Genomic DNA, 57,671 nt, shown 5'->3' on the forward strand with positions numbered 1-57,671 from the left:
ACTCATTTATAATTTTGACGGAGTCAGGTGCGAATTGGCGCTTACACTTTTTACATTGATATTTTTGATTAGCCTGCTTATCCATTCCAAACTTGTATAATTGATCAAAATGGCAGCGAGGACATTTTATGTTTGTTTTGTTCATTGCTCTTCTCTCCTTCGGGGGAATATTTTGTCTTAGGAAAACTTAGTATACTTCTAAGGTGAGAGAAGTGCAATGTTCATATAACTTAACAGAACGAAAATGTGACTTGGGATAAGTAGTATGAAAATATAATTATTAATCAATTTATAGAAAATGTAAATTAATAGTGGTAAAATTAACAGTTAAATAGTAATTTGTGAAATGGATACTGATATAGTAAATTTGAAAAGGAGATTAAAATGGTTTTATTAGTAGTTGATACGCAAAAGTTAATAACCAATGAAAAATTATATAAGTTTGATATGTTTGTATCTAATGTTAAAGAAATAATACATGAGGCTAGGACAAATAATATTGAAGTAATATATGTGCGTCATGACGATGGAGTAGGAAGTGAATTGACAAAAGGAACTGATGGCTTTGAAATATATGAGAAGTTTCAACCGATAAATGATGAAAAAATATTTGACAAGAAGGTTAACAGCGCTTTTAAAGGGACAGGATTATTAGAATATTTAATAGATAAGAAAGAAAAAGATATAATCATTGTAGGACTTCAAACAGATTATTGTATTGATGCTACTATCAAATGTGGGTTTGAACATGGATTTAATATTATAGTTCCAGCATATTCGAATACAACAGTTAATAATAAATTTATGTTAGCAGAACAAAGCTACCAATATTACAACGAATTTATGTGGAATGGCAGATATGCAGAATGTATTTCATTGTATGAAACAATTAAAAGAATGAAATAGCCAATTTCTAATTTGATTAGTGAAAGGGAATTTTATATGAGAATTTATATTGTTGGTTCTGTTGCAAGTGGCAAGACAACTTTAGCAAAAAAATTATCAAATAAATTAGGAATCCAATGTACACATCTTGACGGTATTGTACATATCAAAGATAGAGCTAATAAAGAGTGAGGAAATATTAGGATAACTGATGAGTAAGGTATTATTAAGTGGTGGTAAAATTATATAAACAGAGTATGGAGTAATGACAGAGGTTCAACTCATGAAAAGTAAGGCTATAGAGCTTGGTGTTAAAGAGGAGGATTTATTATTTGAAGAGAATTCTCTAACAACAAAAGAAAATATTATTTGTTCATTATTATCATTAGAAAGAGAGTTTAAGCTAAGTAATTTAAGAAAAGTACTTTTGGTTACAACAGCATATCACCTAAGAAGAGGTGTGCTAATGGCGAAAACATATTTTCCTAATTGGATAGAAATAATACCTTGTCCAGCGGAAGATACAAATACCAATAGAAACAACTGGTTCTATACAGAAGAAGGCATAGCTAGGGCAAGTGAAGAAGCTTGGAAGATAGTTTGTTACATTAATGAGGGTTCAATACCTGATTTTGAAATATGTTGACAACGTAATTAAGAAGAGTATAATAATTACAAATGCAAAGGATATTAAAGTGAAAATGGCCTTGGAGCGGTGCACCGAGATTTTTGTTATAAAAAATTAAGGCTGCAACGGGTTCACCCGTTATAGTGATAGAGTATAATCATATGATTTATATGACGTACTTGATGAGATGCATATTGTGAAATGTGTATGAATTAGGATGGTAACACGGAGTTTAACTCTCGTTCCTAAGATTAATTTCTTAGGACGGGAGTTTTTTTATTTAAATTTATTATTAAGAAGGAGGAAGAAGAAAATGAATATTTTTATTGGAGGAGCTTGGCCATATGCTAATGGTTCATTGCATATAGGTCATATAGCTGCATTGCTACCAGGAGATGTCTTAGCAAGATATTATAGATCAAAGGGAGATAATGTATTATATATTTTAGGCAGTGATTGTCATGGAACTCCTATATCAATTAGGGCGAAACAGGAGGGGTTATTACCAAAGGATATAGCGGATAGATATCATGCAGAATTTAAAAGGTGTTTTGAAAGATTAAATTTTTCTTATGATTATTATGGTAGAACTGATGATAAATTTCATAAGAAGGAAGTACAAGAAGCTATAATTTTGCTATATAATAAAGGCTTAATTTATGAAAAAGAAGTAGAACAAATATATTGTGAGCATTGTAATCAGTTTTTACCTGATAGATATGTTGAAGGAGTTTGTCCAAAATGTCATTCAATTGCAAGAGGGGATCAATGTGATAATTGTGGCACTTTACTAGAGCCTCTAGAACTTTCAGAAAGAAAATGCAAGCTATGCAATAATACACCTATAGTAAAGAGCACAAAACAGTTATACTTCTCTTTATCTGAATTTCAAGGTATTATTGAAGAAAACTTAGATAAGACTCAAGATAATTGGAGAATTAATGCAGTAAATAATACAGAAAGATATCTAAAGGAAGGCTTATGTGATAGAGCTATATCAAGAGATTTATCATTAGGAGTAGATATACCTATAAAAGATTTTACTGATAAAAAGGTTTATGTATGGATAGATGCCGTATTGGGATATTTTACAATGAGTAAAAAATGGGCTTTAGAAAATAAAAAATCCTACGAAGAGTTTTGGAGTGAAAATGCTATTTCATATTATGTACATGGTAAAGATAATATACCATTTCATTCAATAATTTTACCAGCTTTAATAAAGGGGATAGGGTATGATAAGTTGCCTGATAGGATAATATCTAGTGAGTATTTAACATTAGAAGGTAAAAAAATATCAACAAGTAATAACTGGGCTGTATGGGTACCTGGTATAATAGAACGTTATAATTCAGATGCATTAAGATACTTTTTCTTAATTAATGCACCAGAAAAAAGAGATACTGATTTTTCTTGGAGAGAATTTGTGAATAGCAATAATGGTGAATTATTAGGGGCATATGGGAATTTAGTTAATAGAACTTTAGTTTTTGCTAAAAAATATTTCAATAATAAAATTCCTAATGGAGAGCTAGATATTAATATAAAAGAAGAAATAGATAGTTTATATAATATTATAGGAAATCTTATAGAGCAAGGAAATTTAAAAATTGCACTTGAGAAAATTTTTGAATTTATAAGAAGTATCAATAAATACTTTGATGAAAAAGCACCATGGATTACCGTAAAAGATAACTTAGAAGTTTGTAGTAACACAATATATAATTGTATTTATTCAATAGCAAATTTAGCAAACTTACTATCACCGTTTTTGCCGGAATCTTCAGAGAAAATAAAAGCATGGTTAGATATTAATGAGGATAATTGGCAAACAATTGTGCCGAAGTATGGAGTATTAATTGAGGAAGTTACAATATTATTTGAAAGACTTGATAAGAAAATAATAGAAAAAGAAAAGAATGATTTATTGGGTTACAGAAATATACTTCTTTAAGTTTTTACAAAATAGTAAAAGAACAATAAGAAGTATTTAGGGGTGGATACCATGCATACTTCCAAGATCTAGACGGATACCATTTGGAAGTAGCAGGGGTACCAAACTTCAAATACGATAAATAGGGAATGGTAGAGTTTTGGAAATAGATAGGGAATGGAGAGAGTAAAAAAGGGAAGAGATTAAGTGCTTTAGGATAAGGGAGAGAGAACCGTATCATAAGTAAATGAGGTTTTTACTAAAATTGGATAAGGGTGCGGTAGTAAGGTAAATCTAGTATCCACAATGAAAACCTTGATTATTTAGATTAGTCGTTTTTTTATCTTATACATAAGTTTAGAATTATTTATAGTGTGCCATAAATGACGTAGACTTTTTGTGAACATACTAATATTACTAGTATAAAAAAGATATATATAGCAAAAAAGACCAAACAGTATAAGCTGTTTGGTCTTACTATTTTTAAATACAGTTCATCACATAGCTTAACATATTTTGTAATATAATCCTAGTATTAACTTTATAGATTTAATATAATATGATTGTGAACTAGATTTAATTATATGCTTGAAAAATATAGATTGGGGGGAAGAGATATAAATGAATAAACAAGATATACTATTTAAAAATGAAGATGGTGTTTTTAGTTACCGTATTGGGGGAATATTAATACATGAGGGAAAGGTATTGCTCCAACAATGTAATGAGGAAAAAGATTATGCAATTCCTGGTGGGCATGTAAGCTTTGGTGAAACCAGTAAGGATACCATTGTTAGAGAATTTAAAGAAGAAACAGGATTTGATGTTAAACCTGAAAGGTTATTATGGATTGGAGAGGTATTTTTTCCATGGGATACTAAGCCATGCCATCAGATATGTATGTACTTCTTAATTACTTTGTGTGATGAAACTCAAATTCAATCAGCTAGCAGTTTCTTCGTAGTAGATGAATTAGAAAGGCAAAGGATTAATTTAAAGTTTTCGTGGATTCCATTAGCGGATTTAAAATATATTGAATTATATCCATTAGGTACTAAGGAAAAATTAATGAATTTATCCGATAATATAGAACACTTTGTGTATATAGAAAACCAAGGGAGTGAATCAAATGGGTAATAAATTTGTTGTTCATTTTGCAGAATTACAAGATGTAACTCCTTGGATGAATATGGTTGAAATTGTTAAAGATGAGTTTCCTGGTTTAGAAACGGCAGAACAGTTAGATAGTTATAAGCAAACTGTTATAAAGAATATAAATAGGAAGACTGCAATTTGTATAAAGTCTGAAAATGAGGTTATTGGAGCTTTGATATTTTCTTATAATTTAAAATGCCTTTCTTGGATGGCGGTACACCCTAATTATCGGAGAAAAGGAGTAGGATCTGCATTGATTACAAAAATGCTTGAACTATTTCCAAAAGAGTTGGATATTTCAGTTACAACTTTTAGGGAGGGAGATATAAAAGGAATAGCTCCAAGAAGATTATACAGTAAATTTGGTTTTCTTGAAGATGCCTTAGTAGAGGAGTTTAATTATCCTAATCAGATATTTATTCTGAAAAGGTAATGGGAAAAATAGATGACCTTTTATAGTCCGCTTTTGGTAAGGTTGTAAGCAGTCCAATAAATTAATGAATTATCCAGAATAGAATTGTAGTACGTTAATTGATATTTTTACTTATAAAAATATAATTTTGTAATAATAAAAATTGTAAATATATATTATTATATTGAAAACTCTTACCTTAAAATATGGCTAAGAGTATTTCTGTTTTTTCAAGGAGGTAACAACCATGATAGAAGTTAGCCATTTGAACGAAAAAGAAAAGCTTAAAGCTCTACCACATGAGGTTCAAGAAACAATTGAAGGCATATTGCAAATACTAGACACAGAATACGGAGCTAATAGAAACAAATACGAAGATGATGGGGGTTATGTAGTAGTTGTAGAAAAAATAGAAGACTTTAAAGAAATAATGGATAAAGCATATATTGATTGTAATGAAGTTATTGAAGAATATGTAGACAACATTGTATGCAGTAATGGGGAAGTTTATACTAATAGCTTGATAATCTGCAACAATGATTATGCTGTACCCCTTATAATTCCAATTGAATTAACACCACAAAACTTAAAAGATTATATGATTGATTAGAAGCCTTAATTGCCAATATAACGGTAGTTAAGGCTTCTATTATTTATAAAAAACATAGGAGGTTACTATGTCACAGAAGATAATAAAAGATACTAAGTATTGTCAGATATTGAATCAAGGAAAATTAGCTGATGAAGACTACACTTATTCTATTGAAAAGATATTCATTAAAGCTGTAAAGAGGAATCAAATTCGCTTCAGCCTATATAAAGATACTATAAGGTCAGCAGAAAGATATATCCCACGTTCATTAGATGTAACAGAAGAGCAATTATTACAATTAATAAAAGAATCAATAACGGCAGGAGTATTCTCAAAGGAATTTATAAAGAATTTATCTCAAATTTTAAATAAGAAATAGGGGGAACATAGAAAATGTTTAAAAATAAGAGTAATCGTTATATTACAAGAGGAGTAAATGGAGTAATAAATAATTTGGATAGTTTCGTAAGATGGTGTAGAGCTGGAGGAAAAGATTATTTAGTAAGAAAAAAATCGTACTTGAGGGTGATACGGAGAATCGTATCATAAGTCACACCACCAAATCTTTGATTTGGTATGTGGAACTTACTCCTACGAAAGAAGAGAGTAGGGGTTACATATATAGATTTTATAGCCGTAGACATTGATATTACTTGCCTAAGGCTATTTTTTATAGGTAAAAATATCGTATCATAAGTAATAATAAATTAACAAAATATGTTATAATGGATTTTAAGTAGAAGATAGGAATTTATTATAAAGTAAATGGAGGTTTGATTATGTATTATGAACAAGCTAGAAACTTTATTTATAAGAATGCTAGACCACTTGATATAGCAAGATGGAAATATATGTTTGATAATGGAAGCAAGGAAGATATTCTGATAGCCTTAACTGCGTATCAAAATGAGGATGGAGGTTTTGGAAATGCACTTGAGTCAGATTGCTGGAATCCTAATTCATCGCCAGTTCAAACATGGGTTGCGACAGAGATAATTAAAGAGATAAATTTGAATGATAAAAATCATCCTATTATACAAGGAATATTGAATTATTTATGGTCGGGAAAAGATTTTGATGGACATACATGGTCAAATACAGTGGTTACTAATAATGACTATCCACATGCACCGTGGTGGTCTTTTGAAACTTCGCAAGAAATATCATATAATCCTACAGCTTGTTTTATTGGTTTTATATTAAAATTTGCAGAGAAAAATAGTGAACTCTTTGAAGTGGCTTGTACTCTTGCTAAAGAAGCATATAGTTATTTTAAAACACATTTTCCTATGGAGTCTATGCATACTGTTTCTTGTTTTGTTGAATTGTACGAGTATATAAAAGAAAGCTCAATAAATGAACTTTTAGATATAGAGGAATTTAATATATTACTACACAAACAGATACAACATGTTATAACATATGATACATCAAAGTGGACAGTTGATTACGTATGTAAGCCATCCTTATTCATAAGAGCTAAAACAAGTGATTTCTATATTCAGAATAAAGAAATATGTGATTATGAATGTGAGTTTATTTTGAATACTCAAGAATCAGATGGTACATGGGGTATCACATGGTCATGGACAGATTATCCTGAACAATGGAATATTAGTAAAAATTGGTGGAAATCAGATTTAATTATAAAAAATATAAGTTATATTAAAGCAATTCGTAGCTAAACTCCAATTTAGACAATAGATTTTAGGAATACAATGAGATTTGAAACACAATTGTAGTATATTGCGACATAGGTAAATAAAATTTATAGAGGTGATAGTATATGACGAATAAAGATATTTTAGAGATTGCAATGAAACAGTCAGCTATAGATGCAAATTGTAAAATTGATGACTTTAAGGGCAAAGATAGTGTAATTATTGAGTCTATAAAAAATTCAAATGCAAGAAGATATCTAGAGTTACCAATTGCGTGCAACTTAATTTCTTACGGACAAAATATAGTAGCTTCAATTCAGATGGAATATAAAGATATTGTTGAAAAATATATAAGTAAATATCAAGTAGAACATTGCTTTGAAACACCTAATATGCATGTATTGAATAATGAGTTTGAAAAATATGGTATGCAAGTTTGTTTTATGGCAGAATATTTTCTCCCTGACATTAATGAGTTGTCTGTTCAAAACTGTAAGTATGAGTTGAAAGTGTTAGAACAGAAAGATTTTGTTGATTTATATTTGCCACAGTGGTCCAATGCATTAAGTAAATCGAGGAAGAATTTAGATGTATTAGGTGTCGGAGCATATAAAGATAACCAACTAGTGGGGTTAGCAGCCTGTTCTGCAGATTGTGAAACAATGTGGCAAATCGGTGTTGACGTCCTACCAAACGTAAGACAACAGGGGATTGCATCAGCATTGACTAGTAGACTTGCTATAGAAATTCTAGCTAAAGGGAAAGTACCATTTTACTGTTGTGCATGGTCAAATATTAAATCGGTACGAAATGCAATAAAGAGTGGATTCCGTCCAGCATGGGTAGAGATGACAATTAAATCCAAAGAATTTGTTGATAGTATTAATGGGTAGATAACACTATTACAATTTTCAATTTGAAGTACGCAATATAGATAGTTAGTGAAACAAAGCAATGGAATAATTGCATACTTGATGGTCTTCAATTGGGGAGAAGAAAAAAATTACCTTAGAATCACTAATATGGGAGCTAATATAAGTGAAGCCTATACAAGAGTTATAACTGAATGGCTGCCACAAAGTGGGTATAATAGAAATAAAGCAGTGCCAAATTTAGAAGTATATCCACCAGGAAATGCTAGTTCTAATAACTACACTTGGGAAATATGGCTTCCAGTTTTATAGAATAATTTTAGAAAGTAAGTATTTGTTTTATACAAATCATTATAGTTTATTTCACATTAAATCAGCACCACTATTATTTTTATTTATCACTATGTTTAAGACTAATCTTGAAATACAGTATAAATAAAGGATGTACATTATGATACACCCCTTAACTACCTATTGAAATTAATCTTTTCGATAAATTCCAAGCTTTCGATTAGATATTTATTAATAGTAAAAGTTTGAGACAATAATATGAAAAGTAGTGTTGTCTTATGTTATAATGCAATATAGAAATAATATCAATTTGTATTATTTATTTGTAGAGGGGAAATAACGTGGATACTAAAAAGTTAATTAGAACTTTAGATGAAATAAGTTATGAAACTAAACTTGGAAAAAACCTAAAGAATACCCTTAGGAAAGTAGATAAAGATATCTTAATGGACGAACTTAATAATTTTAAGGAGTAATTAGATAAATGTATTATATATTAGTTAAGAATTTTAATTCTGTAGGTTAAGTTGTGTATGGATCAAATGATTGTAAAGAAGTTGATATGATAGATGATTTATTAAATTATAAATTAGATGGAAAAGAAAAACAGGTTGTACTATTATCTAACTTAGAGATGTGGAAAGAATACGAACCATTTAATATGACAAATAGTATTGGTGAATTTATTGATAAGCCCTAATTAATTAGTAATTTATAAGGCTATTACCAGGTTGTAAAAAACAACTTGATAATAGCTATTTTTATAGATTGAAACGCCCCATCATAAGGAATGGTTTATTTGAAGAATATGGTACAATAAAATCATGAACAAATTTGTGGAATAGACAAAGAGTAAGATTAATTACACGAGGACATGTATAATAAAGGGGAAAAATATTATGCAAGTGAATAGATTATTTGAAATTATATATATTCTTTTAGAAAAGAATATGATAACTGCAAAAGAGTTAGCAGAAAGATTTGAAGTATCACAAAGAACTATTTATAGAGATATTGAAACACTGTCTACAGCAGGGATTCCAGTATATATGAGTAAAGGAAAAGGTGGGGGTATATCTATATTACCAGACTTTATATTAAATAAAGCCATATTAACAGAAGAAGAAAAAAAGGAAATATTATCATCTATAAGAGCAGTTAATGCTGTAAGTTTTAGTGATCCAGCGCCTGAAAATGTTCTTAGAAAATTAAATAATATATTAGGTGAAAATGATACTGATTGGATAGAAGTTGATTTTTCAAATTGGGGAAATGCAGAAAGGGAAAAAGAAACTTTTAATAATCTTAAATCTGCAATATTAAGTAAAAAAGTAGTAAAGTTTGATTATAGCAGTGGTAAAGGTGAGAATATTAGTAGGGAAGTATGTCCATTAAAATTATATTTTAAAGGTCAAAGTTGGTATATGTATGGATATTGCAGAATACGAAATGATTACAGATTTTTCAAATTAAGAAGGATAAAGGGCTTATGTATTTCTAAAGAGAGTTTTAATATTAAAGCACCCCAAAATATAATGAAGGAAGATAATATTTTTAATGATGAATTTGTTACTTTAAAAATGAGGATTTATCCTAAAATGGCATATAGAGTCTATGATGAATTTGAATATTTTAAAAAGCTTGATGATGGTAGTTTTATTGTTACTATTGAATATCCAAAAGGAGAATGGCTTTTTAGCTATATATCTTCATTTGGAGAAGAGTGTGAAGTTTTAGAGCCGCAAGAAATAAGAAAAGAAATAAAAAATAAAATTGAAAAAATGCTTTTAAATTATTCTTAATATGACATGTAGTTGTCATATTAAGCTAAGTATAATAACCTTATCAAATATATGGAGGTTATAACTATGAAGTATGAAATTGTTAATTTAGAAGAAAAAATAGTAGTAGGGGTTAGTGCGGTTACAAGTAATGATGATCCTAATATGGGAAAAATCATTGGAGGTCTTTGGGAAAAGTTATATCAAGGTGGCATTAATGAAACAATAAAAAATAAGGTCAATGAATATGCCATAGGACTTTATTCAGATTATAAATATAATGAGTATTTAGTTACAGCAGGAAATGAGGTAAGTGAGGCTGCAAATGAAGGACTTACAATAAAGAAAATTCCTGCAGGGAAATACGCTAAGTTTTCTATAGAAGGACATATGGAAAAAGCAGTTGCAGAAGCTTGGAATGAAATTTGGCAAATGAATTTAGAGAGAAGTTATGAAGCAGATTTTGAAGAATATTTAAATTCAGATTTCAATAATGCTAAAATTGATATTTATATTTCATTGAAGTAATTATTAAGAGATAAAATTATTAGAAGGGAGTTACGATTATATGCATGAGGTGATGGCAAAAGGGATACTATCTAATAATAATGGAATGAATATTTATAGAGGATGTACTCATGGATGTATATATTGTGACGCCAGAAGTATTTGTTATGGAATGAATCATGTTTTTGAAGATATAGAGGTTAAGACTAATGGGCCACAACTATTAGAGGATATACTTAGGAGAAAAAGAAAAAAGTGCATGATTGGAACTGGTGCAATGAGTGATCCATATATTCATCTAGAAGAAAGGCTTCAAAATACAAGAAAATGTTTAGAGATAATTGATAAATATGGATTTGGGTTAGCGATACAAACTAAATCAAATAGAATATTAAGAGATTTAGACTTGCTAAGAAGTATAAATAATAAATCAAAGTGCGTTGTGCAGATGACATTAACAACCTATGATGAAGAATTATGCAAAATCATTGAACCAAATGTTTCTACAACAAAAGAACGATTTGAAGTTTTAAAGATAATGAGGGATAACAAAATTCCTACAGTAGTTTGGCTAACTCCTATCTTACCTTATATCAATGATACAGAGGAAAATATAAGAGGAATTTTAGATTATTGTATAGAAGCTAAAGTTAAAGGAATTATAGTATTTGGTATTGGGTTAACATTAAGAAGTGGAAATAGAGAATATTATTATAAGAATTTAGATAAGCATTTTAAAGGTTTAAAAGAAAAGTACGTAAGAGAATATGGGAATAGTTATGAAGTAATAAGTAAAAATCATGCAAAATTCATGGAAATTATTAAAGAGACATGTGAGAAGAATAATATTATTTGTGATATAAAAGAAGTTTTTAATTATATTAGAGCTTTTGAAGAAAAAAATAATGGAGTTCAAATAAGATTTGATATATAAGAGATAATTTCTAATGAATTACCTAAATAAATTCGCATAATAAAAAACAAAATTAATCCTAGCAAAGCTATTACATTGCTTTGCTAGGACATTTAATTACTTTTTTAATAGTTATATATTTTAGATTTTGCAAATACAAATTATTTATAATTGTATTTCCATCAAATCCTCATCCCACATTCTTTCCACACTTTTCTCAAAGCCAACACTTTCATATAGCTTTTGAGCAGGAATGTTTTCAGATGAAACTGATACATAAAACTTAACATTACCATACTCTATTTTTATTAAGTCAAATAACTTATAAAGTGCTTTCTTCCCTAAGCCTTTTCTCTGATACTGTTTATCAATCATATACCTAACTAGAACTAGTTTCTTTGTCTCTTCCTCAACCCCATACATCATAAATCCAACTAGTTTATCATCATCGTAAATACATTTTGTATTCCAGTTTTCCCATAAAAAGCTCGAGATGATTGAATTCCAATTTGGTGCTACAATATCTTCCTGTTCCTTAAAAACCTCTAAACTTGAACAATCATACCAATTTTCTCTTGTTACTTTTTTTAATAAAATCCCCATATTATTACCTCACTTTACATCCTTAATTTTATTTGTATCAGAAAGTTATACTCAAACTATTTAGCTTGGAAACTCTCACACCTTCATATAACTCATATTTCGAAGAATAGAGTAATATTGTGCTATAAACATATATTACCATAAAAACTTTGTATAATAAAGGAAAATCCAACTATATTTCTGAATATTAAGACTATTTATCGTTAATTTACAGAATTTCAAATTAAGTAGCTTTCAAAATATTTTAAATATACAGTTCTTCAACTAATCTTCTAAGCAGCGTAAGGTGCAATTTTGACTTTCGGAGCTTACGATTTTTGTTATTTCTTTTACCAATGACCATAACAGGAACTGTTTTCATTACTATAAGCATTGATTTTGAGTTATTTTATCACATTAATTTTATTATATGGTAAAATGTTTAATGTGGATAATCAACTGAGGATTATTTATTTTTCAAACTAGTTCAAGTTTATTTTACAATAAGTCAAGTTATTATTTTTTACTGCATTTCAGGAATTATTTGGTATAAAATGTTTTTATTGGGATTTAACTTTTGCTAAGCTATAGATATAATAAGGAGTGAAAATATATGGAGAAAAAGGAGTTAAAGACATTATTAAGAAATATAAAAGATAACAAATACGCAGTACCAGAGGGTGTAAACCCATATAAATTATCTTTGGAGTTGATGGATTATATAGGAGATATTGATGGTGAGTTGCGTAATGACTTGATTTATTCCGTTCTTGTAGGATGGATAATGACGGATGTTCTGACCTTCGAAGAGGCACATAATATATTTATGATAGCATTAGACGAAAAACACATTCTTAATGGATTGGGAGAGATTAACGATACGGTTTTTGGTAGAACTTTTTCCGTTGAAGTGGCTGCATGCATCATCTATAAGCACAGGAAGCTTTTATCTGATAGTGATATTTTAAAAGCTTTTAATGCAGTTTTGAAATTTTATAATGAGGACAGGGATGTAAGAGGCTTTGTAGAAGGTAAAAGCTGGGCTCATGGCGCTGCCCACGGTGCTGATGCCCTGATGGAGCTTGCACAATGTGAAATAATAGGATATGAAGGTCTAAAAGAGATATTAGATTCAATCCATAAAAAAATTAAAATAAATTACTACGGATATATTAACAACGAGGATGAGCGTATGATATCGGCTGTTAAGGCGGTTTTGGAAAGAGATATAATTCCTGTAGAAGAAATTAAAGAATGGATTAGAAGCATTGGTAACAGAGAAAAAGAAGGTATAGTTCCTGATTGTTTATTTATTGAGCATAATGTAATTCTTTTCTTAAAAAGCTTATACTTTAGACTAGTTGATAATACTAAGTATGATCAATTGGCAAAAATAGTTAAAGAGGTGCTAAAGGAAACAAGTCGTTTTGGCGAAGATTATTCATAACCTATCCAATTTTAACACTAACATAAATACAAGTATCAAAAGATATAAACATTTTATAGCCTTAGGTATTGAATTAGTATAAGAAGTATATAAAGGAAAGTAAAGAATTTATTAGATGTTTTAGATGATGAAATCATTGTAAATAAAACAGAATTAGATATAGAAAGAATTAAAGACTTAAGGGATAAGAGTTCTTAGAATAGGGTCAATAGCCTAAGCTTTTTTATGGTGAGAGTTAGGCTATTGATAAGTAATCCAAATTATGAAGAGTATAAAATAAGATGGGTTATTAGTTAATAGTATATAAATAATAAGAGTAAGGTAAGTAATATTAGATATTATTTACATTACTCTTATATCTATAATTATATATATGGATTATTGGTATTTTTAATAATAATATTATTGCTTGTGGTTTATTAGTACTTTGTGAAAGACTTCATTGATTAATTCACTCATAAAGATTGCAAGTTCTTCTGGTGTTTCTTGAAAGTCTGACTTTATCCATTTTTGAATAATTCCTAGCTGTGCTGAGGATGCAATCACTGTCATGTATTTAAAAGCAATTGTATTATCTAAGCTTTGTGATTCTAAGTTTTTTTCTAATGTTTTTTCAATCAATGTTTTTAGTTTCCATTGGAATGATACATCACCATTAGGGCCAATTAAAACTCCGATAATATCAGAGGATTCCTTAATGTATTTATAAATTTCAGTAAGGGTATTTAATAGTGCGTCATTATCCCTAGCTAATATATATCGACCTAAGTCATAGGCTGCACCATTCTCTAGTATACTTTTAATATTGTTTATAATATCCATTTCGATTTCTTGTAGTAGAGCATATTTGTCTTCATAATGAAGATAAAAGGTTCCTCGATTTATATCTAACTCTTCGGTTATATTTTTAACTGATACATCATTTAACCCCTTTTCATTAAGAAGTTTTATGAAGGCATTTCTAATTAGAACTTTGGTTTTTTCACTTTTCTTTAACATTTATCCACCTTAAAAATCAACACATTGATTATTCATGTTCATAAATAACCATATATGTATTTTTGTTTATTGTTTTTGATATATAGATAATTATAATTGAAGTATAAGAAAAATTAAAGGGAATTATGGAGGCGTGAAATGGCAGTAGTTAAAGTAGAAAATGTTAAAAAGAGCTATTCTAAGACAGTGATTTTAGACCATATTACCTTAGAGGTTGAAAGCTCTCAGATATTAGGATTAATTGGACCATCAGGAGCGGGAAAAACAACTTTAGTTAAGGTGATTTTAGGAATGGAGAAGGTTGATGAAGGAAATGTAGAAATATTCAATACCAAGATTCCTAATTTGAAATTACTGGATAGCATTGGGTACATGGCTCAAAGTGATGCTTTATATGAAGAGCTAACAGGACGTGAAAACTTAGAGTTTTTTGGAAAGATATATGGTTTAAAAAAGGATAAGCTTCGAGAAAGAATAGAGTATACATCAGCTTTAGTGGATTTAAAGGAGCATTTAAATAAAAGAGTTTCTAAATATTCAGGTGGGATGAAAAGAAGGCTATCACTAGCCTTAGCACTTTTACAAGATCCAAAGGTTTTAGTTCTTGATGAACCAACAGTTGGTATAGATCCAAAGCTTAGATATTCAATCTGGCAGGAGCTTAAAAAGCTAAAGGAATCAGGAAAAACCATTATAGTAACAACTCATGTTATGGATGAGGCTGAAAAGTGTGACAAGCTTGCCTTAATAAATAATGGAAAGGTATTAGCAATGGGATCTTCAGAGAAGTTAAAAGAAGAGTTTAAAGCAGCGTCAATAGAAGAAATATTTTTAATGTACAATTAAAAAGAGAATTTAAATCAATTATAGGAGACAATTTTAATTAAGTATATGAGAGAAATTAAATTGATTACGTGAGACAACATTATAAGGATTAAAGGTGGAAGTTGTACATTAAAAAATAAATTAGTAGGACAAACTGGGACTTAGGTTATTAAATAATTACTGATTTTGTAAAAGTGGTGTTACAGTATGAGTATTACCCTTTTTACCCGTTGAAGTATATGAAACAATTGTTATATGACTTAATTTAATACCCTTATTTGTTTTATTTTTATGAAGTTAAGAAGCACCTTAGAGTGTCTCCCATTTTGTTCAAGGAGGAAAGCTAAATGAGAATAATTGCAATAATAAAAAGAATAATAATTCAAACCTTAAGAGATAAGAGGACCTTAGCATTAATGATGATTGCTCCATTATTGCTTATAACATTAATAAACTATTTATTCTCCTCATCATCTACAGATAACTCTTTAAAAGTAGGGGTATCAAATGTTTCTACAGAATTACAAGTGAAGCTTGAGGAAAATAATTTAGAATTAGTAAGCTTTGACGATAATGAAAATATTTATGACAAAATTAAGGATGATAATTTAAAGGCATTTATATATAAGGATGGAGATACTTATAATATTACCTATGAAAATAACTCTCCAATGGATAGCTCAAAAATCAAAAATATATTTTTAAGCACTTTATCTAAAGATGGAACAGAAAATTTAAAAAACACATTATTAAAAATAAATCCCTCAATGAAGGATAACTTTAAAGAAATCAATATAGAAAGTGATTATCTTTATGGAGATGAAAATCTAAGCTTTTTTGATACATTTAACCCAGCTTTAATAGGATTTTTTGTATTCTTCTTTGTATTTTTAATTGCAGGAATATCAATATTAAAGGAAAGAAATACAAAGACTTTAGAAAAGTTACTTTCAACTTCTATAAAAAGATACGAAATATTATTAGGATACCTTTTAGGATATGGAATATTTGCGGTAGTCCAAACTTTACTTGTAGTCTTTTATTCAGTTTATGTACTAGGTATGATAATTGAAGGAAGTATATTCTTAGTGATATTAACAAATTTATTAATAGCATTTGTGGCTTTATCACTTGGTATTTTTCTTTCAACCTTTGCAAATTCAGAGTTTCAAATGATGCAGTTTATACCAATAGTAATAGTGCCTCAAATATTCTTTACAGGGTTAATACCCGTAGAAACTATGAGTCCAATTTTACAAAAAATAGCTCACCTTATGCCACTATATTATGGTTCAGACATTATGGCAGATATAATGATTAAGGGAGCTTCTATAAGTGAAGTATATGGAGGAATGATTATTTTACTAGTTTTTGCTACGGTAATTTATCTTCTAAATTTATTAGGTCTTAAAAAATATAGAGCATTATAATAAAAGAAAATTTTAATATATACTGCATTAAATAAACTTCATTCATAATTTTATAGGATAAAAAAATTAATATGTAATAAATTAGGATGATGTAGATTTAATATTACAAAGTATATATGCAATGGCTAGTTAATATGCTACATTTCTAATAATAGATGAATTTAATCTACAATGTATGTTATTTATAAATACATTGTAGATTGTTTATTTTAATATATAATTTCTAAATTAATATTATACATTTATATAAATCATTGCTTTATTCCATAATGAACCTTATATCTAACAAGAATGAAGATTCTTTATTAGAATATATATAATATGAGAAGCTATTAATATTTAATTTAAATAAGCATGTAAAATTTGTATTTTATGATGAAATATAAAGTAATATATATATTGTAAAGTGATAATTATTACTATATAATTATGTAAAAGGAAGGTGCATGTCATATGGGGAATAATTTATTGAATTTATTTATAGAAAATAATAAAGCTTTAGAAAATGTAAAGGGATCATGGGGAATGTATGGGTTCCAAATGAAGGGTAGTGCCTTAAGTTACACTATGAAAAATCAAAGGGTAGATACAGAGAGAGTTAATTTAGCATTAGATATTATAACAAATAATACCTCTATATTTTCTAATTTTAGAGGAATGAATAAGTTAACTACAGCTATTACAATATCCTTTGAAGAAAATATGGAAAATAGTTTTAGAGAAATAAGAGCTATTTATGATAGCTTAAAGGAAAGTTTCTATAATAATAGTTACTTAGTAATAACAGCACTTGTTATATATAATGCAAGAGAAAGAGTTAAGCCTATTGAAGCTATAAAAAATACAAGATTAGCTTACGATTATATGAAACATCACCATAGATTTTTAACAGGACAAGAAGATATATCAAGTGCAGCAATAATAGCTACAACATCTAACAATTTAGAGAAAACATTTATAGATATAGAAAAATGCTATGAATATTTAAAGGATAGAAAAATATCTTCAAGCAACAATATTCAAGGCTTGTCACATATGTTGTCTTTGATAAATAAATCTTGTGAAGATAAGTGTAATAGTGCTATAGAAATGAATAGTATTTTGAAAAATAAAAAAGTAGCTTTGAAAAGTTACTATCTTCCAATGCTTGGAGTAGTAGCATTTTTAGGTGATAATAAAGAAGCTATTGCAGATAGTATAATAGAAGTTGATAAAGTTTTGAAGAAGGAAAAAGGCTTTGGAAACTTCACACTAGGAGCAGATTTTAGAAATATGATTTCAGCAGCCTTAGTTTCACATGAGTATATAGATAATATGGACGAAAATATCAAAGAAAATATAACAAATAATACAAACAATATAGCTTTAACTGTTGCTATAGCAGTGCAAACAGCAATTATTGTATCATCAGCATCGGCAGCAGCGGCTGCTTCAGCATCATCAAGCTCATAATAGAGGAAAGAAAAGCTATAGAGATATCTAAAAATTTATTAGATATTTTAGATGATGAAAGGATTGCAAATAGCACCGGATTAGATATGGAGATAATTAAAGCTTTAAGAAAGAAAAGTTCTTAGGATAGGTTTAATAACCTATCCTATTTTTTACCTAAATCTAAATATTGATACTATCTAATATAATATATATAAGTATGAATATTGATTATTTGCTTTAGTCAGTGAATGACACAGGATAAAGTTTTTGGTGTTTTATAACTTCATTCATTGAAAAAAGTAGGTAAAAATTGTTATTATATAATAAATAGAGATTTAAAAAGGAGGTAGTGGTATGAGTGTAAGAACTATTATGATTTTTCCAGAATTTAGAAATGAGAATGTTATAAATGATATAAGAAAAAAGTATGATCCATTGGTTGATTTAGTATTGCCACATATTACATTAGTATTTCCTTTTGATAGTGATTTAAGTAATAAGGAACTTAGTTTACATTTGAAAGAGTGCTTAAGTGGAATAAAAGAATTTAGCATTGAACTGGAAGGTTTCAGTAAGAGAGAAGATGAATATGGAAATTATTTATTTTTAAATGTAGTGCAGGGCGAGGATATAATTAAAAACATTCATCACAAGTTATATAAGGGAAAGCTAAAACAATTCAATAATGTAAATGATTATGCTCCACATATGACGGTGGGCAAATTATCTTCTACTGAATTGCTTTATGAGGCATATGATTATGTAAGCGAATGTAATGAAAAATTTAGCACTGTAGTAAAAAAGATATCAGTTGAAGTCATTGGAGAACAGGAAGAGTCTATTATAATAATAGAGCAAGAACTTAATGGATAAATTTGAATTTATGGATGATAATAGTATTACAAAAGAATAGTTTTAATTTGAAAAAAGAGGTTTGAAATCAACTAAGCTTTTAATGAATATGTATTTAAAGCTATTAGAAATAATATTATATAACTGATAAGAAAAAAGATAATCTATATAAGTCTATCATTTTTGAAGTTAGCAATGAAATTTGATTTTGGAATAGGTGTCTTGTCACTTTGCTGTAATCTTTTAAAATTCAAAAGTTTCATTATTATCAGGAATTAAGAATTCCTTAACACCTAAAGGGGACAGCTTTTCTTGAGTGAAAAAATTTTTTACACTTTTCCTAGTCTCAATGCAATGATTAAAGGCATCAAAATGAATTATAATAAATTTTAACATTGGATTAACTATTAATGTTTTTCCAATATATATTATTCATAACTATAGGAGGACTATATAGAAATTTTGGAGAACCTCCATTAATAACTAATAGATTATGTTTAATGTGAGTTGCTTATTAGGATATTTTAGTAAGTTAGAGTGTATTGGAAGAATGGACAAGGAACTATAAAAATATAGCTGAAACTTGTTTTGTAAATATTTACAAATATATTTATTTAATCATTTTAATAATAAAGCTCTATATAAGTTTAATTATATGACTAGCTTTATTATTAATATAAAGTTTATAATTTTAGAATAACAAGTATAAAACTTACTAATTGATTTATGTTGATGTACTAGGTAATATATAGTATATAAGAATATATTTGGAGTGTGATAATATGAAAGGTGGATTCGTAATACATAAAAGGGATGTAAAACTCTGTGCAAAGTCTGTAATGATGGTTTTGGCAATGATTTGCACAGAGGAAAGTTAAAAAATTGCCTTATAAAGTATAGTCATATATACAGGTTTTGCTTCTTAAATTTTAAATATAAATTTTAAGGAGATAAGTTTATGAAATATGCAAATGCTGAAGTGATTTTACCAGAAAATTTAGTTGCAGAAGTTCAAAAATATATTCAAGGTGGATATTTATATATTCCATGCCAATCACAATCAAGAAAAAAAGGTAGAAAAAGTAGTGATTATATAAGATATAGAAATGAAGATATATGTAATAAGTATAAAAATGGCTATAAAATTAAAGATTTAGCGGAAGAATTTTATCTATCAATTGATAGTATTAAGAAGATTGTATATGCAAAATAATATAGATTTAAGGCTGTTACTATTTAATGAGTAGCAGCTTTTGTTATATATTTTGGGATTTAAAAAATAAGTAAAGAATATTACAGTTATCTATGTGTGAATTAATATACAGAATAATAAATTCCCTTTTAATAGGTTGTATTCTAAAGTTAAAATTATATAAAGCAATTTTTTATTATATAAACAGAAATGTGAGGGGAATATCATGAGTATTAATTATAAGATAAATGAATATATGAATGCATACACAGAATTATGGCCATTTAGTGGAGCAGTTGTAGTATCAGATAAGGGTAAGGTTATTTTTAATGAGAGTTATGGTATGGCAAATATAGAACATAGTGTTCGAAATACAATAAAAACAAAATATAAAATAGCTTCGCTTACGAAACAGATTACTTGTATGGGAATAATGATTTTAAAAGAAATGGAATTACTTAGCACTGAGGACAGTATTAAAAAGTTTTTTCCTGATTATGCTGAATTTGATGAAAGGATAACTATTCATCATTTAATGACACATACATCTGGTCTATATAATGATTTCTCAGTTATAGATCCATATCTTATAATGGGAAAATGTTTACTTACCCAAAAGGAAATATTTCATCTGTTTAAAGATATGCCTTTAGAATTTGAACCAGGTGAAGGGTGGAGTTATTGTTTTTTTGGATATTATTTACTTGGGGTCATAATTGAAAGAGTTTCAGGGAAATCTTATATTCAGTTTATAAAGGATAATATCTTTGATCCCTTAGGAATGAATAATAGTGGTATAGATGATTACAGAGAGATACTTCATGACAAAGCTAGTGGATATTTTTCAAGTGGAGATAAATTAATATGTTCTGAAATAGATACAATGAGTGCTTTTTCTGCAGGGGCACTTTATTCTACCATTACTGATATGCTTTTATGGGATGAAGCTTTATATAGTGAAAAACTTATTTCTAAAGAGACTATGAAAGAGATTTTTACACCATACAAAGAGGGATATGGTTATGGATGGGTTATAGATAGTTATCTTAATCGTAAAAGAGTTAGACATAGCGGTGGTGGTAACGGATTTAATCATCAATTTCATAGATATATGGATGATAAAGTCACTATTCTTGTATTAAGTAATTATGGATTTTCTAATTCTATTAGTATTAATGAAAATATAGCAAAAATAGTTTTTGGTGATGAGTACCCCATGCCTTCAAAGCCTAAGGAGTATAACTTGGATTTAAATGTATATGATAGTAATTATGCTGGAATATATGAGGAAGAGTATTTTAAATATGAATTTAAAAGGGATAAAGATAAATTGTATTTTATACAAGAGGACAAATGGATAATGCCTATATATCCAATATCAGAAACCATCTTTCATCATACTTGGATAGACAAAGAATATACATTTCAAAAGGATGAGGATGGAAAAGTCTATTTTGATGGCATTAAAAAAAGAAAGAATTGAATTTAATGAAAGTACTTTATTAAATATATTAGTTCAAATAAATAACATGAATTTAATTTTTTATAAATTTTATAAGGATAAAAATCTTTTGTGGTAAAATATAGATAAACAGGAAGTTAAATCTTTAAAGCTGTTTTTAGTTTTGAAGATTTAACTTTATATATGACTAGAGCAAAAGGTAGGAGGATTAAGATGGATGTAAGTTCAATAATAAGGGATAAGTTGATCCTTAATGGTGGTAAGGCTAGAGTCAAGCTTTTAGTAGGAGAGAAGTGCTTCAATATAATGCTAGCAGATGAAGGGGTATTAGTTGATAATTTAGATAAGCAACCCTTGTTAGAATGGAGGGTGTTTGAAAAAACAATAGAGCTTTTAAAATCCAAGGGTGGTTCTGCAATATAATAAAGTTGATATTGTAACGGGAATTGCATTTGGTGTTTTATGTATTCCATCAAGTTTAGCTATGGGGCTATTTGTTATATTACCGTATATAGCTCCTATGATGATTTTTAAAGAGAGTAGTACTAAAATTTATTTATTTAAAAATAATAAAAAGAATACTTTTTTAATTACATTAATATTAATTTTTGTGATAGGAGGAATTTTAGCGGGTATAAATACTTTGTTGGCAATGAGTTCTATTTCCATTAATGTATCTTTTAAAATTAAATGGATTTTAGATGCTTTATGTGCAGGGGTATTTGAAGAGATATTTTTTAGATTATTTTTCTTTGCAATATGCGTTTATTTAGTTAAGAATCAAGAACTTTCTAAACTTCAAAATATTTTATGTTATGTAATTATGGTTGTGCCACACGTTCTTATACACTTCAATTTACAAACTTTTAATGTTTCAAACATGATTGTACTTTCTGTTTTATTTGGTATGCCTTTTGCCTTAATGCAGCGAAAAGCTAATTTAGTATCGGCTATAGGGGCCCATGCCTTTGTTGATTTTATGAGATTTTGTCTTTTGGGAGTATAAAACTAGCATTTAACTTGTAAGGTAAGCTAAATATAGTGGTTCAAAAATTAATACAAGCTTATAGTGTAATAACTTGGAAAAGGCATTGGAACGTCCTTTATTAGACTCACAAGGTAATGTAGCAATTCATAGATAAATAATAAAACTCCCTTAAATATTCAAGGGAGTTTTTATTATTTAACAAATCTATTATTCTGTTCTTAAAGCTATAACTGGATCTTTCTTAGCGGCTTTCTTTGAAGGAATGAATCCACCAATAAGAGTAAGAATAACACTAAGTATTATTAATATAATAGCACCTACAAATGGTAGAGATGCATTAACTGTATCATTACCTAATACTGCATGGATAATAGAGTTAATTGGGATTAATAATAATAAAGTAATTACAACTCCAAGTACTCCTGAACAAAGACCTATTATTAAGGTTTCAGCATTAAATACTTGAGATATATTATGTTTTGATGCTCCAATTGCACGTAAGATACCAATTTCTTTAGTACGTTTCATTACAGATATGAATGTAATAATTCCTATCATTATGGAAGAAACTACAAGAGATACCGCAACAAAGGCAATTAATACATAAGATATAACATTAATTATTGTAGTAACAGAGGATAAAAGTAATCCTATATAATCAGTATAGTTAATTTGATCTTCTTTACTTACATTTGCATTATAATCTTTAATAGCATTAGAAATATTTTCTTTGTTTTCAAAGCTATCAGTATAGATATTTATAGAAGATGGTGCATCTAAGCTTACAGCTCCAAAGTCACTCATATTTTCATCATAAGTTCCAGTAGAAATATATGCATCATATATTTTTAATAAAGTATCATTATCTGGAGATTTTAAATATTCATCTAACATACCAGCAAGTTGCGCTTCACTCATAGTTGAGATAGAAGGGGCTCCAGGTCTAGATGAACCACCAGTAGGTTGCATTGATGAAGTTATGTTTTTGAAAAACTTAGCTTTATCAGAAACACCAAGGTTTTCTAAATATTTTTTAGCATCTTTAACTTTATCTTCATCACTATTAGGTGAAAATTCTAATCCACTTAAAACGTTAATAGTTGGACTATCCTTTTGAGCTTTAACAATTTCACTTTCATTTGCATAGTTAATAAGATAATCAGTTAGAGCTTTTGTATAGCCTATTGCACTGCTTATAGATGCGTTTTTTGCATCTTCTTTTGGACGAACAACACCTGTTACTTTTAGTTTAACGGCATTGTTAAGTAAGTTATCCATTTCTGTTGTGTCTTCTTTTATTGATTTGAAGGTACCATTAGAATTTTTTACATAAGTATCACTGTCAGGTATCATATAAAATTCTTTATTGCAGATATCTTCATATTTCCAACTTTTATTTTCAATTTTAATAGCTTCACCATTTTCAATTTTATTCATAATTTCTTTATACTCAGAGCTTGGTAAAATACCTAATTGATAAAGTGTGTTAGTAGCTATTTCATTATTTTTATCTAGTACAAGTATAACCTCATCATAGGCATTAGGCCAATCTCCATAAATCACGTCATAGCTATCTGTAATAGCAGGACTTGCCAACACTCCATCTTTACCAGGAAGTAATTCTTCAAAATTATTTGAGCTTGAACTCATTCCAGGCATCATTGACATAGGGCCCATAGGAGGCATAGGTGGCATACCATTATTCATAGTGGTATTGGAATCTTTAGTATCACTAAGAGTACTTCCATCTGTATTTACAAGGGTTCCATTTGGGTCCTTAGTATAAACACCGAATTTAGTATTATAAGAATAAATAATTCCATTTTCACCTATATATTTATTGATTTCACTATTTGGATTATCTAAAAACTTTTTAAATTCTGTAAGGTTATTTTTAGTAAAACTACTAGTCATAGTTGATGCCATTTCAAGTGTAGAACCATTTGAATAAACCTCATCTAAATTGTGATTAAGCTCCTTATTGTGCATAGCACCAGGACCACCGGAAGCCATTATGCTGCTAAGGTCAATAGATTCAGCTTCAATTGATATAGGGTAAGATGTCATAGTATCCTTTTGAATGTCATCTATATAGGTATTTACACCATTGCTCAGTGATAAAATCAAAGCAATACCTATAATACCAATAGAACCAGCAAAAGCAGTTAAGAATGTTCTTCCCTTTTTTGTCTTTAAGTTATTAAAACTCAAAGATAATGAGGTTAAAAGAGACATTGAGGCTTTACCCATAGTTTCATGTTTAGGTGGAGTCATGCTTTCAGAATCTAATTGAAATGGATTAGAATCATCTAGGATATGACCATCTTTTACTTTAACTATACGATTAGCGTATTCTTCTGCTAATTCAGGGTTATGAGTTACCATAACAACTAATCTATCCTTAGCAACTTCTTTTAGCAAATCCATAACTTGCACACTTGTTTCACTATCAAGTGCTCCAGTTGGTTCATCTGCTAATAATATCTTAGGATCATTTACTAATGCTCTTGCAATAGCTACACGTTGCATTTGACCACCAGACATTTGATTAGGTTTTTTATGAAGATGTTTTCCTAAACCTACCTTTTCAAGGGCCTCAGTAGCACGTCTTTTTCTATCAACCTTTGATATCCCAGAAATAGTTAAAGCTAACTCAACATTAGCAAGAACGCTTTGATGGGGAATTAAATTGTAGCTTTGGAATACAAAACCTACAGTATGGTTTCTATAAGAATCCCAGTCCCTATCCTTATATTTCTTTGTTGATATCCCATTGATAATTAAATCACCACTATCATATCGGTCTAGTCCGCCAATAACATTTAATAATGTTGTTTTTCCTGAACCACTAGGACCTAAAATTGCAACGAATTCATTGTCTCTAAGATTTAATGATACTTCATCAAGAGCTGTTTGCTCTAAATCACCTGTAATATACTTTTTACTTATTTTTTCAATTTGAAGCATATTATAGTTCACTCCTTTTCTATAAAAACACTATTGTTAAGTTGAGTGCTTCTTTAATAATTACTATTTTAAACTAGATTTATAAATTGAAAATAAACTAATTTAGACAATTTGAAAATAGTGTTTATAATAGTAGAGTTTTTTATGTAATAAATAAGAGATAAGAAGTTAAAATTTAAAAAAGTATTTTTATAATAAGAGCGTTCTTCATGTATTAGATAATAAGTTATAATTAAGGGGTAAGGAGTGAAATTTCAAGTATATTGTTTATATTCAGTTAATGATAAAGTAGTATAATGTATTTATTTAATGAAGATTTATTGAGGTATAGAAGAAATTTATATAGATAAATAATCAAATTCAATGGAGGTATTTTATGGTAAATATATTGGTAGTTGAAGATGAAAAACACACAAGAAGGTTATTAGAGGCTATTTTAATAAGAGAAGGTTATTCAGTTTTCCATGCTGAGGATGGAATTAAGGCATTGGAAGCTTTAGAAAATCATCATATAGATTTAATTATATTAGATATAATGATGCCTAATATGGACGGGTATGAATTTGCTAAAGAGCTAAGGGATGGGAATTGTATCATACCAATACTTATGGCTACAGCAAAGCAACTGCCAGAAGATAAGAGAAGAGGCTTTATTGTAGGAACTGATGATTATATGACTAAACCAATTGATATAGAAGAAATGTTGCTTAGAATTAAGGCTTTACTAAGAAGAGCACAAATTGTAAATTCAAGAAAGCTTATTGTTGGAAAAGTAATGTTAGATTATGATAATTTAACTGTAATTAGAGAGGATGAAAAGCAAGTGTTACCTCAGAAGGAGTTTTACTTGCTATATAAATTATTATCTTATCCAGATAAGGTTTTTACTCGTATTCAACTTATGGATGAAATATGGGGAATGGAAACTGAAAGTGGAGACACAACAGTAAATGTACATATTAATAGGTTAAGAAAACGCTTTGATACTTATCCTGAGTTTGAAATAGCCTCAGTACGTGGATTAGGGTATAAGGCGGTGAAAAACAGTGTATAAAATTAAAGAAAAGATAGGTTTCACATTATCTTTTTCAATTTTTATGTTCATAATGTATTTAATTACCACCGTTGTAGCTGGAGCGTTGGTATATTTTTGCTTTGCTATTGGAATTTTAACTGAGGATTATACTGAAAAGGCAATAATATCAGTAGTTATAATTTTAATAGTTTGTATAGTTTTTGGTGTGTTATTTTCAACTTTATCAAGCAAGTCCATGTTAAAAGCTATAGATAAATTTATAAAAGCAACAAATAGATTATCTCATGGAGACTTTTCAGCAAGACTTGATTTTCAAAGTCCACCAAATTTTAAAATATTAGCTGAAAATTTTAATAATATGGCTGAAGAACTTGGGGGAATAGAGGTATTAAGAACAGATTTTATAAATAATTTTTCTCATGAGTTTAAAACACCAATTATATCTATAAAAGGTTTTGCAGAAATATTAAAGTATGATGATCTATCAAAGGAAGAAAGGGATGAATACTTAGATATAATTATTGAAGAATCTAAAAGATTAACATCCCTTGCAACCAATGTATTAAACCTTTCAAAGGTTGAAACTCAAAATATTTTAAAGGATACACAGAGGTTTAATATTGGAGAACAAATTCGTCAAAGCATATTAATTTTAGATTCTAAATTTCAAAGTAAAAATATTTTACTAGATATTAATGTTGAAGATTGCTATATAAATGGAAACAAAGAAATGCTAAATCAGGTGTGGCTAAATCTCCTAGAAAACACAATTAAGTTTAATAAATTTAACGGAATAGTTAGTATCAATGTGAAAAAAGAAGAAGAAAATATAGTAGTTGCTATTGCTGATAGTGGTATAGGAATTGATAAAGAAGCTGTTAATAAAGTATTTGATAAATTTTATCAAGAAGATACATCTCATGCAACTAAAGGAAATGGACTAGGGCTTACTATTGTAAAGAAAATAATATCATTACATAGAGGAAGCATAGAATGTGAAAGTGTTGTTTCAGAGGGAACTAGCTTCAAAATAACACTACCAACAGAACTTTAAGTAAAATAATAAATTTGATTGGAAACCTAAGTGGTTTCCTTTTTTATTTGCAAAATATAGTGTATAATTATTACATAAATAGGGGTTATAGAAGATTTAAGGAATTTATTACTTGTTATTACAAAAATCATTTCATAAACTATACTACGCAAAATAATCAAAATCTTTTAGATGTAAGAACTTATAGGAGATTAAAAAATTGAATGTAATTGATTGTATGTATAAAAGGAGAAGTATAAGAAAGTTTAAAGATACAGCATTGAATGAAGATACTTTGATAACTTTAATAAAAGCAGCTACATCAGCACCAACTGCATGCAATAGTAGACCTTGGGAGTTTATCATTATTACAGAAAAATCCGTACTAAATGAAGTTAATGAAAATATATATTTTGGAAAATATACTGCACCAGCAATGATAGTAGTATGTGGTAATATGAAATTAGCAATGTCAGGTCCAGTGAAAGATTTTTGGGTTCAGGATTGTAGTGCTGCAATTGAAAATATATTATTAGCAGCCACAAGTATGGAACTTGGCAGCGTTTGGATTGGATTATATCCTGTTGAAAGTTCATACAGACCTTTGTATAGAATATTAAATTTACCTAAAGAAGTAATTCCTTTAGGAATTGTATATGTTGGATATGCAGCTGAAGAAAAAGAAGCACGAACACAATACGATGAGAAGCATGTTTATTGGCAAAGATATGAAGAAAGAAAACATAGAACAAGAAAGAAAAATACAAAATTAAATACCTAGAAGATTTGAGATATTGAAGTAATATTACGTAGATAAAATCCAATTTAGACAATAGATTTTATGAAGACAATGAGATTTGAGATACAATTGTATTATTAAGAGAAACGTAAGGAGGAAGTTACGTGAGATTTAAAGAAAGCTTAAAATCATATACATTAGTTATTATACTAGGCTTATTTGCTGGATTAATAACAAGGCTCTCAGATTTATTTCCATACAATACACTATGGAGTTTGAGTTCAATAGCAACTCTATTTGGCTTTTGGATGGTTACGACAACATTGATTGTATATTTTAGTTGTTCAAATAAAAATTTAGCTATTAACGTATTTCTATATTTAGTTAGTATGAACTTTAGTTTTTATTTCTTTGAGGGTGTTTTCGGATTGTTTAACCAACAATTTAGGGATGTTAACTTTATCAACTGGCACTTATTAAATACATATAATAGCATTGCATTAGCTTGTGCCTTGATAAGCTTTGTACTTTATTATTGGAATAAACAGAATAAAATAAGTAGCTTCTTGTATGCGTTACCAATAAGTGGACTACTTGCGGAAACAGTAGGGGTAAGTGTATATCTATACAATCATCACACTTATTTAGGACAAGTTGTTTTTGATTTAATAAGCTTTATAATATTAGGCTGTTTGTTTTATAAAAAAGCAAATAATAAGTTTATTTATATAATTACAGTTATGATTGTATCTTCAATAGGATATTTTCTATTTTACAATCCTTTTCTCACCTTATATTAAAATGAGTGGGTTGTTGTAGTGCTGTAATAAACTTTAGTTGTTACTTAATATTAATAAATTACGAAAAATAGATAGCTTAGTGGAGGTTATCTATTTTTGAAACTATTTTGCACAGTATTTTAAAACAAAGCCTATTTTAAAAAAGAAGAAGATTGTTGGATAAATATATTTACAGGATAAAATCATTACATCTATAAAATTAAAATATTATAGATATAATTGGATTCTTAAATGGGTTGTTAGAAATAATTAGCTAAAGGTTGATTTGTAAAGCAGAGGTAAAAACAATAAGAGAGGTAAGTTTATGAAAACCAATGATATTTATAATATTCAAGAAGAAATGTTTAAAAAATACGAAGGTGATGTCCTACATATATTAAATGGAAGTTTCATGATGGAGGAATTTAAAAAGAATAAGTGGATTAATGAAAAGTACACGTATATTTCCTTTAATGAAGCTATGTGTTGGGGTGAAGTATATGAAGATATATTTTCAGATACTTTTATTAAAAAGAGAGTCCAAGCATTAAATACAACAATAGATGATTATAAAAAAATAGTATTAAATCAACTAGAACCTTTATTAACAAATAAGTTTAGAACTATAGTTTTATGGTTTGGTGATGATATGTTCTGCCAAATTAATATGCTAACTATACTGGCTTATTTAGAACAATGTAATTTTGGAGGAAATGTATTATTTTCTATGGTCAATGAAATTACAAATGAAGTTGTACAATATCCATATGAAATGACTATAAAAGGGTGTTTATCAATATATAGAAGCGTGATTTGTAAGAAAGAAATGACAACTGAAAAGTTTATTCCAGTAATGGATAAAGCTGTATCACTATATTTAAGCTACAGAGGTGAAAATAGCGAGATTAATAGATATATAACTAAAAATATAAGCAAAGAAAATAGTGAGCTTATTATTGATTTATTAAAAACTTTTCCGCAATATGGATTAGGAGATTTACAATATGAAGCTTTAATTAGGGATATTAAAATGAATTAGTTGTACTTTAGGCGAATATGGTTTTTTATAATATAATATTTCCATAGTGAATAAAATTAGTATGTTTTTAAAGAATTATAAACTACAAAGTTGTAAGGGGTGATTATATTGAAAAAATCTTGTAAGCATAAACCTAAAAAACTATTTTCACCACATCTTATTTGCAAACATTGTGGAAAGAAGATTGTTAGTAAGAGTAAAATGCCTATTGTTATAGCGTGTGTTGCTTCCGTAATCATAAATTTATTATTAAGATATTATTTTTTTGAAAATCCTAATTTAATTGTTACTGGTGCTACATTTCTAGTCATAACTATTTTTTGCTTGATTTTAAGTTGGGTATCCTTACTTTTTATAGGATTTAAAGAGAAATTAAATTCATAGTATAAGAATAATATAAAATAAGTTTTTTATACAATATTTTATTAATCTATATCATTAAGTAAGTGTGTATAAATTGAAAGAGGTTAGTGATACCAATAGCCCACATTTAGCTATAAAATTGTACTTGAGGATTATACCATATTTAGGCATAGTATAAAGAATGAATAATAACATAAGGTTTTAAGAGATATATAGGTACTCACATTGAGATTAAAAAAAGAAATAGTTTATTCACATTGATGAAAAAAATTAATTTAATGATTAACTATTAAATGTGGGTATCTATATTATTCTTAAGATTGCATGGCTTCAGTTATTTAATACTATAAAAATATAAACTACATAGAATTGAAGCTACTGTAATTCCAAGTAATAAGGCATCTTTGAGAGTGCTTGAAAAGTTGAATTTCAAATATGAAGGAACATGTGAAAAATATCAAAAAATTAATGGGAAATGGGAAGATCATACACTATTTGCAATTCTAAATGAAAATTTATAGGAGTGATAGCAAAAGTTAATTTGTATAATATAGAAATGTAATTTTCTAAATGGTCTATTGTAAAAAAGGTAGCTATTATTTTCAGTGTAAGTTTAATATGTGAAATATCACAATTTATTATGGCTATATGGACTTCTGATATTACAGATATTATCACTAATACCCTAGGTGGTATAGTAGGTTTGTTAATAATGTATATTGGGGTGAAATTATTTAAAAACAAACATAAAGGATACAAATTCATAAATATTATTGCAACAATTGGGACAACTTTTATGATAGTTTTATTAGCACTTCTTTTATTTGCTAATATGTAATTTAATATTTTTAGAGAGAATAAATTAGAATATAAAAACGTAGAGTGCAGGAACACTCTACGCTATACAATTCCAGTTGGTAATAAATTAAAATTATTTTCTCTTGTATATAGCAACAGAGATAAAATAAGAAGATATAAACATTATCAAACTAATAACAATACAACCTATTCTATAAATCATATTTGAATTATTTAGATTGATCAAATATGGTCTTAAAATTACACTTCCACCATTAAATAAAAACAGGGTAATTGCAATGGAAATAGATAGCATTATCTCACATTTATCAGCTCCGAATTTTAATACTAATGGATAAAAAAGCGATGGAACTAAAAGAGCAAAGGTAATTCCAAAACTGTATCCATAGCCAACTTTTTCAAGATTCATTGGTTGTGTTGAAAAAACAGATACTAATACTACAGTAAGTGTGGCAAATAAAATTCCTATAACAGAAAAGATTATGAAAGAAACATATCTTGCCATTGTAATATCACGTATTTTTACTGGTAAAGTTTTTTCATATTTGCTCCAGTTTGAAGTGTTATCTTTTTGAAGTGCAGTACCAGTTAAACCTATAAAAGCCCCTATTTGACCAAGTATCAATATTTGTAAAAAACTATCATTATTAGGAAATCTCACTGCTCCAATTATAACTGCAAAATTTGCAACAATACATAAGGCTATAGTCCATTTTAAAGCACTTCCAACTGAATAAAAATTATTTCTTAGTAAACCTTTCATTTTTTATGCTCCTTTTGTAATAAGTGGTAAAATTTCATCGATGCTTGTTACATCTAAAGTGATATTTGGATACTTTTGTGAAAATCTAATTTTATCCGAAATTAAAACCTCAATCTGTAAGCCTCTTTGTCTATAAGAAATGTATTCAGATTTTTCAAGTTTATCAAAATCATTTCGTTTCATACGGGCAATACCATAATCATAAATTAAAGTATCTTTGCTTTCATTTAAAATAACTTTACCATTATCAATAACCGCAATATAATCAGCAATCTTTTCAAGATCACTGGATATGTGAGAGGATATTAAAATAGAGTTATTCTCATCTTCCACAAAATCTAAAAATGTATCCAAAATTTCTTCTCTTACAACAGGGTCAAGACCTGAAGTAGCTTCATCTAAAATTAGAAGTTTAGCTTTATGAGAAAGAGCAATACTGATTGATAATTTCATGGTCATACCACGCGAGAATGTTTTTATCTTTTTATTGCTAGGAATTTTGAATTTTTCAAGATAGGAAAAAAATAAATCTTTATCCCAGTTTGTATAGATGTCCGACAGAATCTTTTCTATATTTCTTGCTGTTAAATCCTCGTGAAAATTAATGGAATCGAATACAACACCAATATCTTCTTTAATAGAAGTGGCATCATCAGTCATATCGTAACCAAAAAATTTTACTGTTCCACTATCCTTTTTAATAATATTTAAAATTGAATTTATTGTGGAGCTTTTTCCAGCACCATTTTTTCCTACAAACCCCAAAATCGAGCCTTTAGGTATACTAAAGGTCACATTATCTAATTTAAAATCTGTATTTTCATAAACCTTACAAAGATTTTGAACTTTTAAAGCGTAATCCATTTATTAAGTCTCCTCATAGAATATTTTAAGTAGTTCTGTTATTTTTTCTAACTTAATACCGTTGGTACGAGCAATATCAGCGGCTATCATTAAATGCTCTTCAACTTGTTTTTGCTTCTCTTCTTGTATGAAATCTTTATTTTGAGCAGCTACAAAGCTTCCTCTTCCAACGGTGGTTTCAATAAAACCATCTCGTGTTAAATCCTCATAAGCCTTTTGAACTGTTATTACACTAACATGAATTGTTTTAGCAAGTGAACGCATAGAAGGGATTGGGTCACCTGTTTTTAACTCTCCACTCATAATCATAGCTTTCATTTGTGATGTTATTTGTTCGTATATTGGCTTACTTGTATTACTGCTGATTATAATTTCCACGTAGAATCTCCTTTCGTAATATAGTGTACTTATTGTATAAGTACATTATAGTTAATTAATACTATGCTGTCAATACATAGAAATAATATCTTATCATTATTAATAAGTTGTAGAAAATATTTGAAATATAACAATACTTTTTATTAAAATTCTAGTTGGTTTTATTTTTTATTTATAGAATATAGTGTATAATCATTACATAAATAGGTATTTAATGACTTTTATTTTGTATAGGTAGAGGAAAAATGGTTAAGATCAGTGATTTGGGTCTGAATGAGATGCAAGAAATTTAAAAGCAATTACAGGAAAAATATAAGTATAAATGGGGTGGATTATCACCAGATAAATGGCGTAATCAATTATTGTGGTTAATGATTGAGGTAGGTGAAGTTGCTGATATAATTAAGAAAAAAGGCGATAATCACATTATGAATGATGAAGAAACTAGAAATCATTTTTTAGAAGAGTTAAGTGATGTATTAATGTACTTTAACGATGTAATGCTTTGTTATTCTATTTCACCTGAAGAATTAAAGAATGTATATTTACAAAAGCATAATAAAAATATTGAATGTTGGTAAATTCAAATTTAAGGAAGTGAGAGATATATGCTTGAATTAATCCCCAGAAATCCTTCATACATGAAAGGATATAAAGAATACTGCCAAGAATTCTGGGATAACAATATTACGTGGTTCAAACCGACTAATCCTATAAATATTGATGCAAACTGGTTTGAACGAACAGCTGACTGGTATTCAAAAAAGGAAAAGGGACTTATTCAGGGATGTGCAAAAAGTTTTCATTATTGGGCAGTTGATGATGATAAATTCATTGGTGAATTTCAGTTACGTCCAGAGCTTGATGATGAGTTAATGATGGGAATTGGAAGCGTTGGTTATTCTGTTCGTGTATCTGAATGGGGAAAAGGTTACGGAAAGGAAATATTGAAACAAGGACTGGAGATTGCCAAGGAATTTCACCTTGAAAGAGTTTTACTCACAATTAATGATGATAATGTTGTATCAAGTCATATATGTGAAATGTGTGGCGGTAGATTGATGGATAAAGTAACTGTAGAAACGGAAGATGAAGGGGTTCATGTCAAGCGAAGATATTGGATATACCTTTAGTATGAAAATTTATATTTTGAGGAGAAAATTTATGAAGATAGTTAAGTTTAATCTAGAAGATAAAAATGAATTGATTGAGTTAGATAAAGAATGTTTTGGAGAGAATTGCTGGAACAATGAGCTATGGAGCGAAATTTTAGAGGACTTAGAACATAATATTATTTATTTAGTTAAACAAAGTAAAGAAATAATTGCATATTTAATGGTTTTCAATTGGGGACAAGAAAAAAATTACGTTAAAATTACTAGCATAGGAACTAAAAGTTCTTTTAGAGGACAAGGATTAGCACATAAATTAATTCAAACAATGATAGAGGATATGAAGAAAGAGGGAATGAGGGACTTTAGAGGAGAGACAAGAGTTACAAACTATCCAATGCAAAAGGTATTTAGTGATTTTAATTTCAGATGTGTAGAAACTTTTAAAGAATATTATGATAACCCTACGGAAGATGCATTGAGATATCATTTGAATATCTAAATATATTTAACATTATAAAACAGAGTGAAAAATAGGAATTTGTCGTTGAGGCTACTAGATTAATAATGAAGGAGAAGTTATTTTGGATACAGATAGGTGCATAGTAGAAAATTTAAAACAAGATGATTATGATGATGTAAAACTATTGTATTTAGATAAGAAAGTTAGAGAATTCCTTGGTGGAGTAGTTTCAGAGGCAAGATATAATAGTAGCTTTAAAGAGATGATAAATCATAATGAAGATTCGTTATATTGGGTTATACGATTAAAAAATACTAATGATTTTATTGGATTAGTTTCGATAGATACACATCATGATGGAGTTTATAAGGAACTTTCATATCAATTTTTACCAAGTTATTGGGGAAAAGGTTATGCTTTAGAAGTTATCAAAGAAATTCTAAGTGCTATATCTAGAGAGTTAACTATTACTAATGTTATATCTGAAACTCAAGTGGCTAACAAGGCATCATGTAGACTTTTAAATAACTTAGGCATGAAAGTGGTAGGCAAAGTATATAGGTTTAATAAGGAGCAATATATATTTTCACTAAAACTGTGATTTAGTGTACTAATTGATAAATTCCAATTTAGAGAATAGATTTTAGTAAGACAATGAAATTTGATAAACAATTGTTAGAAATTACGATGCAGTTTACTTTTGAAACTGCTCGATAAATAGTTATTTGTCGTAAGGAATTATAGCAATATAGATTGGAGGAAATTTATGCTTAAAGTTAATTTTTATGAGTTAAATAGTATTGAAGATAATAAATTAGCATTTGCAGTAATAATGTCTAAGTTTAAAGATAAGTGGATTTATGTAAAACATAAGGAAAGGTGTACATGGGAAATTCCAGGAGGACATAGGGAAAATAATGAATCTATTATAGAAACTGCATCTAGAGAATTATTTGAAGAAACTGGAGCAAATAAGTTTAAGTTAACACCAGTATGTATTTATGCTGTAGAAAGAAATGAAGAAGTAAATTATACAGAATCTTTTGGACAACTTTTCTATGCAGAAATTGAGTGTATTAATGAACTGCCAGAGTTTGAAATAGAAACAATAAAATTATTTAATGAAGTACCCAATGAATTAACATATCCTTTAATTCAGCCATACTTACATGAAAAGGTATTAGAATTTATTAGTTAGTAACGTACCTTATAAGTTCTAATTTGTAGAGTAGAGTTTGTGAACAATTATTAATATTAAGCGAACTAAAAATTTTATTTATTTTAAGGAAGAAGGTTAATTGTTTTGATAAAATTACGAAACACTGCTAAAGCCATAATTATTCAAGATAATAAGATACTATTTGTAAAATATATTTCAAAAAGAACTGGAATTACATACTATGTATTACCAGGTGGTGGACAAGAAGGTGGTGAAACATTTGTCGATACATTAAAGAGGGAGTGTTTAGAGGAACTTGGGGTTGAAATAGAAGTGGAAAGAATTGCACTTCTTACTGAATATATTGGAAAAAATCATAAATTTGCAGATATACATTCGGAATTGCATCGAATTGAATGTATGTTTTTTTGCTCATTGAAATCTTCTATAGACTTGCACAAAGCCACTAATACTGACACTGACCAAGTAGGATTTGAATGGATTGCTTTTGATGAAATGAAAGATAAAACTGTGTATCCTGAAGCCTTAAAAAGAGTTTTTGACAAACAAGGAAACATTACAACACCCTTATATTTAGGAGATACATTTTAAAACTGTTAATTCACAATCTAGATAAATTGCGAAGAAAAAAATGAATTAATTGAGTTATATAAAGAATGTTTTGGAGAGAATTGCTGGAATAATGAGCTATGGAGCGAAATTTTAGAAGACTTAGGACATAATATTATTTATTTAGTTAAACAAAGTAATGAAATAATTGCATATTTAATGGTCTTCAATTGGGGACAAGAAAAAAATTACGTTAAAATCACTAGCATAGGAACTAAAAGTTCTTTTAGAGGACAAGGATTAGCACATAAATTAATTGAAACAATGATAGATGATATGAAAAGAGAGGGAATGAGGGATTTTAGAGGAGAGACAAGGGTTACAAAGTATCCAATGCAAAAGGTATTTAGTGATTTTAATTTCAGATGTGTAGAAACTTTTAAAGAATATTATGATAACACTATGGAAGATGCATTGAGATATAATTTAAATATCTAAATATATTTAACATTATAAAACAGAGTGAAAAATAGGAATTTGTGGGGGTAAGCTCTATGAATATAAGAAAAATCACAGGGGACAAAAAAGAATATATTGACTTGTTATTGCTGGCAGACGAACAAGAAAGTATGATAGACAACTATCTTGAACTTGGTGAAATGTTTATTCTGGATGACAATGGGGTAAAAGCTGAATGTGTGATTACCAGAGAAGCGGAGGGCATTTATGAACTCAAAAATATTGCAGTCGTGCCTAATTGCCAACGAAAAGGCTATGGAAAAAGAATGATAGAGTTTCTGTTCTCCTATTACAAAGATTGTAAAACGATGCTTGTTGGAACTGGGGACTGTCATTCGACTCTTTCTTTTTATAATATATGCGGTTTTACAGAATCACACAGAATAAAGAACTTTTTTATAGATAACTATGATCACCCAATATTTGAAGATGGAAACCAACTTGTTGATATGATTTATCTGAAACGAGAGCGATAGTATCTTTATGTGACTTATACATTAAGATAATAGAAAAACATAATTCTATAGGCTTAACAAGTTATGTAGAACCTAAAATTATAAACTATTATAGTAGGGGTTATCTTGGTTTTGATTCTGAAATTATATTAAAAGAATTAAGCAGCGAAATTAACTGGAGTAATATAAAAGATGTTGATTTACTATCGAGAATAGAATTGTTTGATGACTCTAACTTTGGATGTAATTATTCTATTAACAAAAGAATAGTTGAGGAGTCAGTACAATAGAAATAAATAATGTAAAGCGATAAACATAATATTTAAAACACAATCTGATTATAGTAGGAGTCAATTCTTGTATCAAAATAGAACATTGAGAGAATATAAGAAAACTACAAATGTAATATTTAAACTTAACTGTAAGGCTGACAATTAACTAAATTACAGTAAATTATTTGTGCAGTATTATTCTTAATAATAAGGAGAATAAAATGAGGAATATAATATTATTTTCAGGTGAACCTAGAATTGGAAAGACTACCATAATAAAAAAGATTATTCAAATGGTTGGAGAATGCAATTGTATAGGGTTTTATACAGAGGAAGTGAGAAATGATTTTGATAGGATAGGATTTGATTGCGTAAGTTTAGATGGTAAACGACAAAGAATAGCAGATGTTAATTTACAAGGTGGTATTAGAATAGGAAGATATGGTATCAATGTAAAAGCATTTGAGGAGTTTGCATTACAGACTATTAGTAATTATTCTAATAGAAATAAAATAATCATTATAGATGAAATAGGACCTATTCAATTATTATCAACAAAATTTAAACAGGAAATAGGTAATATATTAAGTGGTAACAATTGTGTTATAGGAACAATTTTTTATGATAAACATCCCGATATAGATGAGATAAAAAAACTTCCTGGGATTAAAGTCTATTTAATAACAAGCGAAAATAAAAATACTATTCTAGAAAATATATTTCATAACATACAAGGATTAATTTCGAAAGCATAATATTATTTATTTAGTTAAACAAAGTAATGAATCATTGTATTATAGGATGAAGGATTATGAATTTTAAAAAGTTTTATTGAGGAGGAGTATAATGAATATTTTATTAGATGGACTAGACTTTCATGAATCATGGGCATATAAAGCATTAAAAAATATAATTAAACCTGAGTATAAAATTTGTGTGATCCCTTTTGCCTTTCATGAAGATTGGATAAAGAACGAGGCGGAGTGGAAAAAATCCTATAATAAAATAAGTGGTGAATATTATAAAAATATAGTTACGCCATTTTACACTTATGGAATAGAAGATGATAATGTAACATTGGTTAATTATTTTACAGATAGTTCAGAAGGTGCTAAAACAAAAATTAATTCAGCAGATATAGTCTTTTTTACAGGTGGGTTTCCAAATAAAATAATGAGCAGGTTATTAGAGTTAGACTTGGTTAATACTGTTGAACATCATAGTGGAATAATAATGGGGTGGAGTGCTGGTGCTATGATACAATGCTCGGATTATTATATTTCGCCAGATAAAGATTATCCAGAGTTTATTTATGAAAAAGGATTGAGATGTATAGAAAATTTTGCAGTTGAAGTACACTATAAAAATACTGATTCACAAAAGAAAAGTATTGAAAAATATATAAGAGAAAACAGAAAGATGGTATATACTACACAGAAGCAAAGTGCAATAATCGTAGATAGTGATAAGGTTACATTATTAGGAAATGCAAAAGTTTATAAAATATAAATATAATACAAAATCCAATTTAGAGAATAGATTTTAGTAAGACAATGAAATTTGATAAATAATTGTATTAAATGGGTAAGAAAATGGAGGGGATTTAAACTATGAATCATATGGGTACAAGAGAGATTGCAACTGACCGCTTATTATTAAGAGAATTTAAAGAGTCAGATTGTAAAAATATGTATAAAAATTGGGCAAGTGATGACAGGGTTTCTAAATATGTACTATGGGATACTCATAAGTCTGAGGATGTAACTAAAGAGAGAATAAATAATTGGGTTTCTAAATATGAAAATCCAAGTGTATATAATTGGGCAATAGAACTAAAAGAGATAAATGAGGTTATAGGAAATTTAATAGGACAACCTATTCATGAAAAAGAAATAGTTCAACTTAAACATGATATAAAGGTTAGATGTGTTGTTTTTGACTTATTTGAGACATTACTCCATGATATTAAAGTGGATTTTAACTCTGGATTAGCATATCTTCATAAAAATATTTTATCAAGTGATACTGATGAAGTTGAGTTTTTAGAGTATGCAGGTACCTATTGGAAGGGGTTATATGACAAACGAAGCAAGGACAATTCAGAACTGGCATTTGAAGAGGAACTTTTAGATTTTAAAAATAAGTATGGTTTTAAAGTAGAACATTCAATAGAAGAAATTTTATTTAATTGTGCACTTAAAATTAATACTACGGAGCTGTTTAATGATACCATTTCTACATTAGAGCAACTTAAGGCATTAGAAATTCCAGTATATTTATTAAGTAATTCAATATTCAAAAGGAATATCATGGAGAGATTTATCAACCAGTATGACTTAGAAAAATATTTTGTTAATATACATTTTAGTGCTGATTATAAGATTAGGAAACCTCATGAAGGTTTATTTAAAATAGTATTTGATGATATCCAAAGGTATGACGCTACTATTGAGAGGCAGGAAGTTTACTTTGTTGGTGATAATTTTAAAGCAGATGCTTTAGGAGCTAAGAATTTTGGGTTCACACCGGTTTTTTTAAATCGTAAAGATGATTGTAGTATTAATAAGGAAAGTTTTATTGAGATTAAAAACCTAAATGGATTGTTGGAGATAATTAGTTGAAGTATAAGTTATACAGTGAATGCTAGAAATTTCGTGATTAAATTAAATTTAATGAATATCCTTAATATAATATGATCATTAAATAGAAACTTGTAAAATTGAAAGGAAAAGTTCTTGATGATAAAAGGAGTAATTTTTGATATGTATGAAACACTAATAACTCTTCATCAAAGTCCACTATATTTTGGTACACAAATGGCTATAGATGCTGATATATCAGAAGAGGAATTTCAATCATTATGGAAACCGAGAGAGTATGACATAACTGTGGGAAAAATCACTTTGGAAGAAATATTAGAATTTATTCTTAAAGAAAAACGATGTTATTCTGAAAAATTATTTAATAAAATCGTGGAGAAAAGGAAAATATCAAAAAAAGAATGTTTCAAATATCTTCATCCTGAGATTATTCCAATGTTAAATGAATTAAAGAAAAGAGAAATTTGTATAGGATTGATAAGTAATTGTTTTTCGGAAGAGGTTGAGGCAATGAAAAATAGTGAACTGTTTCCATATTTTGATGCTACATATCTTTCTTTTGAGCAAGGTTTGCAAAAGCCAGAAAAAGAAATGTTTTTTAGATGTATAGATAAGTTATCAGTATCTGCTGATGAATGTATATATGTTGGAGATGGCGGTAGTTTGGAATTGGAAACTGATTTCTAAAATGGAAGGATTTTATACTCCTAAAGGTTTTAAAATAATTAAATTACATCAATGTTGGACTCCATTTGATATTTCTTCTAATGAAAGCATTGAAATAATTAAGTGGGCAACGAATAAAAATCTACCTATTTTTATTCATCTTTTCTCTGATAATCAAGTAAAAAAATTTATAAAAATTGCAAATAGCTTTGCAGACACAACATTTATAATTGCACATATGATTGGTTTTAAGACCATGAGTACTATTCTTAAAAATAAAAATGTATATTTTGACATATCAGCTCCACAACTTTACTCAGAAGACATACTAAAAAGTGCAATTAACACAGTAGGTTGTGATAGGTTGATTTTAGGTTCTGACTCGCCTTATGGTAGAGATAATGTTGAAAAGAATATTAAAAGGTTAAATAAATTACTGCTTACAGAAAATCAGATTAAAAGCATCTGCGGAGAAAATATCATCAGAATATTACAACTAAAAAAGATAAATCAATAACTCCCAATCTTAATATTTAGTGAAACAAAGCAATTGAATAATTGCATACTTAATGATATTCAATTGGGGACAAGAAAAAAATTACGTTAAAATCACTAATATAGGAACTAAAAGTTTTTTTAGAGGGCAAGGATTAGCTCATAAATTAATTTAAACAATGATAGAGGATATGAAGAAATAGGGAATGAGGGACTTTATAGGAGAAACAAGGGTTACAAACTATCCAATGCAAAAGGTATTTAGTGATTTTAAATTCAGAAGTGTATAAACTTTAAGGGCTTATTATGATAATCATACTTAATATGCATTGAGATATCATATAAATATCTAAATATATTTATAGTTATAAACCATAGTGGAAAATAGGAATTTGACACTTGGATTATATAAGATAAGAATTAAACATAATAATTTTTTTAGGAGGATATAAAATGAGATGTAAAATGTGTGAAAGCCAAGAAAACATAAAGGATGACCCATATTTTATTATGGAACTTGAAACAGGGTATGTAATTTTAGGATGGTTTCAGAGATTTAAGGGATATACTGTGTTTAATTGTAAGGAGCATGGTCCTGAATTGCATAATTTAGAACCTTCTTTTAAGATTAAACATCTTGAAGAAATGTCAATAGTAGCTGAAGCTATTTCTAATATATTTAAGCCTGATAAGATGAATTATGAGTTATTAGGAAATGGGTGTCCTCATATTCATTGGCATTTATATCCGAGAGTAAAGGGGGATACTCCTATAATTAGCTCCGTATATCAATTGTCCAATGAGGAGTTATTTGATGAGTCTACAAGACCAAGTGAGGAACTAAGAACCGAAATGAAAGAAAAGATTAAAAATGAAATCATTAGATTACTTTCAAGATAACAATTGAGTACAAGCAATTAGTAATAATGCTTATATGATGGAGAGGTCTTATAGTGAATTATACTGAAAAAGACGTGGAAAATATATTAAGTGAAGTAATGGTAAATGAAAAATTCACCATTACAGCAGTTGGCAATCATAGTATAGGTAGACATTTAGTATATAAAATTTATACAGGTAACAGCAAATATATTTTTAAGATATATTATATAAAAGGCAAGCGTATAAGAGAGATAAACTCATTGAATATATTACAAAACAGTGGGGCTAGAGTACCTAAGGTAATAAAATATGGTGAATATCATGGTCATAATTGGATGATAAGTGAGTATATAGATGGGGTTGTTCTAGAAGGCATATTTCCCAACCTAGATAAAGAAAATACATTATCTATATTTAAGGAATTAGGTGAATTCTTAGGTAAAATACATTCACATATGATTTTTGATTACGCAGCTAACTGGGATGAAAAAATAAAAGCTGATAACTTTAAAAATTATAAGATTAAAAAGTTTGAAGAAAGAATAAAAGAAATAGAAAATCAAGATTTACCAGATAAGAATCTATTATTTAAAGCTGTAGCTATTATTAAGGAACATTATAAAGAGCTATTTAGTCCTACTAAATTCAGATTAACACATAATGATTTTGATGGTAGAAATGTATTAGTTGAAGAGAGGGCTGGAATTTATAAAGTAAAAGCAATAATAGATTTCGAGCAAAGTTACCCTGATAATTGTGAGAATGATCTAGCTAATTTATATTTCAAATATTTTATTGAAAACAAAGAGTACGAGAAGTATTTTATGGATGAATATTGCTTATATATGAAAATTGATGAAGATTTTCATAGAAAATTAAAGTATTATTTAATACTTATGGTAATAGAACACTGTAGTTGGTCATATGAAAAAGCAAATGATTACTACAGTGAAAACATCGAATTCTTAAAGAAACTTTTATAGATAGGTATCTTTTTAAAATGTCTTAGTGAGCTAAAACTAAGCATTTTTTATGATAAAAGTGGATATCAAAGCTATGATTAAGGAATTTAAGACAAGAGTATTGATAGTTCTATAAAGTTAATTATTTTTATATTTTATGGGATTGAATTTCCGATTTATATATAATGAAAATATATAGCATTTAAAAGTTATATTAAGATATAAATTTACAATTGAGGGATGATAGATATGAATATATTAAATAGTGATACAATAAAAATTAAGTCTTGGATGGGGTGTTTAGGCTTTTTAGGATTTTTGGGTCCAATAGTTTACTATATCTCTAAAAATACCACTGCTTTTCTCTTTGAAGTATTCTTTGCATTTTTTGCATTGTATTGGGAGGGAAAGTTTTCAACTAACATTAAAGATGAAAAGTTTATTTATAATAAATTGCGTGCTGGTGATATGAGTGGAAAATTTGGTTTAGTTGGAGTAATAATAATTATCTTTAATGCATTTACTAATCCAAGTATTGAAGGGAGATATACATATTTGATTATGTGTCTACCAATAATATTATCAGTACAAATAATAGCAAGATCTTTTTTGTTGTATAAGTACGAAAAAAAGATTCAACGTTAACAAGATATTTAAAAACAAAGTGGACAAATAGGACTATTTGTTCATTTTTATATACTCCATTATCAACCTTTATTTAAAACAGAGACTAATTTTAATATAAGTTCTAATGTAGGGCCTTAAAGGACCATTAATAAATTGATTTAGTATGAAAAAAGGAGGGAATATAATGGAAGATAATATGATTGAACAAATAAAATTGGAAGTAAGAAATAGATGCGAAAATCCTAGCAATTTCTTTGGATCTGGAATTTATGAACATATAGAAAGTGTTGCAAAACATGCTGTTGAACTTGCTAAGCATTATAATGCTGATGTTGAGATATGTGAAGTTGCAGGATGGTTGCATGATATTGCATCAATTACAGATTATAAGCTGTATAAGGAACATCATATTTACGGGGCAGATATAGCAGAGGGGATTCTCAATTCTTTTAATTATCCAAAAGACAAAATTGAATTAGTAAAGTTATGCATATTAAATCATAGAGGTAGCGTGCTTAAAGAAAAAACAACAAAGGAAGAGATTAGTGTAGCAGATGCAGATGCTATTTCTCATTACGATACTTTGCCATCTCTATTTTATTTAGCATTTGTTCAAAGAAAACTTAATATTGATGATGGGGTTACATTTGTTAGAAATAAGCTTGAGAGAAGTTATAATAAGATGTCATGCGAGAGTAAAGAGTACTATAAAGATAAAATGGAATTAATATTAAGTATACTGTCAAACTAGAAAACAAAATGAGTTTTTAAGTATAGTCTCGCAATGCTGTTGCAAGTTACTAAATTTAAAAGTAAAGAAGAATTACGAAGCTATATGTATGATAGTCTAGCAAAATTTTGAGAGGGAACAGAAAGTGGTCATGGAATATCAGTAATGGAAAATGATAAGTTGATGCAACGATAAAATAAGAGTTACATGTAAATAGTTTATAGTCTTAGCCAAGTAAAATTAATTGCTAGGACTATTTTACTCTTTGCTAATAAGTTGAAAATAATATATAATATATGGTAATTAACAAATCATTTACATATAAAAGTATATTGCTTAGGAAATAATAGATAAATAGAAACCTATCCATTGAATTTAATTATTATAGTATATTATGAGATAATTCTAAAATATTGAGTTCTAACAATAAAAATTCCTAGATTGAGTAAGAAATTTAATTAAAAAGTTAAGTTGATTTATAAAGATAATATTGAAGAGTATTTATTGGAGTGGTTAAATGCTATTAATTACGTGTATTGATTTGAAAATAGGGGGGAATTATTATGCATATGGAAAAAATTATTAACTTAGGGGATAATATAAAGTTGGTTTATCAAGAACCAGAGGTATTTTCTAAATATCATGGGGTGTATTATGGTCAAAAGTATGGAAATTATTATTTTAGAAATTCACCATCTATAATGATTGAAAAAGCAAAATATATAGATTCAGGGTATTTTATTTTAAAAGATAACAACATAGTAGGAGGAGTGTTTTTAAAACCTAATTTCATGACTGACTTATTTGTTGTACCACCATATGATGACTATGGATATTTATTAGAGAAAATATTAGGATATTTAAAAGTAATCTCTAAAAAGGAAGAAAATATAGAAATTCAAGAAGTCATTGAGGAGTATGTACCTTTATATGAAAGTAAGGGATGTGTACTTTTTGAAAGAGGATTTTGGATGATTAGACCAACTGAACCTATGAACTGTACTCTTCCAGAAGGATTTGTAGCTAAAGATTTAGATATGGAATATAAAGAAGATATTGCAGATTTACTTGTAGAAGCATACACAGCTAATCCAATATTTGAATCAGTTGCAACTAAGGCAGAATACATAAAGCATGTAGAGGAAGCAGTTGAATATAGCAAAGTTAATAGTTCACTTTATAATGCCACAAAGATAGTAATTGATAAAGAGACAAATATGGTAGTAGGAACTTGCTTGCATATGGAATTTGAAGGAGTACCATTAATTATGAGTTTTGCTGTTAGACCAAAGTATCAAGGTAAGGGAATAGGAAGTTACTTAATTAAAAATTCCATAGATAGTACAAGCAGTGAGTATAAAGCAACTAGACTTTATGTTTACTATAATAATTCAGCAATTAAAGTTTATGAGCATTATGGCTTTATCAAAAATAAAACTTTAAATGATATGCATTTAGTAAATAATTAATCTAGAGGTATTTTTGAAAAAATAGCAATATAAATTAATTTAAAAAGGGACTTATATAGTTCCTTTTTTTATATAAAATCAAAGTTAGTTTTAAAAGGTTATGAATTTTGAATATTGATATATACGGTGAATTAAAATAAAAGCTTTAAATTTTACCCTTATAAATTAGTAATAAAGAGTTTTATAAATAAAGTAATTAAAGTTAGAAGTAATTATAATTTAGATGGAAAATTTATGATATTATATAGAATATAATAAGAAATTAAGTAGTGAAACCTTAATATTTTAAAAGGACTTTATAGATATTTAAATAAAAGTACAAAATAATTTATAGAGAATAAAAAGGTACTTATATTGTAGTATCTACTATGCTGCTATATTATGTTATAGGGTATTTTTTAAAAACCGATATCCTTAACGCTATTACACCTAGAAGAAATGGTGTTACTTTTAGCTTCATAGGAGTAGCTTTATTGTTAATTACATCTTTAGCAATTTCATATATAGTTGAAAAGTTTAGAAAGAATAAAAAAGATAAAAATTAATTTTAATATTTATAAAGTTAATTTTTATATTAAATAATGATGTAATAAAAGCTAAAACAGGGCTAGATATAGAAAAATTAAAAGGAGATGAAGAATATTATGAGAAGAAAAGACAGAGAAGTACTGGAATATAGCAAAATGATAGAAATTATGAAAAAATGCGACTGCTGTAGACTTGGATTCAATGATGAAAAAGGTGTATATATAGTTCCAATGAATTTTGCTGTTAAGGAGAATAAAGATGAGATAGTTTTATATTTTCACAGTGCGGCAGAAGGAAAGAAAATTGAATTAATAAAAGAGCAAAAGTATGCTGGATTTGAAATGGATACAAAACATGAATTGGTAGAAGGTAAAGTTGCATGTGGATATTCATTTTTATATCAAAGCATAATTGGAAGTGGAGAAGTTTCATTAGTAGATAATGCAGAAGAGAAAATTAATGGTTTACAATGCATTATGGAGCATTACAGTAATAAGAGTGATTGGAATATAACAGAGGCAATGGTTAAGAAGTTAGCTATAATTAAGCTTGTTGTTAAAGAATGGGCATGTAAGGAACATTAATATATAAAATACCAATTATTTGATTTAAGTGAGATAATATCTCTAATCTTTGTATTAATAGATATAAGACTTGCAAATGAAAGTTATAGGTAAGTAGTATGAAGAAATACACTATATTTGCAGGAGTTAATGGAGTAGGTAAAACTTCTATATATAAATCTATTTATTACAAAGAAAATATAGATGAAAAGGTTGCAAGGATAGGTTCTTGGCAGGATAATAATATTCAAAGGAAATCTAAAAAGGTTTCCTTTTTATTTTTTAAAATATAAGGTATAATTATATATAAATGGAAAAAGCAAGGTTTATCAATATTTTTATAATATATAATGGAAGGTGGGAGCATGAAAATATTACTGATTAATTTTAGTAGTCGTAAGCTTGGCAATTGTAATTCAATTACTAAGTTTATTGAAGATAATCTTAAGGATGAAATAAAGATTATCTCATTTTCATCTTTGAGCATTAAATCCTGTGGTGATTGTAACTATGAATGTTTTAATAAAAGATTAGACTGTCCTTTTATTAGTGATGATGCCTATGAAATTTATGAAGAAATTTTAAAATCAGAGTTAGTGTATTTTATTGTACCTAATTATTGTGATTATCCTTGCTCAAATTTTTTTAAGTTTAATGAAAGAAGTCTGTGTTATTTTTCTGGAATGAGCAATTTACTAGAAAAATATGAATCTATAAATAAAAGATATATTGTTATTAGTAATACGGAAAAAGATAATTTTATTAAGGTATTTAACTATCATTCAAGTAGCCAACCTCAAGCCTTATTTTTAAGCTCTAAGTCTGTAAATAAGAGAAGTATTGATGGTGATTTATTAGAGTCTCAAGAAATTAAAAGTAAAATTTTAAGCTTTATAGAAAACAAATAATTTAAATATATTTTTGATTATAAATAAGAATTTATTTATAAAGAACAAGTGAGATTTATATAAGAATACATAAGTTTGATTTAGATAATATAGGGTAAAAGAGAAAGTTAAATTAAAACACATAACTAATTTATGGAAAAACAACACATCTATTAGGCAAAGGATAACTTATAACTAAGCTTTTCAATTAATTTATTATTTTTATTAATAGCATTTATGTAGTAGAAGGGGGAAGAGATTTGATAGAATCTCAAAAATCAAAACATAAGATATTAAGGTCGATTAAGTATATATTAGTTGGCATTATTGTAATTGTGGCTATTCAGTTTTTTAAACCTACGTGGACTACTAATATAATAGGAGAAAGAAGCATTAACGAATTACGAAAATTAAAGGTAAATGGAATAGAATTAGAAACAATGATTAGGGGGTATGACAAGGATAATCCAATTATCATTTTTGTGCATGGAGGACCTTGCTGCTCAGAAATACCTTATGCTAGAAAGTACCAGGATTTATTAGAAAAAGATTTTACAGTTGTCAATTATGATCAAAGAGGTAGTGGGAAATCTTATGAGGTTGGCAAAGATTATTCAAATGTCAATGCTAATACTCATGTAGGGGATTTAATTGAACTTACAAAAAATATAGAACAATACTTAGGTCAAGATAAAGTAATTTTGATAGGACATTCATATGGAACTTATTTAGCAACAAGAGCAGTAAGTCAAGAACCTGAATTATATAGAGCTTATGTTGGGATAGGGCAAGTATCAAATATGGTTGAAGGTGAATTAGATAGTTTAGATAAATGTGTAGAGGCAGCTAAGTTAAAGGAAGATAAAGAAGCTTACGAATATCTAGAAAGTATTAGAAAAAACATTGAAAGTGGGGATATGATTACTCCTCGTGAATATATTAGAAAATATAATTTTGCAGCAAGAAATATTGATGAAAACGGAGATTATTTTAAAGGATTTTTATTTGGACCTGAATACAACTGGGGAGATGCAGTACGCTTTTATAGTGCTAGTTCTAAGTATCAGCAAGGATTGATTAAGGAAGTGGTAGATAAGCCAATAACAGAACTTGTGAAAACCATAGATGTACCAGTGTATTTTCTTATGGGTAAGCATGATGGTATGACTTCACCTAAAATTGCAGAGAAGTATCTTAATAGTTTAGATGTAAAAGCAGAAAAGCAAATGGTTATATTTGAGGATTCGGCACATTATCCACAGTTTGAGGAAAAGGAAAAGTTCTATAAATGGATGTGTGATACATTTTTAAAATAAATTTGATTTAGATAATATAGAGTAAAATATGAAATTAAATTAAAAACACATAAGTAATTTATGAGAATACAACACATCTATTAGGCAAAGGACAACTTATAACTAAGCTTTTCAAGTAATTTATTATTTAAAGTTATTTTAAAATTTTAAATTAAGGTCTTTCAATACGTTTATTCAAAAGGGGAGAAATTACAAGTGAACAATGATGATTTAATAATAGTCATAGATAATATAGACAAAAAAGACTTTTGGCGTGAAACTATGATAAAGATGTAGAGATGCTTAAGGATGCAAGGTATGTTGAGAACTTTAGTGAAAAAATAAATTTTAAAGAAAACTCAAAATCAGAAAAAACAAATTAATAGCAAGTAGCATTTTTATTGAGATGAATGATAAAGCAATCTATTTAATTCAGCATTTTAGTTGGGAAAATGGAGGTTCTTACTGGAGAGATGAAATCTCAGTTTCTGCAATATTAGATTTAAAACTTATAAGTGGAAAATTGTTATACGAAAATGAAGGGGTAACATATATTGCAGACATGCCCCAATTAAATGATGGAATAACCACAACTAGTAATTTTTTTGGACACGTGCTTAGAGATAATAAAATTATTGAAAGAGTCAATTATCCATTTAATTCTAAGCAGCAAAGAGGATATATGTTTTGTTTTCAATGAAAAGAGAAGTATTAAATGATTTAAAGTTATGTTGTGTAGTATGCAATATTCCTAAGAAATATTTAACGGATATAATATGAGGTGAGGGAAGTAATATTTTAAGAAGTTTTTCACAGGGGACAAAAGTATGTATTGAATTATTAACATATTTAATTAATCTATCAAAGTTTAATGTAGGAGATAAATTAGTTATTTTAGCAGGAACATTGAAAGGTGCAGATACAGCTATTTCTTTTAAAGTGAAAAAAATAAAAAGTTTAAAGTCTTAAACATCATAGGGTTTCCACAAAATCAATAAATATTTAATGGTTAAGGAGGAGAGAATTTTGGTGAAAAACATAAAAACCAATAATTTAATAATTAGAGAGGCAATGGTAGAAGATGCTGATGAGATTCGTATATTAGCAAAACAAGTAATGGGAGAAGTTATATTTTTTTCAAAGGAACCAGAAGAGTTTAAAGTAACAATTGAGCAAGAGGAAGAATATATAAGAAAAACTTCATTAATTTTAGTTGTTGAAATAGATGGCAAAATAGTTGGATGTGCGACTTTACAAAAAGGTGGTTCTGCTAGAACTAAACATGTTGCATTATTTGGAATAACAATTTTAAAAGAATATACTGGGCTTAAGTTAGGAAGTTTGTTAATGAAAAAAGTAATAGAATGGGCAGAAAAAAATGAAGTTGAAAAGATTGAATTAGAGGTTTTTGCTGAAAATATACCTGCAATAAAACTTTATGAAAAATTTGGGTTTGTTGTTGAAGGAAGAAAAGTTAAGAGCATAAAAGTTAAGGATAGGTATATAGATATGTTGCTTTTAGGCAAGTTTATTGTAGGTAGAAAAATATTTTAGAAAGATGCTAAGCAGTCGTAGTCAAAAGAGTTACATAACTTGGGAGAAATTTAAGAATATCAAAGAGAAATTTCCGCTATTGAAACCGAAGATTTCAATTCAGTTTAGGAAAATGAAATCCTATGCAATACTGTAAATCAACTATTGAATAGCCCGGTGCGGGAAATCCGCACGCTAATGTCATGAAGCTAAAATATAAATGTCCAATACATTAATATTAGCCTTTACAGGAGGATCTATTAATACCTTAGTTTTTATATATGCCTATAATATGAAATACAATCAAGTTATAAACATGTACTCAGTAGGAATTGAGATAATGCAAGGAATCTCAGGCAGTATAGGAATAATATTAACAGTTCCATTAGTATCTATAGTTACTTCAGTTTTATTAAGTAGAAAAAATGATGCTTTAAATAAATTGTAAGTTTATATTAGAGTAGTTAAAATGAAGCTAGAAAGTAATAAGATAAAACTTTTAAATATAAAGAGTGTATTTTTAGTTTAATTAAATATATAAAGCTTAGTTATAAAAATTATTGAATTAAGATAGGTGGAGGAAATCTAATAAGGTTTCCTTTTTATTTTTGTAAATATAAGATATAATTTTACATAAATGGTTATATAGAGATTCATAGCCTAGAGAAGCTTATTAAGGATGAGAATATTAGTTTAATGATTCAGGACATATTGAATACTTAATGCAGAGAGATTTTAAGAAGAATTAAAATATTCAGGGGGAATAGTAATGTGGTCTAAAAAAAGAGAAATTAATGATAATACAGCTTTTGCAATACTCCCAATGGTTATGAATATAGCAACTAATGTTGTATATTTTATACGTCAAGGGTCTTATGGTGCTCTAGAATTTGTTAGAGTTTTCAATATATTTACTTTAATTACTAGTGTTATTTGTTTCATTTTTATTTTATTTAATAAGGGTGAAAAGCTTTCACAGGATGAGAAGAAAGAAATTAGTAAGAGAATGAACGGTTTCAAGCTATTAAGTATAGTGTTTATTGCATATATAGGATTTACTGTTTTTAATGTAAGAAATTTAAATATAATTATTTCATCAGTTATCATTTTTTTAGGGTATATAAATTGTTATATAACTAAGATAAAGAGTAGTTATATTGGTAAGGTTTCTGAGACACAAAGAAATTGGAGGGCAGCCTATAATATCCCCTCCTATGATGATATTAGTTTTTTATGGAGAGTTAAGCCTATGCTACTACCACATGTATCTGTTAGTTTTGGTGAAAGAATTAAAAATATAGATTGGTATTTAACTATATTTATAATGGTGTTTACATATCCTTTTTTTATTGAATTTCATTTAGAATTTCTTCCATTTCTTGCAGTTGTATTTATATTTTTGGGCAAAAATGTAGTGTATATCTTAGATGTTATTTTTGGAATATACACAGAAACAGAAGGAATATGTACAGGCATTGTAATGAAGGAAAAAACCAAGGGTGGTAGAAGAATATACTATGAGATATATGTAACTGACTTTGAAAAGAAGAGAGAAATTAAATTTACACAATACGATTCTTGTAGTTATTCTGAAAATGACCCAATTAAGCTTGTTCATGGAGGACTTTCTAAGCACGTTATATCAACAAAGATTATAAATAAGAGATTTTAATTTAATGTAGAGATGCAATTCATAATATTATTAGAACGTGATAAAGAGAAAATTGAATAAGAAAAAAAGAGATTGCTATAAGATTGCTTCATATACTAGATGATGAAACAATAGCAGAGAAAACTGGCTTGTATATAGAAGAGGTTAAAAGATTAAGAAGAGAAAACTTTTAATTATAAAGATCTCATTTAAGGAAAATGAAAGATATAAAGTTTAGTGATAAAAACTATTGGCTTAAAGCAACTAAAGGAAACTTCAGAAGGTTTACTTTTTATTTATGTAAATATAATATATAATTTTACATAAATGGTTATTATATAATTTCAAAGTAAGGCTTATATAATAAATATAAAGATGGAGAAGGAAATGAGAATTAAAAAGGGAATTAATATAATTTTAATAAGTATAGCTTTGCTTTTATTGGTGAGTATAGGTATTAAAGTATATGATAATATGAATCAAAAACAAATAAGCAGAGAAATACAGAATAAAGCTGAAGAATATAGAAGCAAGTCTATGAGGTTTCCAGTTGAAATTAGAGGTGGAGAGTATAAGAGTATAGATTTAGGGTATGTAAACTTGCTTTATGAAGAAGATAATAATAAAAAGTTTGAAGAAGTTTCAAAAGATATTTTTATTGAGGAATGTGATACTAAATATTCAAGTTATGTCATAACTAAGGACACTACTTATATAGGAATAAATATAGATGGAGAGATTAAGTTTATAGAATATCCAGTTACAATAAGTGATGATTCTTTAAAAAACTTAAGAAACTTCATGATAGAAGTAAATGACCAAAGCATATATGTATTTCCATTCAATGATGGTAAACATTGTTTGATAGGAACAGATAAGGAACAATATATATTTGATATTGAATTAGGAAAAGTAAATTGGACAAGAGGTAACTATTATGAGTGTCCAAGTGTAAATATTTTTGATGATACCTTAGAATGTGGAGGAGATCTAAGTGCTAATACATATATATTTAATAAATATGGAGAATTAATAGAAACTATAAATCCACATGAGGATTATGTCAGTTTAATAGCATATGTATTTAAAATTCTTTTAATAATATTTATTTTTATTGTTCTTCAAAGAATAGTTAAATTTAATGTTAAAAGTATAGGTATAAGGATTTTAGTTAATGTAGTTATAGCATGTATTATTCTGGGATTACTTGGATTGTTAGGATTAGGTATTTTATTTACTTTTGGTTTGTAAAAATAAGTAAAATAGAATTTATAGGAGGTTATTATGACAGAAAGAGAAAAGATGTTATCAGGAGAAATTTATGATTGTGGAGATGCTGAGTTATTAAATCAATGGCATAAAGCAAAAAATTTAATCCGTGATTTTAATCAAATAGATTCTGAAAATCTAGAGAAAAAGAAAAGCATATTAAATGAACTACTAGGTGGAAGTGGTGAAAATCTATGGATCACAGCACCTTTTTATGTGGATTACGGTAATAATATTTATTTTGGAAATAACTGTGAAGTGAACATGAATTGTACATTTTTAGACGATAATAAAATTGTAATAGGAGATAATGCCTTAATTGCACCTAATGTACAAATATACACTGCCTTTCATCCTACAAATTCAAAGAATAGATTTGGAGCAAAGAAAGAAGATGGATCCTTTGAATTTTGTAAAACACAAACAGCCCCAGTTGTTATCGGTAATGATGTTTGGATTGGTGGAGGCGCAATTATTATGCCAGGGGTTACTATTGGGGATAATGTTGTAATTGGCGCAGGAAGTGTGGTAACAAGAGATATACCTTCAGATAAAATAGCCTATGGGAATCCATGTAGGGTTATAAGAGATAATATTTAGATTACAAAACATATCTGAATATTATAAAGAATCATTTTTGAACAACAAGTTAAATTAGAGTTTTTGAAATGAGAGGAATAGTAGTAAAATAGATTTTCAACCTATTTAGTAGGTTTTTAGAAGAAACATTGTGGAGGGGTATAAGTGAATATAGAGTTTAATGTTATTGCTATATGGGATAGCAACTGTGAAAAAATGCTTATGTGTAAACGCAGAAGAAATCCATATAAGGGGTTGTATAATCTAGTTGGAGGAAAAATTGAGAAAGATGAAGAGGGCTTAAGTGCAGCTTATCGTGAGCTTGAAGAAGAAACAGGGATTTCTAAAAATGAAACTATTTTAACACATTTAATGGATTTTACTTATTATTTACCGAGCATTAAGGTGGAAGTCTATGTGGGGCGTTTAAATAAGGAATTTAAAGTACATGGGGATGAAAATGATTTAGAGTGGATAGACATAAATCAAAACTTCTTTGACACTTCAAGATTTGCAGGAGAAGGAAATATTGGACATATATTAGAACATATCATCTTATCAAAAGAAGTACTTATGAGATAGGCATAAAAAGTATTAAATTTAAAATAAATATAAAAGTAGTAGTATTCCAGTATATTTTAAAATGTAAGTAAGATATTTTAATAACTATCAGGGTAACTGAAAGGAAGATAAATATGACAAGATGCAAAGAATGTTATGCAGAAGAAAATCGTATTACACCTTTGTTGAGGGAAGAAGATTGTTTACAAAATCATGAGCAGTATATATGTGGAGTTTGCGGTAGATGTATTTGTATTGGCAAAGATGAGAAGAGAAATGTACAAAGATGGAACTTTCCTTTTAAATCTTTAGATATAGCTAAGTTGTATTTAAGAACAGCTGATTTTACAATGAAAAAACCTTGTGGAATCTATGAGATATTTAATATTACAGGAAGAAAATCATATAAAATATTTACTAGTATTGAAGAGTTACAAAGCTATCTTAAAAAGAATAAAGATAAAACTTGTTACTTAATGAAACCAGTTTATATAAAAGATAGATATGAGGAGTTTCCTAATACCAAAATCAAATTTTTGAATAAAATAGAAGTAGAGAGATACTTATTTGAGAAATTAAAAAGATAAAATAAAATTAAATCTTTATCTGCTTTAAGTTATTTAGTGAAAGTAACGGTAGATAGATTACTATATTGATAATTGAAAATATTGAATAGAAAAATCATGATAAGGTGTAAAAATAAATAAACTCTTACTTATAGAGACTATAATTAAGAGTTTATTTATTTTCAGCTTCTTTTTTAATAAGTATTCATATTAAGTATTAAAAAAGTGAACAAATATGATTTTTGATTTTAACTCGAAATATGCTAAAAGTGTAAATTACTTTATTCTGCACTAAATTTATAGTAGGTGAAGGTATCATCATCATAAAGATGCTTAAATCCTAACTTTTCTAAGATGTGTATACTTCTAAGGTTTCTATGTACTGCATCTGCATGAATAATCTTAAAACCTAAGGTATTTATTGCATAATCAATTAATAATTGTTGTGCCTCTGTACCATATCCTTTTCCTTTAAATGCATCATTAATTAAATGAATACTTAAAGTACAACTTAAATTTTCTTTATCTATTTGTTTTATTTGGATTTCTCCAATAGTCTTGTCATTATAGCATATTGCAAAGAAAAGTCTACTTGTATCTAAAACTTTCTTTTCATAATATCTATCAACTTTTTCTTTATCATAAGTATAAATATTATAAGTCATTGCAGGGTCCGAAACGTAATCTTTAAAAAACTCATGACATCTTTCTAATGTATAGGGTGCTAAAAAAATCCTTTTTCCTTGTAATATCACTTTAACCACCTCATTAATTTAGACTCTTACTTCATTTAAAATATATTTATGTAGCCATTTGTATTTCTATTATACACTAATAATAGAATATAATTCCATGAGGGCTAAATAAAATTTTAGGTAAAAAGCATTATGAAGAATTTGAGAATCTTTTTAATTTTTCAAATACATGGTATAATTTATGAAAAAATGGCAATTGAATTTGGTATTAAAATGATATGATAAGAAGTTAACTTTAATATAAGAGATATTTTACTGAGAATTAGGAGTTAATAAGAGAACATAATTAATGAAAGCTTGAGAATTATTAAGTATGAATTAAGCAAATTTAAGTTTTTACATAATAATGAAGTTTAAATTTACACAGGAGGAATATTATTAGTGAGAATTATAGCATTACTTAGAGGGGTAACACCTAATGGTAAAAATAGAATACCTAAAATGTCTTATTTAGTTGAGATACTAGAAGATTCAGGATTTAAAAAAGTTGAAACATATATTCAAAGTGGAAATATATTATTAGAAACAAATTTATCACATTCAGAAATAGCTTCTAAAATACATGATCTTATATTTGAAAAAATAGGCGCTGAATTATCAGTAATAATAAAAACTAAAGAGGAATTAGAGGGAGCTATTAAAGAAAATCCATTTGATGATACTTATGATTTTTCAAGAATTCATTTGGTATTTACTAATGATAATATAGATGATGTAAAGTTAAAAAAGGTAAGAGAGATTGCTTTTGACGGAGAAATATTTTTCAATGGAAGTGAATGTTTTTACATGTATTTACCTCGTGATGCATCAAAGAAAAAACTAAATAATAATTATCTAGAAAGACAGTTAGGGATTGTTTGCACAACGAGAAAACTAAATGTA

General features: G+C 27.8%; 70 protein-coding genes and 1 pseudogene (1 of these 71 running past the window's edge). 63 read left to right on the plus strand and 8 right to left on the minus strand.

Features of this window, described 5'->3' with window-relative positions; all coding sequences use genetic code 11:
* On the minus strand, positions 1-145 hold a 145-nt coding region (locus BUA48_RS15860; protein WP_341465233.1), incomplete at its 3' end, for an IS1/IS1595 family N-terminal zinc-binding domain-containing protein.
* A 239-nt stretch (positions 146-384) separates the two neighbouring features.
* Between BUA48_RS15860 and BUA48_RS00020 the strand changes: the two genes are divergently transcribed.
* From BUA48_RS00020 to BUA48_RS00080, 15 genes are all read left to right on the plus strand, one after another.
* Positions 385-906, plus strand: a complete 522-nt coding sequence (locus BUA48_RS00020) for a cysteine hydrolase family protein (RefSeq protein ID WP_072828672.1) — start codon at positions 385-387, stop codon at positions 904-906.
* Positions 907-1,150: 244 nt separating this feature from the next.
* Entirely contained in the window at positions 1,151-1,531 is a 381-nt protein-coding gene (locus BUA48_RS00025; RefSeq protein ID WP_072828675.1) for a YdcF family protein, read from the plus strand.
* A 199-nt stretch (positions 1,532-1,730) separates the two neighbouring features.
* Positions 1,731-3,467, plus strand: coding sequence for a methionine--tRNA ligase (metG, locus tag BUA48_RS00030; RefSeq protein WP_341465230.1), 1,737 nt, complete (start codon positions 1,731-1,733; stop codon positions 3,465-3,467).
* A 600-nt stretch (positions 3,468-4,067) separates the two neighbouring features.
* Positions 4,068-4,583, plus strand: coding sequence for an NUDIX hydrolase (locus BUA48_RS00035; RefSeq protein ID WP_072828678.1), 516 nt, complete (start codon positions 4,068-4,070; stop codon positions 4,581-4,583).
* Entirely contained in the window at positions 4,576-5,034 is a 459-nt protein-coding gene (locus tag BUA48_RS00040; RefSeq protein WP_072828689.1) for a GNAT family N-acetyltransferase, read from the plus strand. The genes BUA48_RS00035 and BUA48_RS00040 overlap by 8 nt, the downstream gene beginning before the upstream one ends.
* Before the next feature lie 226 nt (positions 5,035-5,260).
* Entirely contained in the window at positions 5,261-5,623 is a 363-nt protein-coding gene (locus BUA48_RS00045) for a hypothetical protein (protein WP_178138920.1), read from the plus strand.
* A 67-nt stretch (positions 5,624-5,690) separates the two neighbouring features.
* Entirely contained in the window at positions 5,691-5,984 is a 294-nt protein-coding gene (locus BUA48_RS00050) for a hypothetical protein (protein ID WP_072828695.1), read from the plus strand.
* A gap of 400 nt (positions 5,985-6,384) precedes the next feature.
* Positions 6,385-7,290, plus strand: coding sequence for a hypothetical protein (locus BUA48_RS00055; RefSeq protein WP_072828698.1), 906 nt, complete (start codon positions 6,385-6,387; stop codon positions 7,288-7,290).
* A gap of 101 nt (positions 7,291-7,391) precedes the next feature.
* Positions 7,392-8,159: a GNAT family N-acetyltransferase gene (locus BUA48_RS00060; RefSeq protein ID WP_072828703.1), complete on the plus strand. Its 768-nt coding sequence runs from the start codon at positions 7,392-7,394 to the stop codon at positions 8,157-8,159.
* A 48-nt stretch (positions 8,160-8,207) separates the two neighbouring features.
* Positions 8,208-8,450 carry a GyrI-like domain-containing protein gene (locus tag BUA48_RS00065; RefSeq protein ID WP_143147642.1) on the plus strand — a complete coding sequence of 81 codons (243 nt, stop codon included), beginning with the start codon at positions 8,208-8,210 and terminating at the stop codon, positions 8,448-8,450.
* 320 nt (positions 8,451-8,770) lie between these two features.
* Complete coding sequence (locus tag BUA48_RS15865) at positions 8,771-8,905, plus strand: hypothetical protein (protein WP_278336828.1); 135 nt, start codon at positions 8,771-8,773, stop codon at positions 8,903-8,905.
* A 53-nt stretch (positions 8,906-8,958) separates the two neighbouring features.
* The gene (locus tag BUA48_RS15440) at positions 8,959-9,129 is read left to right on the plus strand and encodes a DUF6718 family protein (RefSeq protein WP_178138918.1); all 171 of its coding nucleotides are present in this window, start codon (positions 8,959-8,961) and stop codon (positions 9,127-9,129) included.
* Positions 9,130-9,328: 199 nt separating this feature from the next.
* Positions 9,329-10,231: a helix-turn-helix transcriptional regulator gene (locus tag BUA48_RS00070; protein WP_072828709.1), complete on the plus strand. Its 903-nt coding sequence runs from the start codon at positions 9,329-9,331 to the stop codon at positions 10,229-10,231.
* Between the two features lie 66 nt (positions 10,232-10,297).
* On the plus strand, positions 10,298-10,738 hold the full coding sequence (locus BUA48_RS00075; RefSeq protein ID WP_072828712.1) for a GyrI-like domain-containing protein: 441 nt from the start codon (positions 10,298-10,300) through the stop codon (positions 10,736-10,738).
* 40 nt (positions 10,739-10,778) lie between these two features.
* Entirely contained in the window at positions 10,779-11,651 is an 873-nt protein-coding gene (locus BUA48_RS00080) for an SPL family radical SAM protein (protein WP_072828715.1), read from the plus strand.
* A gap of 144 nt (positions 11,652-11,795) precedes the next feature.
* On the opposite strand, the gene BUA48_RS00085 is transcribed toward BUA48_RS00080, so the two are convergent.
* Positions 11,796-12,233, minus strand: coding sequence for a GNAT family N-acetyltransferase (locus BUA48_RS00085; RefSeq protein ID WP_072828717.1), 438 nt, complete (start codon positions 12,231-12,233; stop codon positions 11,796-11,798).
* Positions 12,234-12,825: 592 nt separating this feature from the next.
* Between BUA48_RS00085 and BUA48_RS00090 the strand changes: the two genes are divergently transcribed.
* Positions 12,826-13,659, plus strand: coding sequence for a DUF2785 domain-containing protein (locus BUA48_RS00090; RefSeq protein ID WP_072828720.1), 834 nt, complete (start codon positions 12,826-12,828; stop codon positions 13,657-13,659).
* 402 nt (positions 13,660-14,061) lie between these two features.
* Here BUA48_RS00090 and BUA48_RS00095 read toward each other — a convergent pair whose 3' ends face one another.
* Entirely contained in the window at positions 14,062-14,658 is a 597-nt protein-coding gene (locus BUA48_RS00095) for a TetR/AcrR family transcriptional regulator (protein ID WP_072828722.1), read from the minus strand.
* Between the two features lie 138 nt (positions 14,659-14,796).
* Between BUA48_RS00095 and BUA48_RS00100 the strand changes: the two genes are divergently transcribed.
* The 8 genes from BUA48_RS00100 to BUA48_RS00135 all read left to right on the plus strand — a co-directional run bounded on the left by BUA48_RS00100 (position 14,797) and on the right by BUA48_RS00135 (position 22,859).
* Positions 14,797-15,504, plus strand: coding sequence for an ABC transporter ATP-binding protein (locus tag BUA48_RS00100; RefSeq protein WP_072828725.1), 708 nt, complete (start codon positions 14,797-14,799; stop codon positions 15,502-15,504).
* A 326-nt stretch (positions 15,505-15,830) separates the two neighbouring features.
* The gene (locus tag BUA48_RS00105) at positions 15,831-16,913 is read left to right on the plus strand and encodes an ABC transporter permease (protein ID WP_072828727.1); all 1,083 of its coding nucleotides are present in this window, start codon (positions 15,831-15,833) and stop codon (positions 16,911-16,913) included.
* Positions 16,914-17,366: 453 nt separating this feature from the next.
* Entirely contained in the window at positions 17,367-18,365 is a 999-nt protein-coding gene (locus BUA48_RS00110) for a DUF4003 family protein (protein ID WP_072828730.1), read from the plus strand.
* A 336-nt stretch (positions 18,366-18,701) separates the two neighbouring features.
* Positions 18,702-19,220 (plus strand): 2'-5' RNA ligase family protein, encoded by a 519-nt coding sequence (locus BUA48_RS00115; RefSeq protein WP_072828733.1) that lies wholly within the window; start codon positions 18,702-18,704, stop codon positions 19,218-19,220.
* A gap of 937 nt (positions 19,221-20,157) precedes the next feature.
* Positions 20,158-20,412, plus strand: coding sequence for a CD3324 family protein (locus tag BUA48_RS00120; RefSeq protein WP_072828736.1), 255 nt, complete (start codon positions 20,158-20,160; stop codon positions 20,410-20,412).
* Between the two features lie 205 nt (positions 20,413-20,617).
* Entirely contained in the window at positions 20,618-21,874 is a 1,257-nt protein-coding gene (locus tag BUA48_RS00125) for a serine hydrolase domain-containing protein (RefSeq protein WP_072828738.1), read from the plus strand.
* Between the two features lie 192 nt (positions 21,875-22,066).
* A complete protein-coding gene (locus BUA48_RS00130; RefSeq protein WP_072828741.1) occupies positions 22,067-22,276 on the plus strand; it encodes a hypothetical protein in 210 nt (69 codons plus the stop codon).
* Positions 22,260-22,859, plus strand: coding sequence for a CPBP family glutamic-type intramembrane protease (locus BUA48_RS00135; protein ID WP_072828744.1), 600 nt, complete (start codon positions 22,260-22,262; stop codon positions 22,857-22,859). Before BUA48_RS00130 ends, BUA48_RS00135 begins: the two co-directional genes overlap by 17 nt.
* A 189-nt stretch (positions 22,860-23,048) precedes the next feature.
* Here the strand turns inward: BUA48_RS00135 and BUA48_RS00140 are convergent, their stop codons facing one another.
* A complete protein-coding gene (locus BUA48_RS00140; RefSeq protein WP_072828746.1) occupies positions 23,049-25,808 on the minus strand; it encodes an ABC transporter ATP-binding protein/permease in 2,760 nt (919 codons plus the stop codon).
* Between the two features lie 376 nt (positions 25,809-26,184).
* Between BUA48_RS00140 and BUA48_RS00145 the strand changes: the two genes are divergently transcribed.
* The 7 genes from BUA48_RS00145 to BUA48_RS15995 all read left to right on the plus strand — a co-directional run bounded on the left by BUA48_RS00145 (position 26,185) and on the right by BUA48_RS15995 (position 31,635).
* A complete protein-coding gene (locus tag BUA48_RS00145; RefSeq protein WP_072828749.1) occupies positions 26,185-26,862 on the plus strand; it encodes a response regulator transcription factor in 678 nt (225 codons plus the stop codon).
* Complete coding sequence (locus BUA48_RS00150) at positions 26,855-27,898, plus strand: HAMP domain-containing sensor histidine kinase (RefSeq protein ID WP_143147643.1); 1,044 nt, start codon at positions 26,855-26,857, stop codon at positions 27,896-27,898. The genes BUA48_RS00145 and BUA48_RS00150 overlap by 8 nt, the downstream gene beginning before the upstream one ends.
* Positions 27,899-28,097: 199 nt before the next feature.
* Entirely contained in the window at positions 28,098-28,658 is a 561-nt protein-coding gene (locus BUA48_RS00155) for a nitroreductase family protein (RefSeq protein ID WP_084665963.1), read from the plus strand.
* Between the two features lie 122 nt (positions 28,659-28,780).
* A complete protein-coding gene (locus BUA48_RS00160) occupies positions 28,781-29,416 on the plus strand; it encodes a hypothetical protein (RefSeq protein ID WP_072828751.1) in 636 nt (211 codons plus the stop codon).
* Between the two features lie 304 nt (positions 29,417-29,720).
* Positions 29,721-30,434 (plus strand): hypothetical protein, encoded by a 714-nt coding sequence (locus tag BUA48_RS00165; protein WP_072828754.1) that lies wholly within the window; start codon positions 29,721-29,723, stop codon positions 30,432-30,434.
* 108 nt (positions 30,435-30,542) lie between these two features.
* Positions 30,543-30,818 carry a hypothetical protein gene (locus BUA48_RS00170; RefSeq protein ID WP_072828757.1) on the plus strand — a complete coding sequence of 92 codons (276 nt, stop codon included), beginning with the start codon at positions 30,543-30,545 and terminating at the stop codon, positions 30,816-30,818.
* A gap of 556 nt (positions 30,819-31,374) precedes the next feature.
* On the plus strand, positions 31,375-31,635 hold the full coding sequence (locus BUA48_RS15995) for a VanZ family protein (protein ID WP_084665965.1): 261 nt from the start codon (positions 31,375-31,377) through the stop codon (positions 31,633-31,635).
* A gap of 93 nt (positions 31,636-31,728) precedes the next feature.
* Here BUA48_RS15995 and BUA48_RS00180 read toward each other — a convergent pair whose 3' ends face one another.
* The 3 genes from BUA48_RS00180 to BUA48_RS00190 are packed head-to-tail and all read right to left on the minus strand — an operon-like array spanning position 31,729 to position 33,621.
* Positions 31,729-32,379: an ABC-2 transporter permease gene (locus tag BUA48_RS00180; RefSeq protein ID WP_072828762.1), complete on the minus strand. Its 651-nt coding sequence runs from the start codon at positions 32,377-32,379 to the stop codon at positions 31,729-31,731.
* Positions 32,380-32,382: 3 nt separating this feature from the next.
* Positions 32,383-33,243 carry an ABC transporter ATP-binding protein gene (locus BUA48_RS00185; protein WP_072828765.1) on the minus strand — a complete coding sequence of 287 codons (861 nt, stop codon included), beginning with the start codon at positions 33,241-33,243 and terminating at the stop codon, positions 32,383-32,385.
* A 3-nt stretch (positions 33,244-33,246) separates the two neighbouring features.
* Positions 33,247-33,621: a GntR family transcriptional regulator gene (locus tag BUA48_RS00190; RefSeq protein ID WP_072828767.1), complete on the minus strand. Its 375-nt coding sequence runs from the start codon at positions 33,619-33,621 to the stop codon at positions 33,247-33,249.
* A gap of 362 nt (positions 33,622-33,983) precedes the next feature.
* On the opposite strand from BUA48_RS00190, the gene BUA48_RS15715 reads away from it, so the two are divergent.
* The 31 genes and pseudogenes from BUA48_RS15715 to BUA48_RS00335 all read left to right on the plus strand — a co-directional run bounded on the left by BUA48_RS15715 (position 33,984) and on the right by BUA48_RS00335 (position 56,055).
* The gene (locus tag BUA48_RS15715; protein WP_341465231.1) at positions 33,984-34,202 is read left to right on the plus strand and encodes a hypothetical protein; all 219 of its coding nucleotides are present in this window, start codon (positions 33,984-33,986) and stop codon (positions 34,200-34,202) included.
* Between the two features lie 27 nt (positions 34,203-34,229).
* Positions 34,230-34,754, plus strand: coding sequence for a GNAT family N-acetyltransferase (locus BUA48_RS00200; protein ID WP_072828770.1), 525 nt, complete (start codon positions 34,230-34,232; stop codon positions 34,752-34,754).
* 31 nt (positions 34,755-34,785) lie between these two features.
* The gene (locus BUA48_RS00205) at positions 34,786-35,235 is read left to right on the plus strand and encodes a GNAT family N-acetyltransferase (RefSeq protein WP_072828773.1); all 450 of its coding nucleotides are present in this window, start codon (positions 34,786-34,788) and stop codon (positions 35,233-35,235) included.
* A gap of 82 nt (positions 35,236-35,317) precedes the next feature.
* Positions 35,318-35,797 carry a GNAT family N-acetyltransferase gene (locus BUA48_RS00210; RefSeq protein ID WP_242944277.1) on the plus strand — a complete coding sequence of 160 codons (480 nt, stop codon included), beginning with the start codon at positions 35,318-35,320 and terminating at the stop codon, positions 35,795-35,797.
* Positions 35,798-35,962: 165 nt separating this feature from the next.
* A complete protein-coding gene (locus tag BUA48_RS00215) occupies positions 35,963-36,394 on the plus strand; it encodes an NUDIX hydrolase (RefSeq protein ID WP_072828779.1) in 432 nt (143 codons plus the stop codon).
* A gap of 105 nt (positions 36,395-36,499) precedes the next feature.
* Positions 36,500-36,967: an NUDIX domain-containing protein gene (locus BUA48_RS00220; RefSeq protein ID WP_178138921.1), complete on the plus strand. Its 468-nt coding sequence runs from the start codon at positions 36,500-36,502 to the stop codon at positions 36,965-36,967.
* A 48-nt stretch (positions 36,968-37,015) separates the two neighbouring features.
* Positions 37,016-37,423, plus strand: coding sequence for a GNAT family N-acetyltransferase (locus BUA48_RS15240; RefSeq protein ID WP_242944294.1), 408 nt, complete (start codon positions 37,016-37,018; stop codon positions 37,421-37,423).
* A gap of 56 nt (positions 37,424-37,479) precedes the next feature.
* A complete protein-coding gene (locus BUA48_RS00230; protein WP_072828785.1) occupies positions 37,480-37,920 on the plus strand; it encodes a GNAT family N-acetyltransferase in 441 nt (146 codons plus the stop codon).
* Positions 37,921-38,392: 472 nt separating this feature from the next.
* A complete protein-coding gene (locus tag BUA48_RS00235) occupies positions 38,393-38,926 on the plus strand; it encodes a nucleoside-triphosphatase (protein WP_072828788.1) in 534 nt (177 codons plus the stop codon).
* Positions 38,927-39,017: 91 nt separating this feature from the next.
* On the plus strand, positions 39,018-39,680 hold the full coding sequence (locus tag BUA48_RS00240) for a Type 1 glutamine amidotransferase-like domain-containing protein (protein WP_072828791.1): 663 nt from the start codon (positions 39,018-39,020) through the stop codon (positions 39,678-39,680).
* A 101-nt stretch (positions 39,681-39,781) separates the two neighbouring features.
* Positions 39,782-40,792, plus strand: a complete 1,011-nt coding sequence (locus BUA48_RS00245) for a GNAT family N-acetyltransferase (protein ID WP_072828794.1) — start codon at positions 39,782-39,784, stop codon at positions 40,790-40,792.
* A gap of 141 nt (positions 40,793-40,933) precedes the next feature.
* The gene (locus tag BUA48_RS00250) at positions 40,934-41,458 is read left to right on the plus strand and encodes an HAD family hydrolase (RefSeq protein WP_242944278.1); all 525 of its coding nucleotides are present in this window, start codon (positions 40,934-40,936) and stop codon (positions 41,456-41,458) included.
* Positions 41,415-41,954 (plus strand): amidohydrolase family protein, encoded by a 540-nt coding sequence (locus tag BUA48_RS00255; protein ID WP_178138922.1) that lies wholly within the window; start codon positions 41,415-41,417, stop codon positions 41,952-41,954. Before BUA48_RS00250 ends, BUA48_RS00255 begins: the two co-directional genes overlap by 44 nt.
* Before the next feature lie 431 nt (positions 41,955-42,385).
* Positions 42,386-42,832 carry an HIT family protein gene (locus BUA48_RS00260; RefSeq protein ID WP_072828808.1) on the plus strand — a complete coding sequence of 149 codons (447 nt, stop codon included), beginning with the start codon at positions 42,386-42,388 and terminating at the stop codon, positions 42,830-42,832.
* A 53-nt stretch (positions 42,833-42,885) separates the two neighbouring features.
* Complete coding sequence (locus BUA48_RS00265; RefSeq protein ID WP_072828814.1) at positions 42,886-43,797, plus strand: aminoglycoside phosphotransferase family protein; 912 nt, start codon at positions 42,886-42,888, stop codon at positions 43,795-43,797.
* Between the two features lie 228 nt (positions 43,798-44,025).
* The gene (locus tag BUA48_RS00270; protein ID WP_072828821.1) at positions 44,026-44,421 is read left to right on the plus strand and encodes a DUF3796 domain-containing protein; all 396 of its coding nucleotides are present in this window, start codon (positions 44,026-44,028) and stop codon (positions 44,419-44,421) included.
* A 166-nt stretch (positions 44,422-44,587) separates the two neighbouring features.
* Entirely contained in the window at positions 44,588-45,154 is a 567-nt protein-coding gene (locus BUA48_RS00275; RefSeq protein ID WP_072828827.1) for an HD domain-containing protein, read from the plus strand.
* 548 nt (positions 45,155-45,702) lie between these two features.
* Positions 45,703-46,602: a GNAT family N-acetyltransferase gene (locus BUA48_RS00280; RefSeq protein ID WP_242944279.1), complete on the plus strand. Its 900-nt coding sequence runs from the start codon at positions 45,703-45,705 to the stop codon at positions 46,600-46,602.
* Between the two features lie 368 nt (positions 46,603-46,970).
* Positions 46,971-47,147, plus strand: a complete 177-nt coding sequence (locus BUA48_RS15445) for a hypothetical protein (RefSeq protein WP_178138923.1) — start codon at positions 46,971-46,973, stop codon at positions 47,145-47,147.
* 99 nt (positions 47,148-47,246) lie between these two features.
* Entirely contained in the window at positions 47,247-47,714 is a 468-nt protein-coding gene (locus BUA48_RS00285) for a pyridoxamine 5'-phosphate oxidase family protein (RefSeq protein WP_072828840.1), read from the plus strand.
* A gap of 98 nt (positions 47,715-47,812) precedes the next feature.
* Positions 47,813-47,953, plus strand: a pseudogene (locus BUA48_RS15450) (ATPase); the annotation flags it as partial.
* A 105-nt stretch (positions 47,954-48,058) separates the two neighbouring features.
* On the plus strand, positions 48,059-48,601 hold the full coding sequence (locus tag BUA48_RS00290) for a flavodoxin family protein (RefSeq protein ID WP_072828845.1): 543 nt from the start codon (positions 48,059-48,061) through the stop codon (positions 48,599-48,601).
* 239 nt (positions 48,602-48,840) lie between these two features.
* Positions 48,841-49,896 carry an alpha/beta fold hydrolase gene (locus BUA48_RS00295; protein ID WP_242944280.1) on the plus strand — a complete coding sequence of 352 codons (1,056 nt, stop codon included), beginning with the start codon at positions 48,841-48,843 and terminating at the stop codon, positions 49,894-49,896.
* A gap of 385 nt (positions 49,897-50,281) precedes the next feature.
* Complete coding sequence (locus tag BUA48_RS00300; protein ID WP_072828851.1) at positions 50,282-50,575, plus strand: hypothetical protein; 294 nt, start codon at positions 50,282-50,284, stop codon at positions 50,573-50,575.
* A 329-nt stretch (positions 50,576-50,904) separates the two neighbouring features.
* Positions 50,905-51,429, plus strand: coding sequence for a GNAT family N-acetyltransferase (locus BUA48_RS00305; RefSeq protein ID WP_242944295.1), 525 nt, complete (start codon positions 50,905-50,907; stop codon positions 51,427-51,429).
* Between the two features lie 199 nt (positions 51,430-51,628).
* Positions 51,629-51,856 (plus strand): YibE/F family protein, encoded by a 228-nt coding sequence (locus BUA48_RS00310; RefSeq protein WP_084665977.1) that lies wholly within the window; start codon positions 51,629-51,631, stop codon positions 51,854-51,856.
* A gap of 321 nt (positions 51,857-52,177) precedes the next feature.
* Positions 52,178-53,080 (plus strand): hypothetical protein, encoded by a 903-nt coding sequence (locus tag BUA48_RS00315; RefSeq protein ID WP_072828855.1) that lies wholly within the window; start codon positions 52,178-52,180, stop codon positions 53,078-53,080.
* A gap of 366 nt (positions 53,081-53,446) precedes the next feature.
* On the plus strand, positions 53,447-54,310 hold the full coding sequence (locus BUA48_RS00320; RefSeq protein ID WP_072828857.1) for a hypothetical protein: 864 nt from the start codon (positions 53,447-53,449) through the stop codon (positions 54,308-54,310).
* 33 nt (positions 54,311-54,343) lie between these two features.
* Complete coding sequence (locus tag BUA48_RS00325) at positions 54,344-54,928, plus strand: sugar O-acetyltransferase (RefSeq protein ID WP_072828860.1); 585 nt, start codon at positions 54,344-54,346, stop codon at positions 54,926-54,928.
* 144 nt (positions 54,929-55,072) lie between these two features.
* Positions 55,073-55,489, plus strand: a complete 417-nt coding sequence (locus tag BUA48_RS00330; RefSeq protein ID WP_072828863.1) for an NUDIX hydrolase — start codon at positions 55,073-55,075, stop codon at positions 55,487-55,489.
* Between the two features lie 113 nt (positions 55,490-55,602).
* Entirely contained in the window at positions 55,603-56,055 is a 453-nt protein-coding gene (locus tag BUA48_RS00335; protein ID WP_072828866.1) for a hypothetical protein, read from the plus strand.
* Between the two features lie 260 nt (positions 56,056-56,315).
* Here BUA48_RS00335 and BUA48_RS00340 read toward each other — a convergent pair whose 3' ends face one another.
* A complete protein-coding gene (locus tag BUA48_RS00340; RefSeq protein WP_072828868.1) occupies positions 56,316-56,789 on the minus strand; it encodes a GNAT family N-acetyltransferase in 474 nt (157 codons plus the stop codon).
* A 381-nt stretch (positions 56,790-57,170) separates the two neighbouring features.
* Here BUA48_RS00340 and BUA48_RS00345 point away from each other — a divergent pair, with 381 nt between their 5' ends.
* A protein-coding gene (locus tag BUA48_RS00345) for a DUF1697 domain-containing protein (RefSeq protein ID WP_072828871.1) crosses the window boundary here: on the plus strand, positions 57,171-57,671 show its 5' portion. The gene runs 27 nt beyond the window's last position; the window shows 501 of its 528 coding nt (coding positions 1-501); its start codon is at positions 57,171-57,173; the stop codon falls past the right edge of the window.

The sequence above is a fragment of the Clostridium collagenovorans DSM 3089 genome (genome assembly GCF_900130005.1).
In the GTDB taxonomy this organism is placed as follows: Bacteria; Bacillota; Clostridia; order Clostridiales; family Clostridiaceae; genus Clostridium_D; species Clostridium_D collagenovorans.

Bases quoted from the DNA above. Each gene is read 5' to 3' on its own strand.
- BUA48_RS00110 (WP_072828730.1), top strand. From the start codon at position 17,367: ATGGGGAATAATTTATTGAATTTATTTATAGAAAATAATAAAGCTTTA.
- BUA48_RS00275 (WP_072828827.1), top strand. From the start codon at position 44,588: ATGGAAGATAATATGATTGAACAAATAAAATTGGAAGTAAGAAATAGA.
- BUA48_RS00250 (WP_242944278.1), top strand. From the start codon at position 40,934: ATGTATGAAACACTAATAACTCTTCATCAAAGTCCACTATATTTTGGT.
- BUA48_RS00270 (WP_072828821.1), top strand. From the start codon at position 44,026: ATGAATATATTAAATAGTGATACAATAAAAATTAAGTCTTGGATGGGG.
- BUA48_RS00290 (WP_072828845.1), top strand. From the start codon at position 48,059: ATGAAAATATTACTGATTAATTTTAGTAGTCGTAAGCTTGGCAATTGT.
- BUA48_RS00310 (WP_084665977.1), top strand. From the start codon at position 51,629: ATGTCCAATACATTAATATTAGCCTTTACAGGAGGATCTATTAATACC.
- BUA48_RS00300 (WP_072828851.1), top strand. From the start codon at position 50,282: ATGAATGATAAAGCAATCTATTTAATTCAGCATTTTAGTTGGGAAAAT.
- BUA48_RS00050 (WP_072828695.1), top strand. From the start codon at position 5,691: ATGTCACAGAAGATAATAAAAGATACTAAGTATTGTCAGATATTGAAT.
- BUA48_RS00180 (WP_072828762.1), bottom strand. From the start codon at position 32,379: ATGAAAGGTTTACTAAGAAATAATTTTTATTCAGTTGGAAGTGCTTTA.
- BUA48_RS00240 (WP_072828791.1), top strand. From the start codon at position 39,018: ATGAATATTTTATTAGATGGACTAGACTTTCATGAATCATGGGCATAT.
- BUA48_RS00325 (WP_072828860.1), top strand. From the start codon at position 54,344: ATGACAGAAAGAGAAAAGATGTTATCAGGAGAAATTTATGATTGTGGA.
- BUA48_RS00025 (WP_072828675.1), top strand. From the start codon at position 1,151: ATGACAGAGGTTCAACTCATGAAAAGTAAGGCTATAGAGCTTGGTGTT.
- BUA48_RS00045 (WP_178138920.1), top strand. From the start codon at position 5,261: ATGATAGAAGTTAGCCATTTGAACGAAAAAGAAAAGCTTAAAGCTCTA.
- BUA48_RS00165 (WP_072828754.1), top strand. From the start codon at position 29,721: ATGAAAACCAATGATATTTATAATATTCAAGAAGAAATGTTTAAAAAA.
- BUA48_RS00185 (WP_072828765.1), bottom strand. From the start codon at position 33,243: ATGGATTACGCTTTAAAAGTTCAAAATCTTTGTAAGGTTTATGAAAAT.
- BUA48_RS00255 (WP_178138922.1), top strand. From the start codon at position 41,415: ATGTTGGAGATGGCGGTAGTTTGGAATTGGAAACTGATTTCTAAAATG.
- BUA48_RS15445 (WP_178138923.1), top strand. From the start codon at position 46,971: ATGCTGCTATATTATGTTATAGGGTATTTTTTAAAAACCGATATCCTT.
- BUA48_RS00095 (WP_072828722.1), bottom strand. From the start codon at position 14,658: ATGTTAAAGAAAAGTGAAAAAACCAAAGTTCTAATTAGAAATGCCTTC.
- BUA48_RS00260 (WP_072828808.1), top strand. From the start codon at position 42,386: ATGAGATGTAAAATGTGTGAAAGCCAAGAAAACATAAAGGATGACCCA.
- BUA48_RS00060 (WP_072828703.1), top strand. From the start codon at position 7,392: ATGACGAATAAAGATATTTTAGAGATTGCAATGAAACAGTCAGCTATA.
- metG (WP_341465230.1), top strand. From the start codon at position 1,731: ATGGTAACACGGAGTTTAACTCTCGTTCCTAAGATTAATTTCTTAGGA.
- BUA48_RS00105 (WP_072828727.1), top strand. From the start codon at position 15,831: ATGAGAATAATTGCAATAATAAAAAGAATAATAATTCAAACCTTAAGA.
- BUA48_RS00100 (WP_072828725.1), top strand. From the start codon at position 14,797: ATGGCAGTAGTTAAAGTAGAAAATGTTAAAAAGAGCTATTCTAAGACA.
- BUA48_RS00140 (WP_072828746.1), bottom strand. From the start codon at position 25,808: ATGCTTCAAATTGAAAAAATAAGTAAAAAGTATATTACAGGTGATTTA.
- BUA48_RS00200 (WP_072828770.1), top strand. From the start codon at position 34,230: ATGCTTGAATTAATCCCCAGAAATCCTTCATACATGAAAGGATATAAA.
- BUA48_RS00285 (WP_072828840.1), top strand. From the start codon at position 47,247: ATGAGAAGAAAAGACAGAGAAGTACTGGAATATAGCAAAATGATAGAA.
- BUA48_RS00130 (WP_072828741.1), top strand. From the start codon at position 22,067: ATGGATGTAAGTTCAATAATAAGGGATAAGTTGATCCTTAATGGTGGT.
- BUA48_RS00020 (WP_072828672.1), top strand. From the start codon at position 385: ATGGTTTTATTAGTAGTTGATACGCAAAAGTTAATAACCAATGAAAAA.
- BUA48_RS00070 (WP_072828709.1), top strand. From the start codon at position 9,329: ATGCAAGTGAATAGATTATTTGAAATTATATATATTCTTTTAGAAAAG.
- BUA48_RS00230 (WP_072828785.1), top strand. From the start codon at position 37,480: ATGAATATAAGAAAAATCACAGGGGACAAAAAAGAATATATTGACTTG.
- BUA48_RS00075 (WP_072828712.1), top strand. From the start codon at position 10,298: ATGAAGTATGAAATTGTTAATTTAGAAGAAAAAATAGTAGTAGGGGTT.
- BUA48_RS00145 (WP_072828749.1), top strand. From the start codon at position 26,185: ATGGTAAATATATTGGTAGTTGAAGATGAAAAACACACAAGAAGGTTA.
- BUA48_RS00080 (WP_072828715.1), top strand. From the start codon at position 10,779: ATGCATGAGGTGATGGCAAAAGGGATACTATCTAATAATAATGGAATG.
- BUA48_RS00085 (WP_072828717.1), bottom strand. From the start codon at position 12,233: ATGGGGATTTTATTAAAAAAAGTAACAAGAGAAAATTGGTATGATTGT.
- BUA48_RS00280 (WP_242944279.1), top strand. From the start codon at position 45,703: ATGGAAAAAATTATTAACTTAGGGGATAATATAAAGTTGGTTTATCAA.
- BUA48_RS00090 (WP_072828720.1), top strand. From the start codon at position 12,826: ATGGAGAAAAAGGAGTTAAAGACATTATTAAGAAATATAAAAGATAAC.
- BUA48_RS00320 (WP_072828857.1), top strand. From the start codon at position 53,447: ATGAGAATTAAAAAGGGAATTAATATAATTTTAATAAGTATAGCTTTG.
- BUA48_RS00335 (WP_072828866.1), top strand. From the start codon at position 55,603: ATGACAAGATGCAAAGAATGTTATGCAGAAGAAAATCGTATTACACCT.
- BUA48_RS00235 (WP_072828788.1), top strand. From the start codon at position 38,393: ATGAGGAATATAATATTATTTTCAGGTGAACCTAGAATTGGAAAGACT.
- BUA48_RS00040 (WP_072828689.1), top strand. From the start codon at position 4,576: ATGGGTAATAAATTTGTTGTTCATTTTGCAGAATTACAAGATGTAACT.
- BUA48_RS00115 (WP_072828733.1), top strand. From the start codon at position 18,702: ATGAGTGTAAGAACTATTATGATTTTTCCAGAATTTAGAAATGAGAAT.
- BUA48_RS00315 (WP_072828855.1), top strand. From the start codon at position 52,178: ATGTGGTCTAAAAAAAGAGAAATTAATGATAATACAGCTTTTGCAATA.
- BUA48_RS00205 (WP_072828773.1), top strand. From the start codon at position 34,786: ATGAAGATAGTTAAGTTTAATCTAGAAGATAAAAATGAATTGATTGAG.
- BUA48_RS00035 (WP_072828678.1), top strand. From the start codon at position 4,068: ATGAATAAACAAGATATACTATTTAAAAATGAAGATGGTGTTTTTAGT.
- BUA48_RS00215 (WP_072828779.1), top strand. From the start codon at position 35,963: ATGCTTAAAGTTAATTTTTATGAGTTAAATAGTATTGAAGATAATAAA.
- BUA48_RS00120 (WP_072828736.1), top strand. From the start codon at position 20,158: ATGAAATATGCAAATGCTGAAGTGATTTTACCAGAAAATTTAGTTGCA.
- BUA48_RS00125 (WP_072828738.1), top strand. From the start codon at position 20,618: ATGAGTATTAATTATAAGATAAATGAATATATGAATGCATACACAGAA.
- BUA48_RS00055 (WP_072828698.1), top strand. From the start codon at position 6,385: ATGTATTATGAACAAGCTAGAAACTTTATTTATAAGAATGCTAGACCA.
- BUA48_RS00245 (WP_072828794.1), top strand. From the start codon at position 39,782: ATGAATCATATGGGTACAAGAGAGATTGCAACTGACCGCTTATTATTA.